51 protein-coding genes and 5 pseudogenes (1 of these 56 running past the window's edge) are annotated in these 55,547 nt (G+C 72.5%); 28 read left to right on the top strand and 28 right to left on the bottom strand.

Annotated features, from left to right (window positions below; genetic code table 11):
- Together ACIRD7_RS14990 and ACIRD7_RS14985 are read right to left on the bottom strand one after the other, a co-directional pair.
- On the bottom strand, nt 1-284 hold the 5' portion of the coding sequence (locus tag ACIRD7_RS14990) for a YciI family protein (protein ID WP_403453243.1). Its footprint begins 58 nt before the window's first position; the window shows 284 of its 342 coding nt (coding positions 1-284); its start codon is at nt 282-284; the stop codon falls past the left edge of the window.
- Entirely contained in the window at nt 281-994 is a 714-nt protein-coding gene (locus tag ACIRD7_RS14985; RefSeq protein WP_403453242.1) for a YciI family protein, read from the bottom strand. The genes ACIRD7_RS14990 and ACIRD7_RS14985 overlap by 4 nt, the downstream gene beginning before the upstream one ends.
- 389 nt (nt 995-1,383) lie before the next feature.
- Between ACIRD7_RS14985 and rho the strand changes: the two genes are divergently transcribed.
- Entirely contained in the window at nt 1,384-2,520 is a 1,137-nt protein-coding gene (rho, locus tag ACIRD7_RS14980; protein ID WP_403453241.1) for a transcription termination factor Rho, read from the top strand.
- Between the two features lie 91 nt (nt 2,521-2,611).
- A pseudogene (locus tag ACIRD7_RS14975) lies at nt 2,612-3,445 on the top strand (D-alanyl-D-alanine carboxypeptidase family protein); the annotation flags it as partial.
- A gap of 86 nt (nt 3,446-3,531) precedes the next feature.
- Here ACIRD7_RS14975 and ACIRD7_RS14970 read toward each other — a convergent pair.
- From ACIRD7_RS14970 to crcB (ACIRD7_RS14920), 11 genes are all read right to left on the bottom strand, one after another.
- Complete coding sequence (locus ACIRD7_RS14970; protein ID WP_403453240.1) at nt 3,532-4,884, bottom strand: glycosyltransferase 87 family protein; 1,353 nt, start codon at nt 4,882-4,884, stop codon at nt 3,532-3,534.
- Nucleotides 4,881-6,275, bottom strand: a complete 1,395-nt coding sequence (mptB, locus tag ACIRD7_RS14965) for a polyprenol phosphomannose-dependent alpha 1,6 mannosyltransferase MptB (protein ID WP_403453239.1) — start codon at nt 6,273-6,275, stop codon at nt 4,881-4,883. The genes ACIRD7_RS14970 and mptB overlap by 4 nt, the downstream gene beginning before the upstream one ends.
- 240 nt (nt 6,276-6,515) lie before the next feature.
- The gene (locus tag ACIRD7_RS14960; RefSeq protein WP_403453238.1) at nt 6,516-7,457 is read right to left on the bottom strand and encodes a glutaminase; all 942 of its coding nucleotides are present in this window, start codon (nt 7,455-7,457) and stop codon (nt 6,516-6,518) included.
- Nucleotides 7,458-7,508: 51 nt separating this feature from the next.
- The gene (aspA, locus tag ACIRD7_RS14955) at nt 7,509-8,918 is read right to left on the bottom strand and encodes an aspartate ammonia-lyase (protein WP_403453237.1); all 1,410 of its coding nucleotides are present in this window, start codon (nt 8,916-8,918) and stop codon (nt 7,509-7,511) included.
- Nucleotides 8,919-9,036: 118 nt separating this feature from the next.
- Nucleotides 9,037-10,053 carry an asparaginase gene (locus ACIRD7_RS14950; protein WP_403453841.1) on the bottom strand — a complete coding sequence of 339 codons (1,017 nt, stop codon included), beginning with the start codon at nt 10,051-10,053 and terminating at the stop codon, nt 9,037-9,039.
- A gap of 50 nt (nt 10,054-10,103) precedes the next feature.
- Nucleotides 10,104-11,543 carry an amino acid permease gene (locus ACIRD7_RS14945; RefSeq protein ID WP_403453236.1) on the bottom strand — a complete coding sequence of 480 codons (1,440 nt, stop codon included), beginning with the start codon at nt 11,541-11,543 and terminating at the stop codon, nt 10,104-10,106.
- Nucleotides 11,540-12,217 (bottom strand): FadR/GntR family transcriptional regulator, encoded by a 678-nt coding sequence (locus ACIRD7_RS14940; protein ID WP_403453839.1) that lies wholly within the window; start codon nt 12,215-12,217, stop codon nt 11,540-11,542. Before ACIRD7_RS14940 ends, ACIRD7_RS14945 begins: the two co-directional genes overlap by 4 nt.
- Nucleotides 12,218-12,384: 167 nt before the next feature.
- Nucleotides 12,385-13,224 (bottom strand): undecaprenyl-diphosphate phosphatase, encoded by an 840-nt coding sequence (locus ACIRD7_RS14935; protein ID WP_403453235.1) that lies wholly within the window; start codon nt 13,222-13,224, stop codon nt 12,385-12,387.
- 95 nt (nt 13,225-13,319) lie between these two features.
- Nucleotides 13,320-13,694 carry a fluoride efflux transporter CrcB gene (gene crcB, locus ACIRD7_RS14930; protein WP_403453234.1) on the bottom strand — a complete coding sequence of 125 codons (375 nt, stop codon included), beginning with the start codon at nt 13,692-13,694 and terminating at the stop codon, nt 13,320-13,322.
- A complete protein-coding gene (locus ACIRD7_RS14925; RefSeq protein WP_403453233.1) occupies nt 13,691-14,071 on the bottom strand; it encodes a DUF190 domain-containing protein in 381 nt (126 codons plus the stop codon). Before ACIRD7_RS14925 ends, crcB (ACIRD7_RS14930) begins: the two co-directional genes overlap by 4 nt.
- Nucleotides 14,068-14,529 carry a fluoride efflux transporter CrcB gene (gene crcB / locus ACIRD7_RS14920; protein ID WP_403453232.1) on the bottom strand — a complete coding sequence of 154 codons (462 nt, stop codon included), beginning with the start codon at nt 14,527-14,529 and terminating at the stop codon, nt 14,068-14,070. Before crcB (ACIRD7_RS14920) ends, ACIRD7_RS14925 begins: the two co-directional genes overlap by 4 nt.
- 256 nt (nt 14,530-14,785) lie before the next feature.
- On the opposite strand from crcB (ACIRD7_RS14920), the gene ACIRD7_RS14915 reads away from it, so the two are divergent.
- Complete coding sequence (locus ACIRD7_RS14915; protein WP_403453231.1) at nt 14,786-15,256, top strand: SRPBCC family protein; 471 nt, start codon at nt 14,786-14,788, stop codon at nt 15,254-15,256.
- Between the two features lie 86 nt (nt 15,257-15,342).
- On the opposite strand, the pseudogene ACIRD7_RS14910 reads toward ACIRD7_RS14915, so the two are convergent.
- Nucleotides 15,343-15,867 (bottom strand): annotated as a pseudogene (locus ACIRD7_RS14910) (glycosyl hydrolase 53 family protein); the annotation flags it as partial.
- On the opposite strand from ACIRD7_RS14910, the pseudogene ACIRD7_RS14905 reads away from it, so the two are divergent.
- From ACIRD7_RS14905 to ACIRD7_RS14895, 3 genes and pseudogenes are all read left to right on the top strand, one after another.
- Nucleotides 15,864-16,016 (top strand): annotated as a pseudogene (locus tag ACIRD7_RS14905) (substrate-binding domain-containing protein); the annotation flags it as partial. The pseudogenes ACIRD7_RS14910 and ACIRD7_RS14905 overlap by 4 nt on opposite strands.
- A gap of 94 nt (nt 16,017-16,110) precedes the next feature.
- Complete coding sequence (locus ACIRD7_RS14900) at nt 16,111-16,461, top strand: VOC family protein (RefSeq protein WP_403453230.1); 351 nt, start codon at nt 16,111-16,113, stop codon at nt 16,459-16,461.
- 116 nt (nt 16,462-16,577) lie between these two features.
- Nucleotides 16,578-16,967: a MarR family winged helix-turn-helix transcriptional regulator gene (locus tag ACIRD7_RS14895; RefSeq protein WP_403453229.1), complete on the top strand. Its 390-nt coding sequence runs from the start codon at nt 16,578-16,580 to the stop codon at nt 16,965-16,967.
- A gap of 24 nt (nt 16,968-16,991) precedes the next feature.
- Here the strand turns inward: ACIRD7_RS14895 and pqqB are convergent, their stop codons facing one another.
- On the bottom strand, nt 16,992-17,897 hold the full coding sequence (pqqB, locus tag ACIRD7_RS14890) for a pyrroloquinoline quinone biosynthesis protein PqqB (RefSeq protein WP_403453228.1): 906 nt from the start codon (nt 17,895-17,897) through the stop codon (nt 16,992-16,994).
- A 170-nt stretch (nt 17,898-18,067) separates the two neighbouring features.
- Nucleotides 18,068-18,463 (bottom strand): SseB family protein, encoded by a 396-nt coding sequence (locus ACIRD7_RS14885; protein ID WP_403453227.1) that lies wholly within the window; start codon nt 18,461-18,463, stop codon nt 18,068-18,070.
- A 179-nt stretch (nt 18,464-18,642) separates the two neighbouring features.
- On the opposite strand from ACIRD7_RS14885, the gene ACIRD7_RS14880 reads away from it, so the two are divergent.
- Nucleotides 18,643-19,959 carry a phosphoribosyltransferase family protein gene (locus ACIRD7_RS14880; RefSeq protein WP_403453226.1) on the top strand — a complete coding sequence of 439 codons (1,317 nt, stop codon included), beginning with the start codon at nt 18,643-18,645 and terminating at the stop codon, nt 19,957-19,959.
- A 129-nt stretch (nt 19,960-20,088) separates the two neighbouring features.
- A complete protein-coding gene (locus ACIRD7_RS14875; protein WP_403453225.1) occupies nt 20,089-20,985 on the top strand; it encodes a peptidoglycan-binding protein in 897 nt (298 codons plus the stop codon).
- 4 nt (nt 20,986-20,989) lie between these two features.
- Here the strand turns inward: ACIRD7_RS14875 and ACIRD7_RS14870 are convergent, their stop codons facing one another.
- The 5 genes from ACIRD7_RS14870 to ACIRD7_RS14850 form a co-directional block, all read right to left on the bottom strand.
- Nucleotides 20,990-21,718, bottom strand: coding sequence for a Type 1 glutamine amidotransferase-like domain-containing protein (locus ACIRD7_RS14870; RefSeq protein ID WP_403453224.1), 729 nt, complete (start codon nt 21,716-21,718; stop codon nt 20,990-20,992).
- Nucleotides 21,715-22,263 carry a cysteine hydrolase family protein gene (locus tag ACIRD7_RS14865; protein WP_403453223.1) on the bottom strand — a complete coding sequence of 183 codons (549 nt, stop codon included), beginning with the start codon at nt 22,261-22,263 and terminating at the stop codon, nt 21,715-21,717. Before ACIRD7_RS14865 ends, ACIRD7_RS14870 begins: the two co-directional genes overlap by 4 nt.
- Nucleotides 22,260-23,765: a purine-cytosine permease family protein gene (locus ACIRD7_RS14860; RefSeq protein ID WP_403453222.1), complete on the bottom strand. Its 1,506-nt coding sequence runs from the start codon at nt 23,763-23,765 to the stop codon at nt 22,260-22,262. The genes ACIRD7_RS14865 and ACIRD7_RS14860 overlap by 4 nt, the downstream gene beginning before the upstream one ends.
- Before the next feature lie 327 nt (nt 23,766-24,092).
- Complete coding sequence (locus ACIRD7_RS14855) at nt 24,093-26,054, bottom strand: collagenase (RefSeq protein WP_403453221.1); 1,962 nt, start codon at nt 26,052-26,054, stop codon at nt 24,093-24,095.
- 153 nt (nt 26,055-26,207) lie between these two features.
- Nucleotides 26,208-27,167: a LysR family transcriptional regulator gene (locus ACIRD7_RS14850; RefSeq protein WP_403453220.1), complete on the bottom strand. Its 960-nt coding sequence runs from the start codon at nt 27,165-27,167 to the stop codon at nt 26,208-26,210.
- A 171-nt stretch (nt 27,168-27,338) separates the two neighbouring features.
- Here ACIRD7_RS14850 and ACIRD7_RS14845 point away from each other — a divergent pair, with 171 nt between their 5' ends.
- Nucleotides 27,339-28,784: a glyceraldehyde-3-phosphate dehydrogenase gene (locus tag ACIRD7_RS14845; protein WP_403453219.1), complete on the top strand. Its 1,446-nt coding sequence runs from the start codon at nt 27,339-27,341 to the stop codon at nt 28,782-28,784.
- 175 nt (nt 28,785-28,959) lie between these two features.
- Here ACIRD7_RS14845 and ACIRD7_RS14840 read toward each other — a convergent pair.
- Nucleotides 28,960-29,465 (bottom strand): annotated as a pseudogene (locus ACIRD7_RS14840) (thiamine pyrophosphate-dependent enzyme); the annotation flags it as partial.
- Between the two features lie 251 nt (nt 29,466-29,716).
- Between ACIRD7_RS14840 and ACIRD7_RS14835 the strand changes: the two are divergent.
- Genes ACIRD7_RS14835 through ACIRD7_RS14825 form a run of 3 tightly spaced genes read left to right on the top strand, consistent with a single transcriptional unit; the run spans nt 29,717 to nt 32,896 of the window.
- Nucleotides 29,717-30,757, top strand: coding sequence for an ABC transporter substrate-binding protein (locus tag ACIRD7_RS14835; protein WP_403453218.1), 1,041 nt, complete (start codon nt 29,717-29,719; stop codon nt 30,755-30,757).
- A gap of 55 nt (nt 30,758-30,812) precedes the next feature.
- Nucleotides 30,813-31,817 carry a FecCD family ABC transporter permease gene (locus ACIRD7_RS14830; protein WP_403453217.1) on the top strand — a complete coding sequence of 335 codons (1,005 nt, stop codon included), beginning with the start codon at nt 30,813-30,815 and terminating at the stop codon, nt 31,815-31,817.
- On the top strand, nt 31,814-32,896 hold the full coding sequence (locus tag ACIRD7_RS14825) for a FecCD family ABC transporter permease (protein WP_403453216.1): 1,083 nt from the start codon (nt 31,814-31,816) through the stop codon (nt 32,894-32,896). Before ACIRD7_RS14830 ends, ACIRD7_RS14825 begins: the two co-directional genes overlap by 4 nt.
- Here ACIRD7_RS14825 and ACIRD7_RS14820 read toward each other — a convergent pair.
- A pseudogene (locus ACIRD7_RS14820) lies at nt 32,893-33,275 on the bottom strand (transposase); the annotation flags it as partial. The gene ACIRD7_RS14825 and the pseudogene ACIRD7_RS14820 sit on opposite strands and share 4 nt — an antisense overlap.
- 162 nt (nt 33,276-33,437) lie before the next feature.
- Between ACIRD7_RS14820 and ACIRD7_RS14815 the strand changes: the two are divergent.
- The 4 genes from ACIRD7_RS14815 to ACIRD7_RS14800 are packed head-to-tail and all read left to right on the top strand — an operon-like array spanning nt 33,438 to nt 38,156.
- Nucleotides 33,438-34,580 (top strand): polyprenyl synthetase family protein, encoded by a 1,143-nt coding sequence (locus ACIRD7_RS14815; RefSeq protein ID WP_403453215.1) that lies wholly within the window; start codon nt 33,438-33,440, stop codon nt 34,578-34,580.
- Nucleotides 34,577-36,157, top strand: a complete 1,581-nt coding sequence (locus ACIRD7_RS14810; RefSeq protein WP_403453214.1) for a phytoene desaturase — start codon at nt 34,577-34,579, stop codon at nt 36,155-36,157. The genes ACIRD7_RS14815 and ACIRD7_RS14810 overlap by 4 nt, the downstream gene beginning before the upstream one ends.
- The gene (locus ACIRD7_RS14805; protein WP_403453213.1) at nt 36,157-37,152 is read left to right on the top strand and encodes a phytoene/squalene synthase family protein; all 996 of its coding nucleotides are present in this window, start codon (nt 36,157-36,159) and stop codon (nt 37,150-37,152) included. The genes ACIRD7_RS14810 and ACIRD7_RS14805 overlap by 1 nt, the downstream gene beginning before the upstream one ends.
- On the top strand, nt 37,149-38,156 hold the full coding sequence (locus ACIRD7_RS14800; RefSeq protein ID WP_403453212.1) for a DUF5914 domain-containing protein: 1,008 nt from the start codon (nt 37,149-37,151) through the stop codon (nt 38,154-38,156). Before ACIRD7_RS14805 ends, ACIRD7_RS14800 begins: the two co-directional genes overlap by 4 nt.
- Before the next feature lie 30 nt (nt 38,157-38,186).
- Here ACIRD7_RS14800 and ACIRD7_RS14795 read toward each other — a convergent pair whose 3' ends face one another.
- The 5 genes from ACIRD7_RS14795 to ACIRD7_RS14775 form a co-directional block, all read right to left on the bottom strand.
- The gene (locus tag ACIRD7_RS14795; RefSeq protein WP_403453211.1) at nt 38,187-39,740 is read right to left on the bottom strand and encodes an FAD-dependent oxidoreductase; all 1,554 of its coding nucleotides are present in this window, start codon (nt 39,738-39,740) and stop codon (nt 38,187-38,189) included.
- Entirely contained in the window at nt 39,737-40,468 is a 732-nt protein-coding gene (locus ACIRD7_RS14790) for a methyltransferase domain-containing protein (RefSeq protein WP_403453210.1), read from the bottom strand. Before ACIRD7_RS14790 ends, ACIRD7_RS14795 begins: the two co-directional genes overlap by 4 nt.
- Nucleotides 40,465-41,655, bottom strand: coding sequence for a lycopene cyclase family protein (locus tag ACIRD7_RS14785; RefSeq protein WP_403453209.1), 1,191 nt, complete (start codon nt 41,653-41,655; stop codon nt 40,465-40,467). Before ACIRD7_RS14785 ends, ACIRD7_RS14790 begins: the two co-directional genes overlap by 4 nt.
- A gap of 35 nt (nt 41,656-41,690) precedes the next feature.
- Nucleotides 41,691-42,401, bottom strand: a complete 711-nt coding sequence (locus ACIRD7_RS14780; RefSeq protein WP_403453208.1) for an SDR family NAD(P)-dependent oxidoreductase — start codon at nt 42,399-42,401, stop codon at nt 41,691-41,693.
- 254 nt (nt 42,402-42,655) lie between these two features.
- A complete protein-coding gene (locus ACIRD7_RS14775; protein ID WP_403453207.1) occupies nt 42,656-43,723 on the bottom strand; it encodes a MerR family transcriptional regulator in 1,068 nt (355 codons plus the stop codon).
- Between the two features lie 163 nt (nt 43,724-43,886).
- On the opposite strand from ACIRD7_RS14775, the gene ACIRD7_RS14770 reads away from it, so the two are divergent.
- From ACIRD7_RS14770 to hypE, 12 genes are all read left to right on the top strand, one after another.
- Nucleotides 43,887-44,510 (top strand): RNA polymerase sigma factor, encoded by a 624-nt coding sequence (locus ACIRD7_RS14770; protein WP_403453206.1) that lies wholly within the window; start codon nt 43,887-43,889, stop codon nt 44,508-44,510.
- A 105-nt stretch (nt 44,511-44,615) separates the two neighbouring features.
- On the top strand, nt 44,616-45,458 hold the full coding sequence (locus ACIRD7_RS14765) for a DUF4397 domain-containing protein (protein WP_403453205.1): 843 nt from the start codon (nt 44,616-44,618) through the stop codon (nt 45,456-45,458).
- Entirely contained in the window at nt 45,451-46,104 is a 654-nt protein-coding gene (locus tag ACIRD7_RS14760; RefSeq protein WP_403453204.1) for a class F sortase, read from the top strand. Before ACIRD7_RS14765 ends, ACIRD7_RS14760 begins: the two co-directional genes overlap by 8 nt.
- Nucleotides 46,105-46,197: 93 nt before the next feature.
- Nucleotides 46,198-46,458, top strand: coding sequence for a hypothetical protein (locus ACIRD7_RS14755; RefSeq protein ID WP_403453203.1), 261 nt, complete (start codon nt 46,198-46,200; stop codon nt 46,456-46,458).
- A gap of 431 nt (nt 46,459-46,889) precedes the next feature.
- Entirely contained in the window at nt 46,890-47,414 is a 525-nt protein-coding gene (locus ACIRD7_RS14750; protein WP_403453202.1) for a hypothetical protein, read from the top strand.
- Between the two features lie 155 nt (nt 47,415-47,569).
- The gene (locus ACIRD7_RS14745; protein ID WP_403453201.1) at nt 47,570-49,279 is read left to right on the top strand and encodes an enoyl-CoA hydratase-related protein; all 1,710 of its coding nucleotides are present in this window, start codon (nt 47,570-47,572) and stop codon (nt 49,277-49,279) included.
- The gene (locus ACIRD7_RS14740) at nt 49,276-49,863 is read left to right on the top strand and encodes a hydrogenase maturation protease (protein ID WP_403453200.1); all 588 of its coding nucleotides are present in this window, start codon (nt 49,276-49,278) and stop codon (nt 49,861-49,863) included. Before ACIRD7_RS14745 ends, ACIRD7_RS14740 begins: the two co-directional genes overlap by 4 nt.
- Nucleotides 49,864-49,912: 49 nt before the next feature.
- Nucleotides 49,913-50,641: a hydrogenase nickel incorporation protein HypB gene (gene hypB, locus ACIRD7_RS14735; RefSeq protein WP_403453199.1), complete on the top strand. Its 729-nt coding sequence runs from the start codon at nt 49,913-49,915 to the stop codon at nt 50,639-50,641.
- A complete protein-coding gene (gene hypF, locus ACIRD7_RS14730; protein WP_403453198.1) occupies nt 50,638-52,956 on the top strand; it encodes a carbamoyltransferase HypF in 2,319 nt (772 codons plus the stop codon). The genes hypB and hypF overlap by 4 nt, the downstream gene beginning before the upstream one ends.
- A gap of 3 nt (nt 52,957-52,959) precedes the next feature.
- Nucleotides 52,960-53,250, top strand: a complete 291-nt coding sequence (locus ACIRD7_RS14725; protein WP_403453197.1) for a HypC/HybG/HupF family hydrogenase formation chaperone — start codon at nt 52,960-52,962, stop codon at nt 53,248-53,250.
- On the top strand, nt 53,247-54,389 hold the full coding sequence (hypD, locus tag ACIRD7_RS14720) for a hydrogenase formation protein HypD (RefSeq protein WP_403453196.1): 1,143 nt from the start codon (nt 53,247-53,249) through the stop codon (nt 54,387-54,389). The genes ACIRD7_RS14725 and hypD overlap by 4 nt, the downstream gene beginning before the upstream one ends.
- Nucleotides 54,382-55,452 carry a hydrogenase expression/formation protein HypE gene (hypE, locus tag ACIRD7_RS14715; protein WP_403453195.1) on the top strand — a complete coding sequence of 357 codons (1,071 nt, stop codon included), beginning with the start codon at nt 54,382-54,384 and terminating at the stop codon, nt 55,450-55,452. Before hypD ends, hypE begins: the two co-directional genes overlap by 8 nt.
- Nucleotides 55,453-55,547: the final 95 nt, after the last annotated feature.

The following is a 55,547-nucleotide window of genomic DNA, read 5'->3' as shown; positions in this document are numbered from 1 at the left end:
GACGCGAGGGCGATGGCCTCGTCCAGGTCGGCGACCTCGATGATGTCGAGTCCGGCGACGTACTCCTTGGACTCCACGAAGGGGCCGTCGCTGAGCAGCACCTCGTCGCCCTGCACGCGCACGGTGGTGGCGTCGGTGTGCGGGCGCAGGCGGGCGCCGCCCTTGACGACGTCACGGCGGCGGACCTCGTCGATGTAGTCGGTGAAACGCGGATCCTCGGCGATCTCCGCGGGGCTGAGCTCCTCGCCGCCGACGGGGGTGCAGATGAACAGGACGTACTTCATGACCGCTCCTCGGTGTGGGCGGAGACGTGCTCGTGGGCGATCAGCCAGCGCAGGCCGACGTTGCGGTAGCCGGTGGTGATGTGCAGCAGGTCGTCGATCGGGGTGCCGTCCGCGCGGGTGGCGCGCAGGCGGACACGTGCCTGACCGAAGGCGATGCTCTCGTCGATGTGGACGCGGAAGTCCAGCACCTCGCGGGTGACGGGGCCGGTGACGTGGCCGAGCCCTTCCTCCATCGCCTTGCGCAGGGCGCCGAGCCCCCGGTGTTCCCGGCCGTCGCGGAACTCCACCGCGTCCGGTGTGTAGCAGGCGACCACGCGGTCGACGTCCCGCTCCCGCAGCGCCGAGGTCAGCTCGGCGTCGAGAGCGCGGATCGCCGCGTCGGCGTCCTCGTCCTCCCAGAACGGCCGCACCTCCATGGCCCCGACGGCCGCCACGGGATGCCGGGCCGCCGCCTCGACGGCCTCTTCCAAGGTGTCGCACTCGAGGACGTCGAACCCGGCGACGTACTCCTTCGTCTCCGCGAACGGGCCGTCGCTGCGCAGCACCTCGCCGTCGCGCACCCGCACGGTGACGGCCTCGGCGGGGGTGGCCAGCCGGTGCCCGTGCAGGCGTACGCGGCGGTCGCCCAGGCCTTCCACCCAGGGCTCGACGGGCGTCATGCCCGAGGCGTCGGCGGTGTCGTCACCGCAGACCAGCAGCATGTATTTCATGGGTCCTCCCGGTCCTCTTGAGCTTCCTACACCCCACCGACGAACCGCACCCCACGGAATCGACACCCGTGCGCGACGGAATAACGGAATAGGTGAGGGCGCCAAGGCGTTCTCACCGACGAATGGACCGCTCGCCACGCGCAGCCACGGCGTGGTACCGTCCAGTCAGCACTTGTGTACGCCCGTTCCAGGGCGCCGGTGCCAGTTCTCTCTCAGTCGCCGGACCACATTCCGGCTTCTCAAGCACCGTCTCGTGACCAGCGTTCATGCCGTGTCCGAGGTGCTGTTTCCCGCCGCCCGAAGGCGTTCCCACGGCCTTCCCGATGTCCGCGGCTCATCCCTTCCTTCCGCATGTCCCATGCCTTCCGTCCGTGAAAGGACCGACCACCATGACCACCACACTCGAACACCCCACAGTCCAGCAGGAGCCCAAGGCCCAGGCCGTCACCGGTGTCCTCGACATCGACGCGAGCGGGAAGGGGCACCTGCGCGCCGCGAACCTGCTGCCCTCGCCGTCCGACCCCCAGGTCTCCCCCGCGCTGATCCGCCGTCACGGCCTGCGCAAGGGCGACCAGGTCGACGGCGTGCGCGGCGACCGGCGCGCGCTCACCGAGGTCGCCCGCGTCAACGGGCGCGCCCCCGACCGCAATCGCCGCCACTTCGGCGACCTGACGCCGCTTCACCCGCGTGAGCGGATCCGGCTGGAGCACCCGGCGTCCGGTCTGACCGGCCGGGTCGCCGACCTGATCTCCCCCGTGGGCAAGGGCCAGCGCGGCCTGATCGTGGCCCCACCGAAGACCGGCAAGACGGTCCTTCTCCAGCAGATCGCCGCCGCCGTCGCCGGCAACCACCCCGAGTGCCGGCTGATGGTGGTGCTCCTCGACGAACGGCCCGAGGAAGTCACCGACATGCGGCGCTCGGTGCGCGGCGAGGTGTACGCCTCCACCTTCGACCGGGCGCCCAAGCAGCACATCGCGCTGGCCGAGCTCGTCATCGAACGGGCCAAGCGGCTCGTCGAGGCGGGCGAGGACGTCGTCATCCTGCTGGACTCCCTGACCCGGCTGTGCCGGGCGCACAACAACGCGGCCGCGTCCGGTGGCCGCACCCTGAGCGGCGGCGTCGACGCGGCCGCGCTGCACGGGCCGAAGCGGTTCTTCGGCGCCGCGCGTCTCGCCGAGGAGGGCGGTTCGCTCACCATCCTGGCCACGGCCCTGGTGGAGACCGGCTCCCGGGCCGACGACTACTTCTTCGAGGAGCTCAAGAGCACCGGCAACATGGAGCTGCGGCTGAGCCGGGACCTCGCCTTCCGCCGTGTCTTCCCCGCCGTCGACATCAACCCGTCCGGCACCCGGCGTGAGGAACTCCTGCTGGCCCCGGCCGAGTTGACCACCGTACGCGGGCTGCGCCGGGCCCTGCAGTCCCGGGACGGCCAGTCCAACCTGGAGACCCTCCTGGAGCGGATGCGGGAGACGCCCGACAACGCCACGTTCCTTCGCCGGATCCAGCCGACGCTGCCCGGCGAGTGACACACCGTCGGCATCGCCCGTCCGGGTGCCGACGCACGCCGACCGGCCCGGCCAGCGCGTCCCGGGACGGCTGCCTTCCTACGTTGACGGTATGAAGATCGGATTTACTACCCGCACTCTCGTGTCCAGCTGCGTGCTCTGCGCGGCCGGACTGCTGGCCCTCGCGCCGGCCACCGCGGCCGCCCGCAGCGGGCACGACCCCGACACGTCCGGCGAGCCCCGGGCGGCATCCACCCCGGCGCCCGCGCTGCTGTACCGGTCCGGCACCCACGTACGGCCGCTGCCCGGCGCCCCCCTGGTCCCGCGGGTCTCCGCGCTGTCGTGGCTGGTGGCCGACGCCGACTCGGGGGAGGTGCTCGCGGCGTACGACGCGCACCGCAGGCTGCCGCCCGCCAGCACCCTGAAGACGCTGTTCGCGCTCACCCTGCTGCCGAGCCTGCCCGCCGGCGTCCCGCACACCGTGCGCCAGGAGGAGCTGGCCGGGATCGGGCCGGGCAGCAGCATGGTCGGCGTCGCCGAGGGACGTACGTACCGGATCGCCGATCTGTGGCGCGGGGTGTTCCTCAGCTCCGGCAACGACGCCGTGCGGGTGCTGGCCTCGCTGAACGGGGGCTGGCGTGCCACGGCCGGCCGGATGCAGGACAAGGCACGTGCGCTGGGCGCCCTCGACACCCGGGTGATGTCGCCGGACGGGTACGACACGCCCGGCCAGGTGTCGTCGGCGTACGACCTTGCGGTGTTCGGCCGGGCGGGGCTGCGCAACGCGGAGTTCGCGCGGTACTGCGGCACCGCGGTGGCGATGTTCCCGGCGGGCGGCTGGTCGTACCCGATCCGCAACACCAACCGGCTGCTCACCGGCGCCGACGGCGTGACCCGCTATCCCGGGATCATCGGCATCAAGAACGGCTACACCAGCGAGGCGGGCAACACGCTCGTCGCCGCCGCCCGCCGGGGCGATCGCACCCTCGTCGTGACGGTGCTCAATCCCCGGGCGGGCGGCGGGCACGCCGTCTACGAGGAGGCCGGGGAGCTGCTCGACTGGGGGTTCGGCGCGGCCGGGCGGGTCGAGCCGGTGGGGTCGCTCGACGGCTTGCGGGCCAGGCCGAGCCCGGGACCCGAGACGGTGCCCGTCGTGGCGGCGGTGACCCCCGAGGGCGAGCCGGGCTGGGCCGAGGCCTGCGCGATCGCGGGCGCCGCCGGGGTGGGGGCCGGTGCCGTGTCGCTGGTGACGCGCGGCAGGGTCGGGCGGTCGGCGCCGAGCTGACCGACCGGCAACCGGAGCAGCAGGCCGAGCGTGATCCAGGCGTAGGTGTTGCTGCCGAGGAAGCCGTCGACGCCGGACGCGTCGTCGAACCACAGCCACACCACGCTGGTGCACAGCAGCGCGTACAGGACGCCCGCGACCCGCCTGTGTCCGTCGCGTACGAGGACGGCGAAGGACGGCAGCAGCCACACCAGGTGGTGGACCCAGGTGATCGGGCTGACCAGGCACGCGGTCAGCCCGGTGAGGGCGAATGCCGCCGTCCAGTCGCCGGCCGCCACGGCGCGGCGGGTGCGTGCCACCCAGACACCCAGGACCAGCAGCACCACCACCGCCCAGACCGCGCGGCTCTCCACGTCCAGCCGGGCCAGGACGCCTTGCAGCGACTGGTTGGAGACGTAGTCGAGGCGGCCCACCCGGGTGGTGTCCCACATCGCGTGCGTCCAGTAGAAGCGGGACGCCTCGGGCGCCACCCACGCCGCCACCGCCGTCGCCGCGGCCGCGACGGCCGTCGCCATGCCCGCTGCCCGCCAGCGCCGGGCCACCAGCAGCAGGCCGATGAACGCGGCGGGCGTCAGCTTGATCGCGGCGGCCAGACCGATGCCGACGCCCGCCCAGCGCGTGCGGCCCGTCGACAGCAGCCGGCAGTCGAGAAGCACCAGAGCCAGCAGCAGGATGTTCACCTGGCCGAAGCTGAAGGTGTCCCGCAGCGGTTCGAACAGGGCGAGCCCGCACACGGCCAGCGCACAGCCGTACCAGCCGTACCGCCGCCAGGCCCGGCCGGCCAGCACACGCAGCACGAAGACGAGCGCCGCCAGGTTGAGCAGCAGTGCCACCGCGATGGCCGCGTGCAGCCCCAGCAGGGCCATGGGCAGCATCGCAACGGCGGCGAAGGGCGGGTAGGTGAAGCCGTACGTGGTGCCGGGCACCCGGTAGTCGTAGATACGGCCGCCGTGGTGGACCCAGCTGTCGACGGTGCCGTAGTAGACGCGCAGGTCGAACCAGTCGCGCAGCAGCGGCACGGTGGCGGTGAAGACGGTCACGGCGGCGGCGAGCACGAGGACGAGCGCGAGCCGCCCGCGGTCGGTGCGGGGCAGGTTCATGCGGTGCGCTCCAACGCCGGGGCCTGCGCGGCCATGTGTGCCTGCCACAGGACGACCACGGCGAGCACGCCGCCGGAGACCGCCAGCAGCAGCTGGCCGGCGTCCGCGGCGCCGCCGCTGGGCAGTACCGCGAGCGCGAGCACTCCGGTGAGGGCGGCCACGCGGTGCCGTACCGAGGTACTGGGGGCCGCGGCGGCTATGAGGAAAAGGCCCCACAGGGCGTACCAGGGGCGGATCGCCGGTCCGAAGGCGGCGACGGCCGCCAGGCTCAGGCCCAGCGCGTAAACCGGGCGCGGACGCCAGCGCCACCATATGAGGAGCACCAGGACCGCGGTGAGGACCAGGCCGAAGGCGTGCCACACGGGCACGGCCAGCGGTGCGAGGTCACTGCCGGCCTGCTCCAGGAGCGAGCCGGTGGCCCGGCCGAGCAGGCTGGTGAGTGCCCAGTTCTGCGAGGAGACCGGGGTGTCCAGGGCGCCTATCCAGCCGTATCCGGTGCCTGCCACGGCCGTGGCGGCGACCGTGGTGGCCGCGGCCGCGGCGGCGGTGGTCACTATGGCCTTCGCCGGGTGGTGGCCGGAGCGCATCCGGAGCAGGACGACGGCGACGAGGCCGAGGGCGGCGGGCGCCTTGACCAGCGCGGCGAGTGTGACGAGTACGGCGCCGAGGACGGGCCACCGGCCGAGCGCCGCGACCAGACCGGCGCCCAGCAGGCCCAGCATGATGGCGTCGTTGTGGGCGCCCGCGACCAGGTGCAGCAGCACCAGCGGGTTCAGCGCGCCCAGCCACAGCGCGGCCGCCGGCTCGGCTCCGCTGTGCCGGGCCAGTCGCGGCAGCGCGGCCGCCATCAGCCCCACGCCGAGCAGCGCTATCAGCCGCATGCCGAGGAGTCCCGCGGGCAGTTCGCCTCGGGTCGCGCCGGACAGCACGGAGGCGACGCCCATGAACACCGGGCCGTAGGGGGCCGCGGTGTGCCGCCACAGCGGGGCGACCTCGTCGGCGAGGGGGCCGCCGAGGTGGGCGGGGCCGTAGGCGTACACGTCGATGTGCGCGTCGACCATGGCGCCCTGGGCCAGGTAGCTGTACACGTCCCGGCTGAACAGCGGAGGCGCGATCAAGAGCGGGGTGGCCCAGACGGCCAGGACGAGCAGCAGGGCCCGCGGCGTCGGCGGGTCGGCGCTGCGCACGAGCCGGCCCAGCAGCAGCCACGCCGCTATCAGCAGGACGACGCCGAAGTACACACCGACCAGGCCGAGGGCCGCGTGGACCGAACTCGGGGCCAGGAGTTCCCGGACCGGCAGCGCGCCGGACGTCTCACCGCCCAGGGCAAGGAAGGCGGTGCCGGCCAGACCGAGTATCTGGCAGCGGCGGAGATCGACGGGGAAAGCCATGGCCAACACTCGGTCAGCGTGTCAACGCCGGGTGGCCGGTAGTTGACGCGGTTCCCTCCGGTGGGAAGCCGGGGTATGACGGGCCGGTGATCGATTGTGGCCGTTCGTCGAGGATGCGACGCGTCTGCCTGGTGCGCAGGATCGCAGGCCGCGGGTCCGTTGTGGCTTGTCGCGCCCACGCGGCGGTAGCCGCAGACCGACCACGCCCCGCGCCCCTGAAGGGGCACCTCAGTGCCCCCTCTAGAACACGGACAGGCCCGTCAGGGTTGTAAATCTGTCCAGGGCTGCCACCCCAGCCACCGAATTGCCCCGTTCATCCAAACCCGGGCTCCAGACGCACAGCGTGCAGCGGCCCGGTACCACCGCGATGATTCCGCCGCCCACGCCGCTCTTGCCGGGCAGACCCACCCGATACGCGAAGTCGCCCGCAGCGTCATATGTGCCGCACGTCAGCATGACGGCGTTGATCTGCTTGGCCTGGCTGCGGGTGAGCAGGCGCGTGCCGTCGGCCCGGACGCCGTGGCGGGCGAGGAAGGAGGTGGCCAGGGCCAGGTCGGCGCAGGACGCCTTGATGGAGCACTGGCGGAAGTACTGGTCGAGCAGGGCCGGGACGGGGTTGTCGATGTTGCCGTAGGAGGCCATGAAGTGGCCGAGGGCGGCGTTGCGGTCGCCGTGCGCCGACTCCGAGGCGGCGACGTCCTTGTCGAAGTCCAGGGCCGGGTTGCCGCTCTCGGCACGCAGGAAGGCGAGGAGTTCGCCGGCCGCGTCGCCGCTGCGGGTCTGGAGGCGGTCGGTGACGACGAGGGCGCCCGCGTTGATGAACGGGTTGCGCGGGATGCCGTTCTCGTACTCCAGCTGGACCAGGGAGTTGAAGGGGTTGCCGGAGGGCTCGCGGCCCACGTGCTCCCAGAGTTCGTCGCCCTCGCGGGCCAGGTCGAGCGCGAGGGTGAAGACCTTGGTGATGGACTGCGTGGAGAACGGCTCGCGCCAGTCCCCCACGCCGTACACCGTGCCGTCGAGTTCGGCGACGGCCATGCCGAAGCTGCGGGGGTCGCAGGCCGCGAGCGCCGGGATGTAGTCGGCGGGCCGGCCGCGGCCGGGGGTCCGCTCGATCTCCTCCGCGATGCGCTCCAGGATCGGCTGGAAGGTCAGTGACGACGTTGACGCTGCCATGATCACCATTGTGCCTCCCAGCCGCTCCCGGCGCGCCCGCGCCGTCGGTGTTCGTCCAGGTCAGACCAGGGCCTGACCGCTGCCCGCCACGACCTCCGGGCGCAGCAGGTCGGCCAGGGTCTCGGCGGGCAACAGGCCCTTCTCCAGGACCAGTTCGGCCACGCCGCGGCCGCTGGCGAGGGCCTCCTTGGCGATGTCGGTCGCGGCCGTGTACCCGATGTGCGGGTTGAGGGCGGTGACCAGCCCGATGGAGTTCTCCACGGTCCGGCGCAGTGTCTCGGTGTTGGCGGTGATGCCGACCACGCAGCGCTCGGCGAGCGTCACGCAGGCGTTGCGCAGGTGCGTGATGCTCTCGGAGAGGGAGTGCAGGATGACCGGCTCGAAGGCGTTGAGCTGGAGCTGCCCGGCCTCGGCGGCCATGGTGATGGCGACGTCGTTGCCGATGACCTCGAAGGCGACCTGGTTGACGACCTCGGGGATCACCGGGTTGACCTTGCCGGGCATGATCGACGAACCGGCCTGCACCGGCGGCAGGTTGATCTCGCCGAGCCCCGCGCGGGGGCCGGAGGACAGCAGCCGCAGGTCGTTGCAGCTCTTGCTGAGCTTGACGGCGATGCGCTTGAGCACACCGGACATCTGCACGAACGCCCCGCAGTCCTGCGTGGCCTCGACCAGGTTCGCCGCCGTGACCAGCGGCAGCCCGGTGATCGCGGCGAGGTGGCGGCGGGCGGCCTCCGCGTATCCGGCCGGGGCGTTGAGGCCGGTGCCGATGGCCGTCGCACCGAGGTTGATCTCGTGGATCAGCTCGACGGCCTCGGCGAGCCGGGCCCGGTCCTCGTCGAGCATGACGGCGTACGCGGAGAACTCCTGCCCCAGCGTCATCGGCACGGCGTCCTGCAACTGCGTACGGCCCATCTTGAGCACATCGCGGAACTCGACGGCCTTGCGGGCGAACGCGTCCTGGAGGACGGCCATCGCCTTGAGCAGCCCGCGCACCGCGAACACCGTCGCGATCTTGACGGCGGTCGGGTAGACGTCGTTGGTCGACTGACCGAGGTTGACGTCCTCGTTGGGGTGCAGGTAGGCGTACTGCCCCTTCTCGTGGCCCAGCAGCTCCAACGCCCGGTTGGCGACGACCTCGTTGGCGTTCATGTTGGTCGAGGTGCCGGCGCCGCCCTGGATGACGTCCACGACGAACTGGTCGTGCAGCTCACCGGAGCGGATCTCCCGGCACGCGGCGACGATCGCGGCTGCCTTCTTCGGCTCCAGCAGCCCGAGCTCCTCGTTGGCGAGGGCGGCGGCCTCCTTCACGGCTGCGAGGGCGTCGATCAGGTGCGGGTAGGCGGAGATCGGCGTGCCGGTGATGGCGAAGTTCTCGGTGGCACGCAGGGTGTGCACACCCCAGTAGGCGTCGGCGGGTACATCACGGTCGCCGAGCAGGTCGTGCTCGCTGCGGGTGACGGCGTTCATGGCGAAGCGGTTCTTCTTTCAGAGAAGGTGAGGGACGGCGCCCCTGAAAGGGGCGCGGGGAACTGCGCGACAAGCCACGTACAACCCGCGGCCGCCGGACATGGGTCGGGGCACGTCCTCAGGCGCAGGCCGAGACGACGACCGGCTCCAGCGAACGGACGGGCCGTACACACCCGACCTCTCGCCCACCGCCCAGAAGCGCCTCACCCCGGAACTCGGTGAGCAACTCGGGATCGACACCGGCGAAAGCGAGCGCCGCCGCGGCGACCGGCACGCGCGCCCGGTTCGCTCCGTCGGCGATCTTCACGGCGACGGCCCGCCCGTCCGGCAGCGCGGCGACCTGCACGCCCTCGAACCCGTCCTTGGAGAGCAGCCCCGGCACGGCCCGCATCAGCGCGGCCACGTCCCGCCCGGAGCCGGACGCCATCTCCGCGTGCTCCCGCATCGCGTCCGCGACCCGCGCCTCCGGCGTACCCGGCACCGCGCTGGTGATACGGGCGCCAGCGCGGGCCAGGCCGTGCAAGGACACGGAGAACAAGGGAGCGCCGCACCCGTCGACGGTCACCCGCGCGATCCGCTGCCCGGTCAGGTCCTCCACGATCTCGGCGATCGCCTGTTGCAGGGGGTGCCCGGGGTCGAGGTAGTCCTCCAGGGACCAGCCGTTGAGCCGGCAGGTGTACAGCATGGCCGCGTGCTTGCCGGAGCAGTTCTGGGCGAGCCGGGAGGGCGCACGGCCCTCCCGCACCCAGACGTCCCGGACGACCGGGTCGTACGGCATGTCCGGGACGTTGCGCAGGTGGTCCTCGGTGAGCCCGGCGAGTTCGAGGATGCGCCGGGTGCCGGCGAGGTGGCGTTCCTCGCCGGAGTGGCTCGCCGCGGTGAGCGAGAGCAGCTCGCCGTCGAGCGGGAGCCCGGCCCGCGCCATGGCGACGGCCTGGAGGGGCTTGAGCGCCGAGCGCGGGTAGAAGGCGGCCTCGATGTCACCGAGTTGGAACCGGACCTCGCCGTCGCCACCGAGGACGACGACGGAGCCGTAGTGGATGCCTTCGATCATTCCGCCGCGTATGAGGTGGGCGACGGGTGCGTGGAGGGGTTCGCGGACAAGGGGTGCGTCCGCTGTCGAGCTGGTGTACATCACTGCCTGGTTGTCGTGGGTCGATGAGGGGTCGTCGACCGACTCGGGTCTCACGTGTCGGCCTTGGCGGGGGTGCGCCCGGCCCGGCTGCGGATGGCGTACCAGCCCGCGACCAGCGCCCCGGCGATCAGCGGCAGGCACAGCACGGTGGTGCGGCCGGCGCCTCCGTCGGCGTACATGAGGACCAGGACGGAGGCGAGGAACGCCAGCGTCACGAGTTCGGTCCAGGGGGAGCCCGGCAGTCGGTAGCCGGGGCGGGTGAGTTCGCCCTTCTGGGTCTTCTGCCAGAAGAGCAGGTGACAGATCATGATCATGCCCCAGGTGGACAGGATGCCGATCGCGGCGAAGTTCAGCACGATCTCGAACGCCTCGGCGGGCACGACGAAGTTGAGTCCGACGCCCAGGACGCAGATACCGCTGGTCAGCAGGATGCCGCCGTACGGGACCTGGCTGCGGCTCATCACCGAGGTGAACTTCGGGGCGGAGCCCGACATCGCCATGGAGCGCAGGATGCGGCCGGTGGAGTACAGGCCGGAGTTGAGCGAGGACATGGCCGCGGTGAGCACGACGAGGTTCATGATGCCGCCGGCCGCGGGGACGCCGATGTTGGAGAGCACGGTGACGAAGGGGCTCTCGCCCGCCTTGTACGAGGACCAGGGCAGCAGCATCGACAGGAGGATGACGGAGCCGACGTAGAACAGGCCGACGCGCCACATGATCGAGTTGATCGCCTTCGGCATGATCTTCTCGGGGTTCTCGGTCTCACCGGCGGCGACGCCGACCAGTTCGACGGAGGCGTAGGCGAAGACGACGCCCTGGACGATGAGCAGCATCGGGAGCAGGCCGTTGGGGAAGACGCCGCCGTTGTCGGTGATCAGGGACGGGCCGGGGGTGTGGCCGTCCACGGGTTGCTGGGTGACCAGCAGGAAGATGCCGATCAGCATGAAGACGACGAGCGCGCCGACCTTGATGATCGCGAACCAGAACTCCAGTTCGCCGAAGAACTTCACCGAGATCAGGTTCACGGTGAGGACGACGGCCAGGGCTATCAGCGCGATCACCCACTGCGGGATGTCGGAGAACATGCCCCAGTAGTGGGTGTAGGTGGCGACCGCGGTGATGTCGGCGATGCCGGTGGTCGCCCAGTTCAGGAAGTACATCCAGCCGGCCGTGTACGCGCCCTTCTCCCCCATGAACTCCCGGGCGTACGACACGAAGGCGCCGGAGGAGGGCCGGTACAGGACGAGTTCGCCGAGGGCGCGGACCACGAGGAAGGCGAAGACGCCGCAGACCGCGTAGGCGATGAACAGGGACGGGCCGGCATCGGCGAGCCGGCCGCCGGCGCCGAGGAACAGGCCGGTGCCGATGGCTCCGCCGATGGCGATCATGTTGACGTGCCGGGCCTTCAGCGACTTGCTGTAGCCGTGGTCTCCGGCGTCGACATGGTCGGAACGTTTCTGCACGCCCTCGTGCAGGGACTGCTCACTCACGCCTCGGGTCCGCCTTCCGTGGTGCTGTCCGTGCGCTCGGGGCGCACGATGTCGGTGAGGGTGGTCTCGACGCGGTCCAGGTGGTGGGCCATGGCGTCGGTCGCGTCGAGTTCGGAACCGTCGATCAGCGCCTCGACGATGGCCCGGTGCTCGCGGTTGGACTGCTCGCGGCGACCGCCCAGCTCGTTGAGGAACGCCGACTGACGCGCCAGTGCGTCGCGGATCTCCTCGATGACCCGGCGGAACACCGGGTTCTGGGCGGCCTCGGCCACGGCCAGGTGGAAGAGGGAGTCCATCGCGACCCACGCGGTGGTGTCCGTCTCCCGTTCCATACGGTCGAGCAGATGGGCCAGGTGGTCGAGGTTCTCCGGGGTGCGGCGCAGCGCCGCGTACCCGGCGACCGGGATCTCGACATGGCGGCGCACCTCCAGCAGGTCGCTCGCCGAGTAGTCGCCGAAGGTGGGGTCCTCGACGGTGTTGGCGACGACGAAGGTGCCCTTGCCGGTCTTGGAGACGGTCAGGCCCATCGTCTGCAGGGCCCGCAGGGCCTCGCGCAGGACGGGCCTGCTGATCTCCAGGGTGCGGCACAGCTCCGCCTCGGAGGGGAGCTTGTCGCCCACGGCGTACTCGCCGCGCTCGATGGCGCCGCGCAGGTGCGCCAGCACCGCCTCCATGGCGCTGATGCGGCGTGGAGGCTGTCCGGCTGTCCGGCTGTCTGACAGGTTCACGGGAGTGATACTCCGGGTGAGCCGTGGGTGGTGTCAAGGGATGCGAAGGGAGAGATTCACTGAGAGATTCACCGGGCGTGACGGTGGAAAGCCGGCATCACGCCCGGCCCGGGTCAGCTGTTGATCACTCCCGCGCCCAGCAGCCCGAAGAGCAGCAGGCCCACGACGATCCGGTAGATCACGAAGGCGTTGAAGGAGTGCTTGGCGACGAACCTGAGCAGCCAGGCGATGGAGGCGTAGGCGACGACGAAGGAGACGGCGGTGCCGACGGCCAGCGGCAGCGCGCCGGTGCCTGTCGTGCCGAGGGCGTCCTTCAGCTCGTAGACGCCGGCGCCGGTCAGGGCCGGGATGCCGAGGAAGAAGGAGAGGCGGGTGGCGGCGAGGCGGTCCAGGTCGAGCAGCAGCGCCGTGGACATCGTGGCGCCGGAGCGCGAGAAGCCCGGGAAGAGCAGGGCGAGGATCTGGGAGCTGCCGACGAGCATCGCGTCCTTGAAGGAGGTGTCGTCCTCCCCTCGCTTGTGCCGCCCCACCTGGTCCGCCGCCCACATCACGCCGCTGCCGACGATCAGCGAGCCCGCGACCACCCACAGGGAGGCGAGCGGTCCCTGGATGAGCGGCTTGGCGGCCAGGCCCACGGCGACGATCGGGATCGTCGCGTAGATCACCCACCAGGCGAACTTGTAGTCGTGGTGGTAGCGCTCCTCCTTGTCCCGCAGCCCGCGCACCCAGGCGGTGAGGATCCGCACGATGTCCTTGAAGAAGTACACGAGGACGGCGGCGATGGCGCCGACCTGGATGACGGCCGAGAACCCGACGACCGCGTCGTCGTCGACGGGGATGCCCATCAGCCCTTCGGCGATCTTCAGATGGCCGGTCGAGGAGACGGGCAGGAACTCGGTCACCCCCTCGACGGCTCCGAGGACGACGGCCTGACCGACGCTGATGGCGCTCATGGGATCCAGTTCCGGGGGTCGGCGGGACGGGTGGTGCGCACTGTCCTACCAGGTGCGGGTGTGACTGTGGCGCCGTCGACACCGTGGCGGCCGGGCTACGACCACACCGACTGGGCGATCCACACCCCCAGGAAGGCCGCCCCGAGGCCCGCGATCACGCTCCCCACGACGTTCCCGAGGGCGTAGAGCCCGGCTCCCGTCTCGGTGAGCCGCAGGGTCTCGTAGGAGAAGGTCGAGTAGGTGGTCAGGGCGCCGCACAGCCCGGTGCCGAGCAGGAGCTGGAGGTGGGAGCTCGCGGCGCCGGCACTCGCGGCGCCGGTCAGCAGGCCGAGGATCAGGCAGCCGGTGACGTTGACGACGAAGGTGCCCCAGGGGAACACCGAGTCGTGCCGGGTCTGGACCGCGCGGTCGGTGAGGTAGCGCAGGGGAGCGCCGACGGCTGCGCCCGCGATCACCAGGAGCCAGTTCACGGTGACTTCTTACCTTCCCTGTCCGATGCGCCGGGAGTGTCGGAGCGGCGGGGGTACCGGACGACCTCGCAGGCGTCGAGGGTGACGAGACCCTCGGTGACGAGTCCGTCGAGCTGCGGGAGGAAGGCCCTTACGCGCTCCTCGCTGTCGACGACCACCACCGCGACCGGCAGGTCCTCGCTCAGCGACAGCAGCCGTGAGGTGTGGATCAGCGAGGACGCTCCGAAGCCCTCGATGCCCCGGAAGACGCTGGCGCCCGCGAGGCCCGCCGCGTGGGCGCGGTGCACGATCTCCGCGTACAGAGGCTTGTGATGCCAGGTGTCGTGCTCGCCGACGAGAACGGTCAGGCGCAGGGCCCGGCCGGCGGGTCCGGTCATGACTGCCTCCGCTTCAGGACGCGGCGGGTGGCCGCTGCCGCGAGCCAGACCGCCGTGAGTGCCGTGATCAGGGTGCATGCGAGGTACGCCAGGGCGATGCGGGGGTGCCCGTGGTCCACCAGTCTCTGGATGTCCACGGCGTAGGTGGAGAAGGTGGTGAAGCCGCCGAGCACTCCGGTGCCGAAGAAGGGGCGGACGAGGCGGTGGGCGGCCCACACGTCGGTGATGACCACCATGAACACGCCGATCACGGCGCAGCCGACGACATTGGTCCAGAAGGTCGCCCAGGGGAAGCCGCCCGGCTGGAGGGGCCACCACAGGGTGAGCGCGTACCGGGCCACGGCACCGACGGCTCCGCCGGCCGCGACCACCGCGACGACCGGCGCCTGGGTCCGCCAGGCCGGCGGCGGCGCGGTGCCGGCCGGGGCGCGGAGGTTCTCGGTGTCCGGAGCTGTCATGGTCGTACGTCTCCTACTCGCCTGGGCCCGGGCGTGCGGGCCTCGCCGGTGCAAGTAGGGACCGTTGGCGGCGGCACTGCCGCGGTTCGGGTACGGCGGGCCCCACCGCCGCGCCGCGAGGTGATCGCGGCCGGTCAACAGGGTAACGGTCCGGTCGGCCGATCGTCCCGCCGCTGCGCTGCGGATGCCCGCCCCGCACGCCGCGGCTACTGTCGAAGGGCCCGGTGAGCGGCCGAGGAGAAGGAGCGTGGTCGGCGTGGCGCGCAACCGCCGTCTGATCCTGAGCTCGCCGTCCGAGGTCTGGAGCCTGCTGTCCGACGGCCGTCGCTACGGGGAGTGGGTCACGGGAACGCAGCAGGTCCTCGCCGTGGATCCGCACTGGCCGGACGAGGGCGCCCGGCTGCGCGTGCGGGTCGGTGTCGGGCCTCTGACCCTGGACGACACCGTCGTCGTCCGCATCTGCGAACCACGGCTGCGCCTGGAACTGGAGGCGCGGGCGGATCCCTTCGGCGCGGCCCGCATCGCCATGAAGCTGATCCCCTGGGGCGAGCACACCCTCTTCGTCATCGACTGGCATCCCCTGCGGGGCCCCGGCACCCGGATGCACGGCCTGCCCGTCGACTACGTCGTCGCGATCCGCAACGGCATGATGCTCACGAAGCTGGCCCGGATCGCCGTGCGCGAGCACCGCGAACTCGGTCCGGTGCCGGAACGGGGCGCCGGCTGACGGCTGCGCGGCACCGGGCCGTTCGTGCCGGGGCCCGGCCGCAACGGCGCGGCCGGGCCCCTCTGTCACGGACTCGACGGACCGACTCAGCGGTGGCTGAACCACGCCGTCGACGAGAGCGCCTTGTCGTCGTAGCCGAACAGGGCCTGGTTCTCCCCGCCGTTGCCGGACGAGGCGTCGGTCGGGTCCCAGCCGTTGCCGGTGACGGCGGTCCAGGTCGCCTCCCAGTAGAGGACCCCGAGGCCACGGCCGTTCGGGACGGCCTCCACGATGCTCGTCACGTCGTTCATCCCTCTCGTCTGCCCGGCCACGGTGGCGGGGTAGCCGGAGACCAGCTCGGCGGCGGTGTCGATGATGTTCTCGTGCGAGTCCTCGCTGTCCAACCGGAACGGGTAGGCGGTCTCGGCGACGGAGACCGGCTTGCCGTAGCGGGCGGCCACGTCGTCCAGGGTGGCCTGGAAGTCGGCGAGCGTGCCGTGCCAGTAGCCGTAGTAGGACAGGCCGATCGCGTCGAACTTGACGCCGTTCGCGACGGCGTTGTCGAACCACCAGCGGGTGCCGGACAGGTCACCGCCCTTGGCGAGGTGCAGTGCGGCCGTGGTCGAGGACGACGGAGGCCACCCCCGCCCTCACGACGATCCGCCAGCCGTACGACCGCATCAGCGCCGAGATGGTACGGCTGCTGCTCGCACAGATCGGCGGCGAGGTCCCGGCGGCGGTGATCCTGCCGACGGAGCTGGTGAAGCGGGACTCGACCTGACCGGTCAGGAATCGAGAAGCCGTCCGCCCGGCCCCCGGCCTAGCGTGAGACCACCGACGAAAACCGTCGGCACAGCTCACGCCAGGAGGACGTCATGACCGCCGGAGTCACCACGATCATCTACCCCGTCAAGGACCTCGACCGGGCGAAGGCCCTGTTCAGCGCCCTGCTGGCGACGGAGCCGTACGCCGACGAGCCGTATTACGTCGGCTACAAGGACGCCGGGCAGGACGTCGGTCTGGACCCCAACGGCCACGCGAAGGGCATGACCGGTCCGGTCCCCTACTGGCACGTGTCCGACATCAGGGCGACCCACGCGGCCCTGCTGGCGGCGGGGGCCGAGCCGCTGCAGGACGTCCACGACGTCGGGGGCGGCCGGCTGATCGCCTCCGTGAAGGACGCCGACGGCAACCTCGTCGGGCTGCTCCAGGACCCGACCGGCTGACGTCCCGGCCGCCCGCCCCGCCTTCCTCGTGCACCCTCATTCCCGCTCGTGCATCCGCTTGCGCACTCACTAGTTGCACAGGCAACGAATGGCCGATTCGGTGCTACCGTGCCGGTATGGCAGCGAAAACGGCCGAGGCGGGGCTCGAGGAACGGTGGCGGGACATCCTGTCGGTGCACGCACGCACCATGTGCGAGATCGACCGCGTACTGCATCCGCACGGCCTGGGAGCGAGCGACTTCGAAGTGCTCGACATCCTCGCGACGGAAGCGCCCGAGGAGGGCGCGCAGTGCCGGGTGCAGAACCTCGTCGGGCGGGTGCATCTCAGCCAGAGCGCGCTGTCGCGGCTGATCGGGCGGCTGGAGAAGGACGGTCTGGTGGAGCGTTCCGTGTGCGCGGAGGACCGGCGCGGCGTGTACGTCACCCTTACCCGCAAGGGCCGTGACCTGCACGCCGAGGTCCTGCCGCTGCAACGGGACGCGCTGGCCCGGACGCTGAGCGGCTGACGGCGGGCGCGGCGCTCCGCGCGGCTAGAGCACGAAATCGGCGGCGTCCGGGAGGATTTCGACGCCCGCCTCCGCCACTTGCGCACGGGCCGGTGAGGCCGGGTCGAGCAGTGGGTTCGTGTCGGCGAGGTGGGTGTAGATCCGGCGGGCGTGCGGGTGGCGGGCCAGGGCGGCGAGGCTGCCGGCCGGGCCCGAGACGGGCAGATGCGACCCGGTTCCCAGCGCCTGCGGTGTCTGGGGTGCCTGCGGTGCCTGCAGTGTCCGCGGTGTCCGCGGCTTTTCGTCGGCTGTGAAGTAGGTGCCGTCCAGGACGACGCCGTCGGCTGTCGCGATCAGGTCGTCCAGCAGCGGGGACCAGGCGCGCACGCGGGGCGCGTAGACGAGGACACGGCCGCTGACCAGGTCCTCGATGCGGTAGGCGATCACCCAGCGGCGCTCCGAGGCCTTGGCCGGCAGGTACGCGGGTGCCTCTCCGGCGATCGGATGCGCCGTCACGACCAGGCCGCCGGCCAGCACGAACCCGCCCTCGGTGAGGCTGTCCGCCCACTCCCAGGGGGCTTGGCGGGCGAGGGCCGCCCGCGCCGGGGCCAGCGCGGCGAGCACCGGTGGGGAGGCGTACGTCTTCAGCCCCGCGGCGTCGCGCAGCACGGCGAGGCCCGCCACGTGGTCGGCCTCGGCGTCGGTCAGCAGCACGCCCCGCACCGGGGTGTGCCGGGTGCCGGGCGACAGGGCGGGGACGGCGGCGAGCTGGGTACGGATGTCCGGTGAGGCGTTGAGCAGCCACCAGTCACGGGAGTTGCCGGTGACGGCCGCGCATTCCGGGCCGCGGGCGGGCAGCTTCCCGTCCCGGGCGGCGTCGCATCGCACGCAGGCGCAGTTCCAGCGCGGGAAACCGCCCGCGCCGGCGGTGCCGAGCAGGACGACCCTCAAGACGACCCCCCACCCTTTCGCGTCGGCCCCTCGGTGGGATCTTCCCTTCCGATACGGCCGAACCACCCCGCGGCAGGGTGCAGTTCCGGCCGACCTTCGGGGCGGGCGGCCGGAACTGGTCGCGGCTCAGCGGGGCGGGACCCGGGTCGGCGGTCCCGCACCCCGCGTGGTCACGGTCGGGCGAGCAGGGTCCGTACGCCCTCCGAGGTGAGGGTCAGCGGATGGTCGGACCCGGCGTCTATGGACAGCGCCAGATCGTCGGCCGGCCACTGGGAGGCGAGTGCGCCCAGCGGTACCAGGCGGTAGCGGGAGATGTAGGGCAGCAGCTCGGCCATAGCGGGCTCGGAGGTGAAGACGGGGACGACCGGCTCGCCGCCCGGCCGCTCGATGACCGGCAGCGCCACGGCGCCGGGGTCGGTGGCGTCCTCCTCGCCCACGTCGTCGGGCACGGGGACGAGGACGTCGCTGCTCGCGAGCGTGTCCAGTGCCACCCTGTCCTCCGTGTTGTCGGCCAGCGCGTCCAGCGCTCGTCGCGCCGGCGTGTAGTCGTTCGCGGGTGTGTCCATGGCAGATCCCCTGGTAGCGACGGTGGTACAGCCCTGCTCGCGTACCCGATCCGGACGGGAGCATTCCTCTGCCTTACCAGGGGATCGAGCCGGCCTCCCGCACGTCTCGGCGGGGCGCGAACAGTCGTAGCCTGAGAGGGACGGGTCAGGCTCCCGCCCTGGTGGGCGCGGGAGGCGGTATGCGTTACGAAGACCGCAGGGCGGCCGGGCGGCTGCTGGCCGAGCGGCTGGACGGGCTGCGCGGGCAGGACGTCGTGGTGCTGGGGCTGCCGCGCGGTGGGATGCCCGTGGCGGCGGAGGTCGCACGTCATCTCGGTGCCCCGCTGGATGTGCTCGTGGTGCGCAAGCTGGGGGTGCCCCAGCAGCCGGAGTGGGCTTTCGGGGCGATCGGCGAGCACGGGGTGCGGGTCCTGAACCGGGATGTGATCGCCGAGGCGGGACCGGCCGTCGCCGAGCAGGAGGCCGTGGAGCGGGCCGAGCGGATCGAGCTGGAGCGGCGGGTGCGCGGCTACCGGCAGGGGCGGCCCGCGTTGCCGCTCGCCGGGCGCACCGCCGTCGTGGTGGACGACGGGCTGGCCACCGGCGCCACGGCCGAGGCGGCCTGCCGGGTGGTAAGGGGGCAGGGGGCGGCCCAGGTGGTGCTCGCGGTTCCCGTCGGATCGGCCCACGGCGTCGCGCGGCTGCGGCGGGTCGCCGACGCCGTCGTCTGTCCGCTGACGCAGCAGGTGCTCGGCTCGGTGGGCGCCTGGTACCGGCGCTTCCGCCAGACCCCGGACAGCGAGGTCACCGCTCTGCTCACCGAGGCGGCCCGCGCGCCCGCCGAGCCGGCGGCCCCGCCCAACCGGGAAGTGCTGCTGCCGGCCGCCGGGGCGCAGCTGGGCGCCCGGCTGGTCGTACCGGACGGCGCGCCGGCGGCCGTGGCCTTCGCGCACGGCAGCGGGAGCGGCCGGCACAGCCCGCGCAACCGGTACGTCGCCACCGCCCTCAACCGCGCGGGCCTGGCCACCCTGCTGCTCGATCTGCTCACCGACGCCGAGGCGCACGAACGGCACAACGTCTTCGACATCCTTCTGCTGGCCCGGCGGCTGCATGCCGCGTCCGTGTGGCTGCGGGGTGAAACCGGCCTGCCCGTCGCCTACTTCGGGGCGAGCACCGGGGCCGCCGCCGCGCTGGAGGCGGCAGCGCTGTCGGGCTCCGGCATTCTCTCGGTCGTCAGTCGCGGCGGCCGTCCCGACCTCGCCACCCCGGCGGCGCTGACCCGTGTGCGGGCCCCGACGCTGCTCATCGTCGGCAGCCTGGACGCGGAGGTGCTCAGCCTCAACCGCCTGGCCGGCGACCGGATGCACTGCGAGCACCGGATCGCCGTGGTGCCGGGTGCCACCCATCTCTTCGAGGAGCCCGGTGCCCTCACCACCGTCGCCGAGCTGGCCCGCGACTGGTTCACCGCCCACCTCGACCGGCCCACCGCCGGGACGCCACCGCGCCGCTCGGCGTGAGGGAACCGCCCCGCACGGCCGGTTCGGAGCGGTCCGGAGGCGCTGCTTCCGCCAACTTCCGGGGCCATGGAGATTGCGTGCGGAACGTATGCCTAAACTCTGGATCCCGCACGGAGAGGGACCCCTTACGTGAGTGAAGCGAACGGCCCCGTCTGCCCGGAGTGCGCCACGCCCCGGGCAGCGGACGGCACCCCGGCCTGCTCCTGCGCGCGCCACGCCTCCGACGCCCGTCGAGAGGCGCGCACGGCGGAGGCGGCGGCCGCGGAGGACTTCGATCCGGTGCGGATACGACCGTTCGTCGCACTCGACGACGACCAGGGGCCGGCCACTGAGGAGCAACCTCCCCGGGAGCCGCGGGAGTTGCCCGGGGAAGAGATACCCGCGTCCCCCGCCCCGGCAAAGGCGGCCCCGGCCGCCGAGCTCCCGCTCCCCCAAGGCCCCCGACACGGTCGCCGCCCCCTCCTCCTCGCTGGTGCGGGCGCGACCCTGGCCGTCCTGCTGACGGGTGCGTACCTCGGCGGCCTGTTCACCTACGAGAGCCCCTCGCGCGACGGCTCCCTGTCCGACGGTCTACGGGCACCCGTCCCCGACGCGACCACCGAGGACGGCACATCCCCCGAGGGACAGTCCCGGGCCACGGCCTCCCCGACCCGGTCCCGGACCAGCACGCCCGCACCCGACCCGTCCCCGACCGGCGACTCCCCCTCCCCGTCCGTCTCCTCCGCCACGCCCACCGCGGCCCCCTCCAGCGCGGGCCCCACCGACGGCGCCGCCCCCGAACCGAGCGAGACACCGGGCCGGCCCCCGGTCCTGAGCCTCGGCGACCAGGGCCCGGAGGTCGCCGAACTCCAACTGCGCCTGCGCGAGATCGGCCTGTACGCCGCAGACGCGGACGGCGACTACGACCGCCAGGTCGAGAGCTCGGTACGCACCTACCAGCTCACCCGCGTCATCCTCGACGACGACTCGGGCGTCTACGGACTGCCGACCCGCGCCTCACTGGAGTCCGAGACGACCGAGCCGTGACGGCTCAGGCCGGCCCGGCGGGAGGACTCAGGATCCGGCAGGGAAGCGCTCGCTCGTCGACCTCGCCCGCGTCGTCCCTCACCACCCGGTACACGGAAGGGCCCCGAACCCGGGACACGGTCTCGATGAGCCGGCCGTCCGTGAAGAGGGCGCCGGTGCCGTCGTCGAGGGCCCAGCCGGCGGGCAGGGCGCCGCTCGCCACGGCCGACCGGTAGGAACGGCGACGCCCGGCTTCGCTGTCGTAGTGCGGGCACACCGAACCAGGCAGCAGGCCGAGGCCGTCGGGCAGGAAGGTGAGCGGGCCGAAGGAGTCGGTGTGCGAGCCCTCCGCCCAGCAGTTGGCGCCCGCGCTGATACCGCACAGCAGGGCGCCCCGGCCGTACGCCTCGCGCAGCAACCGGTCCACGCCGTGCACGCGCCACACGGCGAGCAGGTTCGCGGTGTTGCCGCCACCCACGTAGAGGACGTCCTGAGCGAGCACGAACCTGCGCAGGGCGTCGTCGTCGAGTGTCCTGTCGAAGAGGCGCAGGACGGAGGGCTCGCGGTCCGGCCGGTCTCGGAACGCGGCGAGGAACCGGTCGATGTACGCGGGGGCGTCACCGCTCGCGGTGGGCAGGAAGCACACCTTGGGCCGCGGCGCACGCGCGTGGCCCAGGACCCAGTCGTCCAGGAGCCCGTCCTCGTCGGTCGAGAAACCTCCGCCGAGCAGCGCCAGCCGGCCCGAGCGGCTCACGCCCCCTCCCCCAGCAGTTCCCCGACCGTCGTCACGCGGATCAGCGGCCGGTACAGGTCCAGCACGTGCAGTGCCTTGGCGTGGGAGTCGTCGTCGGCTCCCGCGCAGGCGTCGGCGGCGACCAGTACCTCGGTGCCCGCGTCGGCGGCGGCGAGGGCCGTCGACAGGACGCAGCAGTCGGTGCTCACGCCGGCCAGGACGAGGCGGCCCTGCGTGGTGGCCCGGCGGGACAGTTCCGGGGTCCATTTGCCGAAGGTGGAAGCGTCCAGCACGTGCCGCGCGTGGGCGGCGAACTCGTCGGTCAGCTGCCAGAGTCGGGCCTCGGGCGGCTGCAGGGCGAAGGGCCACCGCTCGTAGTACGCGCGCCAGGCTCCTTCGGGGGTGCCGGGAGCCACGAAGCGGGTGAAGGTGACGCGGTCGCCGAAGGCCGGCAGGAGGCGTCGTACGCCCGCCGCCGCCTCGGTGAAACGGGGGGTCGCCCAGGGGCTGTCGGGGTCGGCGAAGACCCGTTGCATGTCGATGACGGCGAGCAGTCCTGCGGTCATACGGCCGCGACCCCCTCGTCCGTCGTCGGGCTCGGTGCCTGCGCCTCCTGTGCACGGACGCGTCCGCGGGCCGTGAGGAGCGTGCCGAGGAACCCGACCGCCAGGGCCACCAGGACGCCGAGGTTGGCGTACGCCCAGGCGCCGGACCTGCCGCCCAGGCCCAGGGGGTCCAGGAGGTAGCCCTGCCAGTCCAGCCAGTTCGCGGTGGAGTTGGTGACCAGGCCCCAGCCGAGCGCGGTGGCAGCGGACGTCAGGAGCAACGGGGTGACCGGTACGTCGCCGTAGCGGCCGGCCGGGCGGTACAGGTCTGCCTCGTCGTAGTCGCGGCGGCGCAGGGCCACGTCGGCGAGCATGATGCCGCACCAGGCGGCGACGGGGACGCCGAGCGTGGTGAGGAAGCCCATGAAGGGGCCGAGGAAGTCGTCGGCGACGAACACGATGTAGATCGAGCCGGCGATCATCAGCACACCGTCGAACAGGGCAGCCACGTAGCGCGGCACGCGCAGGCCCGCCGAGAGCAGGGCCAGGCCCGACGAGTAGATGTCGAGGACGGCGCCGCCGACCAGGCCGAGGACGGCGACCACGGCGAACGGGACCAGGAACCAGGTCGGCAGGATCGTCGTCAGCGCGCCGATCGGGTCGGCGGCGACGGCCTCGTTGAGCTCGGTGGAAGAGCCGGCCAGCAGGAGGCCGAAGACCAGCAGGAGCAGCGGCGCCAGGGACGCGCCGAAGGTGGTCCAGCCGATCACGCCCCGGCTCGACGCGGTGCGCGGCAGATAGCGGGAGTAGTCGGCGGCCGCGTTGACCCAGCCGAGCCCGAAGCCGGTCATCATGAAGACGAGCGCGCCGATGAACTCCTGGGCGGTTCCCGCCGGGACGGAGCTGACGGCCGACCAGTGGACGTGGTCGGCGACGAGAACGGCGTAGGCGACGGTGAGCACGCCCGTGACCACGGTGATCAGCGTCTGGAACCGCATGATCAGGTCGAAGCCCATGACGCCGACGACGACGGTCAGCGCGGCCACGACGACGAGGGCGACCACCTTGGTCCCGGTGCCGCCGCCCCAGCCGAGCCGTCCGAGGACGGTCGTGGTGGCCATCGTGGCCAGGGCACAGAGCACGGTCTCCCAGCCGACGGTGAGGATCCAGGAGATCACCGACGGCAGGCGGTTGCCGCGCACGCCATAAGCGGCGCGGCCGAGCACCATCGTCGGTGCGGAGCCGCGCTTCCCCGCCACGGCGACGCATCCGCACAGCAGGAACGAGAAGACGATGCCGAGGACTCCGGCGGTCAGCGCCTGCCAGAAGGAGATCCCGAAGCCGAGCGCGAAGGCACCGTAACCGAGGCCCAGGATGGACACGTTGGCCCCGAACCAGGGCCAGAACAGGGTCCGTGGAGTGCCTTTGCGCTCGGCGTCGGCGATCACGTCGAGGCCGTGGGTCTCCACCTGGAGTCCTCGGCGTTCAGGCCTGCCGTCGCGTGGGTCCGGGGTTGCGATCATGGCGGCATCGTCGCACCGCTCACCCCGCCGGGGAACTCCTCGATCACACAGCGGTTCGGCCACCGTTCGGCCGCAGGGCGTGCGTACGCAGCGCCGGCAGGGCCTCGAACCGGAACCGCGGGTCCCCGAGCCGGTCGCCGAACAGCACCTCCACCTGGCGCAGTCGCTTGCGTGCCTACAACGACGTCGCCACGCGGCTCGTGCTCAACGCCCTCGATCCGGCTCACGCCCAGCGCCCCACCTGCTGACGCCGGGCGCCCCGTGGCCTCGGCCACGGGGCGCGTTCAGCACCCGGTCATCCGGGGGGGGACGGCTGCCGGCAGTGACTTACGCTCCCCGAGACGACCCTCGGCTGGCGGCAGGCGTCGCCGCGCAGGCGCCGGCGGCGCACTCCGTCAGCCACGCGTCGAAATCGGCGTCGTAACGGGTGCCGATGTCGGTGGCGTAGACGGCGTAACCACCGGCGTAGTCGCCCGCGCGGAAGCGGGCGAGCATGCGCTGGATGTCGGCGGGGTGCCGCTCGGCCATGTACCGGACGGCGAGGTAGCCCCACGGGTAGGTGCGGGTCACGTCGCTGTTGGCGTACGTGTTCTGGAAGAGCGTGCTCAGCCGGTACGTGTGCCGGCCCGCCTCCGTGACGGCCTGGTCGTAGGTGATGCGGCGGTAGCCGTAGGAGACGTACTCGGCGACCCCCTCGATCCACCAGACGTCGGGCACGGACGTCTGCTGCGCGAAGTCGCCCTTCATGTTGTGGACGGCGTCGAGGTAGTGCGTGTACTCGTGGTTGAGGTTCCAGATCCGGGCGGCGTGTCCGGTGTCCTGGCTCTTCTGGTACATGACCGCGAAAGGTTTGTTGGCCGGGTCCGCCGGGTCGCCGATCACGGTCATGCCGCCGTTGTCCGTGCTGATCCCGAAGATCGCTCCGGCGTACGTGCGGTAGTCCTGGGCGCTGGCGAAGACGGCCAGGTCGAGGGTCGAGAGGTGCTGGCCCGGTATCGGTCCGTCGTCCTTGACCAGGTCGTGCACGTACGCGTCCTGGCCCAGCACGCTGGCACACGCCGCGGCGAGGTCGGCCGAGGTCAGCGACTGGGCCCGGATCCTGCGCGTGGCGTCGCAGTCGTGGGTGACCGGCAGGGCGGCCCGGGTGAGTTGACCGGTCAGGTCGCATACGCCGTAGTAGGCGCAGCCTGCGCTGTCGTAGGAGTCGGCCTGGGTCGCCACCGCCACCCACAGACCGGCCGTGGGGCCGGTGATCCGGGTCGTGTCCAGCAGGTGCCGGACGCGGGGGCGCACCGTCGGCCGCAGGTCCGGGTGCTCGACGTAACGGGCCAGGTTCATCCCGGCGTTGGAGGTGAGGTACGCGCGGTCGGTGCCGAGCAGGTCGAGGTGGTCGCGCGCGAAGGCGTGCAGCGTGCGGACGACCGACGGGTCGGCGGTGACCGCACTCACGTACCGCGGGTTCCAGTTACCGCGCCACAGCGGCGTGTGAACGGCGTTGACGGCCGCGAGCATGCTGAGGACGGCGTCGTAGGAGCTGTCGTACCCCTTCAGTATTCGCTGGTAGACCCGGAGATAGCGGGCCTGCTGGTCGGCGCTGTCGGTGAGGATGACGACCTCGCCCAGGACGTCGCCGTTGGCGGCGGTGACGTCTCTGGAGTGCGGGCGGGCGAAGAAGGCATCCAGGCCGCGGACGGTGTTCCGGGCGAGCGGTGTGCCGTAGGGGCCGACGTCGTCCGGATGGTTGAACTGCACGTAGTAGCCTGCCCGCAGGAACAGCACGAGTTGCCATACGCCGGCGGAATTGTCGCCGGCGTACTGCCGTGCCGTGCGGGTGAACGCCTCGGCGACCGTGACCATTTGGGACTCTCGGAAGACGCCGCGGGCGTCTGTTCCCGTGACGCCGAACAGGGAGTTGACGCAGTCCGTCGTCGAGGCCGTGACGAACGCGACGAGCGCCGCGCCGGTCCTGCGGCCGAAGTCGCCCGGCGTGCAGGGGGCCGCCTTGAGGCCGGCGTCCGTGCTCGGGCGGGTGGGGACGCGCGTGGGTGGCAGGGGTGGCAGCTGGGCGGGGATGAGCGGCCGGTCCTGTACGGCGGGACGGGCGGCGGCATCGAGGGGGGTCGGGCCCGTCGGCGGTGGGGGCTGGGTCGAGCCCGGGGACGCGGTCGGGACGGCGTCGGCCCGGGGCGCGGGGGCCGCGAGCGCCGGCGTGGACAGTAAGCCGCACACGGTGACGCAGGCGGCGAACGCCGTGGCCATGCGTCCGGGCAGCACGGAGCGGTAGCGCATCTGGAGTCCTCCACGGATGGATGCGCCTCTGTGAGGGGTGCTGAGGCGTGTGAGGCACTGTCTCAATGCCGCCCTGGCGCAACAATGCCGTGTGACATAGCACATGGCACCGGCGGGACATAACACGCCCGCCCGGCCGCACAGATGCCTCGACTACCCGCCCGCGGCACTCCAGGTCCGCGCGGCCCATGCCTTCAAGTGCGGTGACTGGCCGACGAGTTGGCGATGCGTTTCGACCGCGGACTGGAACAGCGCCTCGACCGTGTCCTCGGCGACCGCCGCGCGCCGCCAGGCCAGCACGTAACGGCACCACAGCGGCGTACCGGCCAGCGGCTTGACGACCACGTCGGGAACCGGCCGCATCGTCGGCTGCACGACGGCCACGCCGAGGCCCTCGGCGATCATCCCCTGCAACTGCTGCTGGTCGCCGAGGAATTCATGCACGACCGCGGGCGTGAAGCCGGCCGCGGTGCAGGCCGAGTAGAAGACGCCGGGCCAGCCCGCCCCGTCGTCCGGGGTCACGAACCATGCCTCCTCGGCCAGATCCGCGAGGGCGACCTGGGCGCGCTGGGCGAGCCGGTGGCGGGACGGCAGGGCCACGAAGGTGGGCTCGGTGACGATGCCGCGGTGGGCCACCGCGTCCGAGTGCTCCAGCTCCCTGCCGGGGTAGTCCGCGGCGATGGCCGCGTCCACCACCCCCTCCTCCAGCAGCTCTACGATCCGCGAGGAGGCGTAGACGCTGCTCAGCTCCAGGGAGACGTCCGGCAGCCGGGTGCGCACGCCCGCCACCATGCCGGCGAGCATCGGGGAGTTGGTCGCGGCCACCCGAAGGGTGCGGCGCTCGGTGGCGGAGCCGGAGGCAGGACGGCGCCCGATCGCGTCGGCCCGGGTGAGGACGTCGCGGGCCTGCGCGACGACCTCGAAGCCGTACGCGGTCAACCGCACGCCGGTGGGGCCGCGTTCGAAGAGCGAGTCACCGAAGTACCGCTCGATCCGACGGAGTTGGGTGCTCATGGCGGGCTGCGAGTAGCCCAGCTCGGCCGCCGCCCGGCCCACGCTCCCCGCATCCGCGATGGCGCACAGCACACGCAGATGCCGTAGCTCCAGCTCCACCGGTCCACTCCTTAGCCGTGTCGGCTTCTCCGCGTCGCCGCGACGCGGTCCCAATAAAACGGTCAAAAATCTACTAACCGGGACGCTCGACCTTCACACAGACCCCCCTTTGAACGCCTGTCGCAACCTCCGGTTAGCATATGAGCGCCTCCTAGCTCGAAAGATGGGCCTGTGACTGTCAACGACGACTCGTTCACCAACTGGAAGATCCGCGAGGAGATCGCGGAGTCGATGATCCCGCTCATCGGGAAGCTGCACCGGGAGCGGGACGTCACCGTCCTCCTCCACAGCCGCTCCTTGGTGAACAAGTCGGTGGTCAGCATCCTGAAGACCCACCGGTTCGCCCGGCAGATCGCGGGTGAGGAGCTCTCGGTCACCGAGACCCTGCCGTTCCTGAAGGCCCTCACCGAGCTCGACCTCGGTCCGTCGCAGATCGACATCGGCATGCTGGCCGCGACGTACAAGGCCGACGACCGCGGTCTGACGGTGGAGGCGTTCACCGCCGACGCCGTCGCCGGTGCCACGGGCGCCAACAAGATCGAGCACGGCGAGGGGCGCGACGTCGTCCTGTACGGCTTCGGCCGCATCGGCCGGCTCGTGGCCCGTCTGCTGATCGAGAAGTCCGGCTCGGGCAACGGCCTGCGGCTGCGCGCCATCGTGGTGCGGGGCGGCGGCGAGCAGGACATCGTCAAGCGGGCCTCGCTGCTGCGCCGCGACTCCATCCACGGCCAGTTCCAGGGCACGATCACGGTCGACGAGGCCAACAGCACGATCAACGCCAACGGCAACGCGATCAAGGTGATCTACGCCAACGACCCCAGCGAGGTCGACTACACGGCGTACGGCATCAAGAACGCCATCCTGATCGACAACACGGGCAAGTGGCGCGACCGCGAGGGCCTGTCGGGCCACCTGCGCCCCGGCATCGACAAGGTCGTGCTGACCGCGCCGGGCAAGGGCGACGTCCCGAACATCGTGCACGGCGTCAACCACGACACCGTCAAGCCGGACGAGCAGATCCTGTCCTGCGCCTCGTGCACCACCAACGCCATAGTCCCGCCGCTGAAGGCGATGGACGACGAGTACGGCGTGCTGCGCGGCCACGTGGAGACCGTCCACTCGTTCACCAACGACCAGAACCTGCTGGACAACTACCACAAGTCCGAGCGCCGCGGCCGCAGCGCGCCGCTGAACATGGTCATCACCGAGACCGGCGCCGCCTCGGCCGTCGCCAAGGCGCTGCCCGACCTCAAGGCGCGGATCACCGGCAGCTCGATCCGGGTCCCGGTCCCAGACGTCTCGATCGCGATCCTCAACCTCCAGCTGAGCCGCGAGACCACCCGCGAGGAGGTCCTCGACCACCTGCGTGAGGTGTCGCTGACCTCGCCGCTGCGCCGCCAGATCGACTTCATCACGGCGCCCGACGCGGTCTCCAGCGACTTCATCGGCTCCCGCCACGCCTCGATCGTGGACGCCGGCGCGCTGAAGGTGGAGGGCGACAACGCCATCCTCTACCTCTGGTACGACAACGAGTTCGGCTACTCCTGCCAGGTCATCCGCGTCGTCCAGCACGTCTCCGGGGTGGAGTACCCGACCTACCCGGCTCCGGCGGTCTGATCCCGCCCGGCCGCCCGGTGCCGCGCGAGCGCGCGCCGGGCGGCCGACGGCCCGCTCGGCAGCACCCCGAAGGGGCGAGGCTGTATCGATATGCGGCTCCGCCGCGCGGGCGCGACCGGCCACAACGGCGCCGCACACGAACAGCGACCCGGCTCGCCGGCCCGCAGCCGAACGCTCAGTGGCCCCGGAACGCCTCCTCCAACCACCATGAGCCATGGTCGTCGACCACCTTGGCGTCGATCAGCAAGGGTGCGGTGCGCGGCCCGGCGACCCAGTCCGCCCACCGCCTTCAGATCGAAGTGGTGCACCTCGGCGCCGTAGGCCTCGTCGTCGTACACCACGACCACCATGGGCAGCCCGAGCCGTCGCACGGTGTCCAGTTCCACGGCGCTCATCAGCGCGCCGCCGTCGCCGAGCGCGGCCACCGGCAGCCGGTCCGGCCGGGCCGGCGCCGCCCCGATCGTGGTCGCCAGCCCGAGCGACTGGAAGGTTTGCGTTGCCGACCACAGGGATCCGGTAGCCCTCGCCTCCTGCGCCGCCCGCCTCAAACACCTCGCGCGCGGTGAGTTCGAAGCCGCCGGTGACACCGAGGTGCACCGGCCGGTGCGCGCCGAGTGCGGACGGATCGTCGTCGACCTGTACGACGGTGGCGTCGGCGCCGTTGGGACCGCCGTGCCGCACCCGTACACGGCGAGCATCGCCCCGGCGCACTCGGTGACCCTGGGCTTCACTGCCACGAAGGGCGCCGCGGATCCCGGCCCCACCACCTTCACGCTCCCAACGACGCGGAGTGCTCGTCGGCTTGACCCGCCCGCCACCACGAGACCGTGACAGGAACCACACAGGGTCCCTTGTAGGGCACATGAAAGGGCCGGATAAGGTGAGGCTGGCCTAACAGCCGACCAATGTGCACCACAAGGGAGCCCCCTGTCATGCTTCACCGCCGTCGCGGCACCGCCGCCGTCGCTCTCGCCGTCGCCGCGGCACTGTCCCTCGCGGCCTGCGGCGGCTCCAACGACAGCGCGGACAACGCGGGTTCCGCGGCCGGCGGCAACAAGAAGGATGTGGCCAAGGGCGGCAAGGACTTCGCGTCGGCCGCGAAGAAGACCGCCGAGATGGGCACCGACGCCAAGCCGGGCCAGTGGCCGCGCACCATCGAGCACGCCATGGGCGAGACGGTCATCGAGTCGCAGCCCAAGCGTGTCGTGGTCCTCGACGTCGGCGAGCTCGACAACGTCGTCTCGCTCGGCATCAAGCCGGTCGGCCTCGCCCCCACCGAGGGCTCCCCCGAGCTGCCCTCCTACCTGAAGAAGGACGCCGGCACGCCGAAGAACGTCGGCACCATCAACAACCTCAACCTGGAGGCCATCGCCGGCCTCAAGCCCGACCTGATCCTCGGCAGCCAGCTGCGCGCGGCCGACAAGTACGACGAGCTGTCGAAGATCGCGCCCACCGTCTTCTCCATCCGCCCCGGCTTCACATGGAAGGAGAACTACCTCCTGAACGCCGCGGCCCTGGACAAGACCGCCGAGGCCAAGGCGAAGCTCGCCGCCTACGACGAGAAGGTCAAGAAGCTCGACACCGAGCTCGGCCCGAAGAAGCCGACCGTGTCGATGGTGCGTTACCTGCCCGACGGTGTGATCCGGCTCTACGCCAACGCCTCGTTCATCGGCACCATCCTCAAGGACGCCGGCATCCCGCGCCCCGAGAACCAGGACATCGAGGACCTGGCCGCCGAGGTGAGCGCCGAGAACATCGACCAGGCCGACGCGGACTACGTCTTCACCGGTGTGTACGGCGACCCGAAGGCCACCGACAAGTCCCGCGCGCAGAACAACCCGCTGTGGAAGAACCTGAGGGCGGTCAAGGCCGGGCACGCCTACGACGTCCCGGACGAGACCTGGTACCTGGGCCTGGGCGTCACCGCGGCCGACGAGGTCCTCGGGGACCTGGAGAAGTACCTCGCCAAGTAGGACCCGGGCGGCGGGAGAACTCGTCCGCCGCACAGCGAACAGCAAGAGGAACCGCATGTCCCGTGGCACCCGGCGCCGGCTCGCCTGGACGGCCGCGGGCATGCTCCTGCTGCTCGTCTCCGTCCTGCTGAGCCTCGCCCTCGGCAGCCGGCAGATCCCCCCGGACCAGGTGCTCAGCGCCCTGCTGCACGGCGGCACCGGCGACGACGCGCAGGTCGTGCGCGCCCTGCGGGTCCCCCGCACGGTCATCGGCGTGATGGTCGGGCTCGCCCTAGCGGTCGCCGGTGTGGTCATGCAGGGCATCACCCGCAACCCGATCGCCGAGCCCGGCATCCTCGGCGTCAGCCAGGGCGCCTCGCTCGGCGTCGTCTGCGCCATCGCCTTCCTCGGGGTGCACACGCCGAGCGGCTACGTCTGGTTCGCGTTCGCCGGGGCGGGGCTCGCCGCGGTGGCCGCCTACGCCGTGGCGGGCAGCGGACGCGGTGGCGCGTCGCCGGTCAAACTGGCGCTGGCCGGGGCCGCGATGAACGCGTTCATCGCCTCCGTGGTCTCCGCCATCGTCACGACCGACGCCCGCGCACTCGACGAGTTCCGCTTCTGGGACGTCGGCTCGATCGGCGGCCGGGACGGCGAAATCATCGCTCAGACCTGGCCGTTCGTGCTCGTGGGGCTGGTGCTGGTGTCTGTCGTGGCCCGGGGCCTGGACGCCCTGGCCCTCGGCGACGACGCGGCCAGGGGCCTCGGGCACCGGGTGGGGCTGGTGCGGGCCGTCGGCGCGCTCGCCGCCACCGTGCTGACCGGGGTGGCCGTCGCGGTGGCCGGTCCGATCGCGTTCACCGGGCTGGCCGTCCCGCACATCGCGCGGTCCCTCGTCGGCGCCGACCACCGCTGGGTCCTCGCTCTGTCGGCCTTGCTCGGTCCCACCGTGATCCTGGTGTCGGACGTGCTCGGCCGGGTCGTCTTCGCGCCCTCGGAGGTGCCGGTGGCGGTGATGACCGCGCTGCTCGGCGTGCCGTTCCTGGTCGCCCTCGTACGACGGAAGGCGACGGTGCCGGCATGACCCAGTCAGTCGAACGCTCCCTGTCCGCCGCCAAGCGGCTGCGCCCCGCCGGCTACGCCGTGGTGCGGGTGGGCAGCGGCAGCTTCCTGTGGCACCGCAGGGCAAGCGCCGTCGCCCTCCTGCTGGCCGCCCTGCTCGCCGTGACGACCGTCGTGTCACTGTGCGTCGGCGAGTCGTACGTCTCCCCCACCGAGGTCGTCCGCGTGCTGCTGGGGCAGCCGAGCCCGGACGAACTGGTCGTCGGCACGCTCCGGTTGCCCCGGCTGGTCACGGGCCTGCTGGTCGGCGCCGCCTTCGGGGTCTCCGGCGCGCTGATCCAGACCGTCGCCCGCAACTCCCTCGCCAGTCCGGACGTCATCGGTGTGACGCACGGCGCGGGGGCGGCTACGGTGACCGCGATGACGTTCGGACTCACCTCGTACAGCGTGCTGCCGTACGTCTCGGTCGCGGGCGGGCTCGCGGCGGCCACGCTGGTCTACGTCTTCGCCTGGCGGGGCGGCCTGCACGCGACGCGCTTCGTCCTCGTCGGGATCGGCGTGTCGATCGCGCTCGGGTCGCTGACGCGGCTGTTCCTCACCAAGGGGGACTATCTGGTCGCCCAGCAGGCCAAGGTGTGGCTGACCGGCTCCCTCAACGGCCGGGGCTACGAGCAGGCCGCGCCGCTCGCCCTGGCCCTCGCGGTCCTGGTGCCGGCGCTGCTGTGGGCCGCGCACGCCCAGCGCATGGTGTCCCTGGACGACAGCACGGCGACCGCGCTCGGTGTGCGGCTCGGCCCGGTCCGGCTGGGTCTGACCGGGCTCGGCGTCGTGCTGGCCTCCGTCGCCACCGGCGCCGCCGGCCCGGTCGACTTCGTGGCACTGCTCGCCCCGCAGATCGCCCAGCGGATGACCCGCACCGCCCAGATCCCGCTGCTCTCCTCCGCCCTCACCGGCGCAACGATCGTGCTCCTCGCGGACCTGCTGGCCCGCCGCCTGTTCTCCCCCGTCGAACTCCCGGTGGGCGTACTCACGGCGGCGATCGGAGCGCCGTACCTGATGTGGCTGATCGCCCGCACCCGCCGGGCCCGCCAAGGGTCCTAAGACGTCCATTTGGTGAGTCGGCGGTAGCAGATGAGGGTGCGGGCGATGCTGGTGAAGGCCAGGAAGTGCTCGGTTTCGCGCTCGTAGCGGCGGTGCAGTCTGCGGCATCCGGCGAGCCAGGCCGTCGTGCGTTCCATGATCCACCGGTGGTGGCCCAGGCGAGTCGAGGACTCGATGCCCTGCCGGCGACGCGCTGCCTGGTGCCGCGCCCGCGTAACCATCGCCGCGAGTGGTCGTAGTCGTACCCCTTGTCGGCGTGGAGCTTTCCCGGTCTGCGTCGCCGGCGTCCGCACCGGGAGCGGATCGGTGGTATTCCCTTCACCAGCGGGATCAGCGCCTGACTGTTGTGCAGGTTCGCCCCCGAGAATCCCACGGAGACGCCGTCAGGAGCGGTCGCGCGGCGACAGTCCGCCGTAGCTGCGTACGCCCGTGGGTGTGGTCCTCGGCAGAGCCCCCGCCGGGCAGAAGACGGCGCATCCACATCCGCCGCAGCGGCGGAAGTACTCGTGTGCAGGTGACGGAGAGTGAAAAGGGGCCGTGCATGCTTGGACTGAGGCCGACGGTGGCCGAACCTGCCGGACTTGTCGAGTTCCCCGCGACGGCCCTCGACGCGACCACGGGCGTCGAAGCGCTCCTGGAACAGGTCCTCGACACGCGGCTGCGCCAGGCCCGCGAGGTGGACCCGGTGTTCGCCGGACACGTGGCCGACCGCGTCGCCGGGCTGATCCGGCGGGGCGGGAAGCGGCTGCGCACCGCGTTCGTGTGGTGCGGGTGGCGTGCCGTCGGCGGCTCGGGCGACGCCACCACCGTTCTGCGCACGGGTGCGGCCCTTGAGCTTCTGCAGGCGTGCGCCCTCATACACGACGACGTGATGGACGGATCGCCGCTGCGCCGCGGCGGCCCCGCGGTCCACGTCGACCTTGCGCGCCTGCACCGGTCCGCACCGACGACCGGCTCCTCCGAGTCGTTCGGTGCCAGTGCCGCCGTACTCGCCGGGGATCTCGCGCTGACCTGGGCCGACGATCTGATGGCGGAGACGGCCCTGCGCTCACCGCACGGTTCGCACCTCTACGACGAGTGGCGGGCCATGCGCGGTGAAATGGTCGCCGGGCAGTACCGCGACCTGTACGCCCAGGCGACCGGCTCGTCCGATGTGGACGAGGCGCTGACCATCGCCACGCTCAAGAGTGCCCTGTACACGGTCGAGCGGCCCCTGGCCCTGGGCGCGTCACTGACGGGGGCCGACCCCCGCGTCCTCGGCGCGCTGCGAGCCGCGGGGCGGTGTGCGGGCCTGGCCTTCCAGCTCCGCGACGACCTGCTCGGTGCCTTCGGCGACCCGTCGCTGACGGGCAAACCGGCCGGCGACGATCTGCGGTCGCGCAAGCTCACGTACCTGCTCGCCGTCGCGGTCGGACTCGCGGACACGTCCGGGGACGAGGCGGCCGCCGGGGCCCTCGCCCCCGGCGCGGCCCACCGGTCGCAGGTGGCCGTCGAGCGGATGCGTATGGCCCTGGAGCGGACCGGGGCGCGGGCCGTCACCGAGGCGAAGATCGCCGAGTTGGCGGCCATGAGTCTGCGGCACTTCGAGCGGACGGGTGCGCAGGCCTGCGTACGGCGGGAGTTCGCGTCGCTGCTCGAACGGGCGGCGGGTGTCGCCCTGAGCCACGCCGAGGAGCAGGCGTGAGGACGGTAGCGGGACCGACCGACCACATCGTGGTGGTGGGCGCCGGGCTGTCCGGCCTCTCCTGCGCCCTCCATCTGCTGGGCGCCGGCCGCCGGGTCACGCTCGTCGAGCGGGAGGCCGGCCCGGGCGGGCGGGCCGGCCGGATGCGACTCGGCGGGTACGAACTGGACACCGGGCCCACGGTGTTGACCATGCCGCATCTGGCCGACGAGGCCTTCGCCGCGGTCGGCGACAGCCTCGCGCGCCGGGTCGAGCTGGTGGCGCTGCATCCGGCCTACCGGGCGTGCTTCGCGGACGGGACGTCGCTGGACGTCCACACCGACGGCGAGGCGATGGAGGCGGAGGTGCGGCGGTTCGCCGGACCCGCCGAGGCCGCGGGCTACCGCGACCTGCGGGAGTGGCTGGCGCGGCTCTACCGGGTCCAGATGCGGCGCTTCATCGACACCAACTTCGACTCTCCGCTCCAGCTCTTCGACGCCGACCTGGCACGGCTGGCGGCCCTCGGCGGCTTCGGCCGGCTGGACCGGCGCATCGGCCGCTTCCTCTCCGACGCCCGGCTGCGCCGGGTCTTCTCCTTCCAGTCCCTGTACGCCGGCGTCGCGCCCGCCCGAGCTCTCGCGGCCTACGCCGTGATCGCCTACATGGACACCGTGGCCGGCGTCTGGTTCCCCAAGGGGGGCATGCATGCGTTGCCCCGTGCGATGGCCGACGCGATCGCCGAAGCCGGAGGCGACCTGCGGTGGTCGGCCGAGGTGAGGACACTGGAACGGTCGGCGGGCCGGGTGCGTGCCGTGCGCCTCACCTCGGGCGAGCGGATCGCCTGCGACGCGGTGGTACTGACCTGTGAACTGTCCACCGCCCACCGGCTGCTGGGGCGTTCTCCCCGGCGTCCCGTTCCACTGCGGCACTCACCGTCTGCGGTGGTGCTGCACGCCGGCACCGACCGCACCTGGCCGGGCCTGGCCCACCACACGCTTTCCTTCGGCACGGCCTGGGAGAGCACGTTCAGGGAACTGACCCGCTCGGGAACGCTGATGAGCGATCCTTCCCTGCTGATCACCCGCCCGACGGCCCACGACCCCACCCTGGCTCCGGCCGGCCGGCATCTGCACTATGTGCTGGCGCCGTGCCCGAACACCTCCGTCGGGCCGTCCGCCGCCGACTGGCGGGACCTCGGCCCGCGCTACCGCGACAGCCTGGTCGCCGAGCTGGAACGGCGTGGCATGGGCGGGTTCGGGACCAGCGTCCAGGAGGAGCTGTTGGTGACTCCGCTGGACTGGACTGCTCAGGGACACGCGGCGGGCAGCCCCTTCTCGGTCTCCCACACCTTCGCCCAGACCGGCCCGTTCCGGCCGCGCAACCTGGTACGCGGCCTGGACAACGCCGTACTGGCCGGCTGCGGCACCACCCCCGGGGTCGGTGTGCCGACGGTTCTCCTCAGCGGCAAGCTCGCCGCCGCCCGCATCACCGGCGGCACCGGCGGCACCGCAGGACGCGCCGACCGCACCACCCACGCCCTCCGTGCTGCCCCGCCGGCCGCGAGCGCTCCGTCCGCCCCGACCGCGGAAGGTCCCTGATGACCCGTCGTGAACTGGACGCCGCCGGGATCACCGATCCCGAGCTGCGTGCCGCCTACACCCGGTGCCGGCAGCTCAACGCCCGCCACGGCCGCACCTACTTCCTGGCCACGCGCCTGTTGCCGGTGGAGCGACGCTCCGCGGTACACGCCCTGTACGGGTTCGCCCGCTGGGCGGACGACATCGTGGACGACCTCGAGGGGAGCCGGACACACGAGGAGCGCGACCGGCAGCTGCGCCGGCTGGAGAGCGATCTCACGCACCAACTGCACACGGGCGGTGCGGGCGAGCCCGTGGTCCGAGCCGTGGCCGACACCGCCGCACGCCACGACATCGCTCACGACCTGTTCAAGGAGTTCCTGGCCTCGATGCGGGCCGACCTCACCGTCACGGACTACCCGACCTACGCCGACCTGCGCACCTACATGCACGGGTCAGCGGCAGTGATCGGACTGCAGATGCTGCCGGTGCTCGGCCCGGTCGTACCCCGCGAGGAGGCCGCACCTCATGCGGCGGCCCTGGGCGTGGCCTTCCAGCTCACCAACTTCCTGCGCGACGTCGGGGAGGACCTGGACCGGGGCCGTGTCTATCTGCCGGCCGACCTGCTCGCCGCCCACGGCGTCGACCGGTCGTTGCTGGAGTGGAGCCGCCGCACCGGACGTCAGGACCGGCGGATCCGAGCGGCTCTGGTCGCCGTCGAGGTCATGACCCGCGGCGTGTACCGGGCGGCCGAACCCGGTATCGCCATGCTCGACCCGCGGGTGCGTCCGTGCATCCGCACCGCGTTCACGCTGTACGGCGGCATTCTCGACGCGATCGCGGAACAGGACTACGCGGTCCTGCACACCCGCGCGGTGGTGCCTCGCGGGCGGCGTGCGGCCGTGGCCGCGGCCGGAGCCGCGCGCGTCGTCGAGGCCAGATGGCGTGCCCGGGGCAGGGACACGGTCCTCCCAGCGGGCGAGCCCGCACTGCAACGGAAGGGGCAGGCAAGATGACCGACCGATCCGGAAAGCCCCGCTGGACGCCACCGTTGCGGCGTCGCCGCACACCGCGGTGGGCGTCGCAGACCCCCACCTGGCAGGACGCGCGGCCGGGCCTGATCGCCGACGCACTCAAGACGGCCTCGGCGCGTCCCTCGGGCAACTGGTTCGTCGTGGGCGCCTCCCGTGCGGTCAGGGCCGGCGAGCGCCCGCACGGCACGACCGTGGGCGGTGTCGAGATCGTGCTGTGGCGCTCGGACACGGGCCTCGTGCACGCGGGTCCCGGCGCCTGCCCGCACCTGGGCGCACCCCTGCGCGACAGCCGCGTGGTCTGCGGCACGCTCGTGTGCCATTGGCATGGAATGGCCCTGGACGGCACTCCGTTCGCCGGCTGGGAGCCCTACCCCGTCCACGACGACGGAGTACTCCTCTGGGTGCGGCTGGACGAGGTCGGTGGCGAGGAGCCGCTCCGGACGCCGGTCGTGCCGGCGCGCCCCGCGACGGGCAGCGGGCTGGACTCGGTGTTCACGGCGGTCGGGCGGTGCGAGCCGCAGGACGTGGTCGCCAACCGGCTCGACCCCTGGCACGGCTCGTGGTTCCACCCGTACTCCTTCGTCGACCTGACCGTCGTCCGCACCCCACGGGGAAGCGGTGACGACGCGTTCGTCGTCGACGTCTCCTTCCGGGTGGCGGGGTCATTGGTGGTTCCGGTCCGTGCCGAGTTCACGGCACCCGAACCGCGCACGGTCGTCATGCGGATCACCGAGGGCGAGGGAGCCGGCTCCGTCGTCGAGAGCCATGCCACGCCGCTGACCGCGGAGGGAAACGGACAGCCGCGGACAGCCGTGACCGAGGCGGTCGTCGCCGCCTCGGACCGCGAAGGGTTCGCGCTCGCCCGGGCCGCAGCCCCGGCCCTGCGTCCCCTCATGCGCCGCGCGGCCGGCCGGCTGTGGCGGGACGATCTGGCCTACGCCGAGCGGCGCTGGACGCTGCGCAGCACGGGCCGGTTTCCCGGCTGAGGCCGACACCCCGCGCCAGGCGGTACGGGTTCAGCGTGCGGCCAGCCGGCCGAGTGCGCGCAGCGCCGGGGAGCGGCCCGCCCGGGGCACCGTCCACAGGACCTGGCCCTGTACACCCCAGGGAGCGAGCAGGGTGTTGGCCGCCAGGAAGCCGGTGGTGGCCGCGCGTTCCATCAGTGCCACGGGCAGGTCGCAGCGGATCGCGTCTCCGGCCAGCGTCAGCCAGGGATGCGGCGTGCGCACCGGCGGACGCCGCTGATGGGACGCGACGGGAAAGAGCGGGCAGTCGGCGCGCCATTCGTGCCGGGCGTCGACGACGCGCGCTTCACGGGTCTCCGGATACACCGAGTGGAGTTGGTGCACGAGCTGGTCCTGTACCCGGCCCTGGTGCGCATCGGCTACGGCGTAGGCATGCAACTCCACCACCGATCCCCCGTTCCGGGCGGCCCAGCGGGCGGCCTCGCCCTCGTACCGGTTCAGGACGCTGACGTTGTCGAGGTCGCCGTAGCCGCTGGTGCCGAGGAATCCCGGACGGTCGCCGCGGACGGGCCGGTCGAGCCAGAGCCTGGAGACGAGGAACGGCGGGGCGCTGCGCAGGGCGGCGACGTCGGCGCGCCAGGCGGCCGTGCCGAGGGTGGGGGATGCGGCCACGACCTGCCGCAGTCCTGCGGTGTCGAGGGCGAGCACCACCGCGTCGTGAGCGGTGGCACCGGTGTCGGTGTGCACGGTGGCTCCGCCCCCCTCACGTGGGTGGACGGCGTGGACGGGGGTGCCGGCACGGACCGTGGCGCCGAGGCTCAGGAGGTAGTCGGCCAGCGGCTCCCAGAGTGCCTGTGGGAAAGGCTCGGTCGGTACGTCGAAGAGCAGCCCCTCGGCCGAGCCGAGGAAGTAGATGTGGAACATCAGCAGCAGTTCGGCGGCGGACAGCTCGCGCGGGTCGGCGAAGAAGCTGCGCGAGAACACCTCGAACGCCAAGTGGTGCGCGGCCTGCGGGAAGCGGACCCGTTCCAGGAAATCCGTGGCGCCTACGTGGTCGAAGCGGTCGTACACCTCGGGCACGCGCACGTCGAGCAGCGGCAGCGCTGCCCGGGCGTCCATGGCCGCGAGGTCACGCCAGCCGAAGGTGGGACTGAGCACCACGAATCCGAGGGCGCTGAGAGGAGGTGTCCGCGGGACACGGGCGAAGCTGTCGCTCAGGCCGCCGCTGTGCCGCAGGGGGTAGTCGGCCAGGGGCGTGAGCCGCGCCAGGGCGGTATCGGTGCGCCGCAGCAGTCCACGCAGGTTGTAGTACTGGCGGAAGAAGGCGTGGAAGCCACGGCTCATGGTCACGACGGAGCCGTCAGCGAGGCGGATTCGGTGGCCGGCGAGACGGCCGCCGAGGGACTCCTGCCGTTCGTGGAGGGTCACGCGAGCGCCGCGTTCGGCCAGCAGGGTTGCCGCGGCGAGACCCGCGATGCCGCCGCCGACCACGGCGACGGACGGCTCGTCCCCGCGCGCGAACCGGTCCCGGCCGGGTTCGGGCGTCAGCCGTTCGGCTTTACGGTCTCGGCCCCTGCGGACGCCGGTGCGGGCATGGCCGGTCATCGGGCCGGCTCCGTGTGGGCGGCACGGCCGTTGCGGGCGAGGAAGGTGTGCACGATGCCGGTCTGCCACCCGCCGACGGGGACGGCGCGTCCGTCCGTGAACCCGTTGCGCGTCAGCCGGTCGGTGAAGGCGGGTGCGGTGTCGAAGGCGAGGACGCTGTGGCACAGGTGGCGGTACAGGGCGCCGTCCCCGGTGAGTGTGCCCGCCGGGACGATCACCCCTTGGCACACGGCACGCCACAGGGCGCGGTCCACGCGCGAGCCGCTGAGGCTGTACTCGTGGACGGCGAGGCGGCCGCCCGGTCGCAGCAAGGCCCTGAGGATCTGCAGGACCTGGTCCGTGTCGGTGACGTTGCGGAACAGGTAGGCCGCGAAGACCGCGTCGAAGGGCCCTTCCCCGGCCGTCGCCACGTCCTCGGCTCTCAGCTGGCGGAAACGCACCTGTGCGGGCCACGGCTTGGCCAGCGCGCGTTGCAGCATCCCGGACGAGGCGTCGACGGCGGTGACGCGGGCTCGGGGCGCGGCCCGCAGCAGGGCCCGGGTGGAGGCTCCGGTGCCGCAGCCGAGATCGAGTACGTGCAGGCCCTCACCCTCGTCGGGCAGCCGAAGCCGGCGCGCCGAGCGCAGGAGTTCGGTGCGGTATCCGGGGTTGAGCGCCGTGAGGCGGTCGTAGGTACGGGACGCGTGGTCGAAGGCGCGTGCCTGGTCGTCGTCGCGCAGCAGTGTCATGAGGTGCTCTCCGCGGTTCGGGGTGCGGGACGGAAGTGGCGGGGCAGCAGGGGAAGTTCGACGGCGGTGCGCAGCATCGGGCCGATCGGGGTGCGCAGTCCGATGGCCCACTCCTCCCGGAGCGTGGTCGCACCGTCCAGGAAGCGGAGCAGCCGTTTTGCGGGGACGCGGCTGAACAGGGCGGTGAAAAGGTCGGGCCCATCGATCCGGCCTGTGTCCAGCGCTCGCAGGAGTACCGCGTCCATGGCCAGGGCCCGTCGTCCGTGGGGCGGGGGGATCAGGGGGCGCCCGGTTTCCAGGGCGGCGACGATGGCCCGGCTCTGGCGTTGCGCGGCGGCGAAGGTGTAGCCGGTTGCGGGGCGGGTCGCGCCGCCGGCCGTGCCGATACGGAAGACGGCGGGGCCGATCCGACGCGGGAAGCGGGCGTCGGTCATGGGGATGGCGCCCTGCTCCGCCGCTTCCACCGTGAACGTGCCCAGGCGCAGGACGTCTCGGCAGTAGTGGCCGAGCGACGACTCGTACGCCGCGGTGGTCAACGGGGCACGGGAGAACTCGGTGTACTCGACGAGGGCACGGTCGGACGCGAGGGGCAGCACATAGCCGAAGGCGAGGCCGTGCCGTGGCTGCGGGACCCGGAAGTCCATCAGGTCGGCGACCGTGGGGTCGAAACGCTGTGCGGCCGTGCGCACGAACCAGCCGCGGAAGTGCTGCACCAGGCATGTGCGGGCCGGGGGCAGGGCGTGCAGGGGACGCGAGTCGAAGACATGGCGGGCGTGCAGGGTCAGCTGCCGCCCGTCGGATGCAACGCAGCTGACGGCCGCCCCGTCGGCGGTGTCCCGAACGGCACCGGCTGTGGCACGCAGGACGCGCGCGCCGGGGTGTGCGGCCAGCCGGGCGTGCACGAGCCGCTCGAACCGCGTCGACCGCAGCATGCGGTAGCGCAGCGGAACCGGGTCGACCGTGACCTGTCTGCCGTCGGTGGCGTGGACCCGCAGGCGGGACCAGGAGGCGCTGATCGCTTCGTCGAAGTCGCACGTGCCTTCGTCCCAGAAGCACCAGGTGCGTTCGGGAGTCCGTGTCGGCCCTTCGGGCGGCTCCACCACGATGACGGAACGGGTGGTGGTCGCGGCCGCGGTCAGCTGATGGGCGAGGCAGAGGCCGGCCGCCCCGCCGCCCACGATGACCACGTCGGACCTCTGATCGGGAAGGGTGGCGGGCCGGCTCACCTGGCCCGCCGCTCGACGACGGCCGCTCCGCCGGGAGTCGTGCGCACGGCTTCGGCGTCCGACTCCATCGCGTCGACGACCGCCTTGACGACCTGACCGGAGTCGCCTCCCGGGGGCAGGGGCGGGGCCGTTCCCGCGACGGACCGGTCGGCCAGACCGGTGTCGAGGTGGCCCGGCCGCACATCCAGCACCTGCACGCCGACGCCCCGCGTCTCGCGGCGGGCGGCGGCGAGCCATGCGCTCAGTGCCGCCTTCGAAGCGCTGTAGTCGGCCATCCGTGGCTGCGGCTGCTCGGCCACCACTCCGGTGAAGGCGGCGATCACCGAGTGGGGTGGCAGGACTTGTGTCGCGGCACGGAAGAATGCGGCGGGGGCGAGGAAGTTGCCCGCCGTCAGATACTCGGCGACCGCGTCGTCCACCTCGGGACGGGTGCCGAAGCCCACGGCACCGAAGGCAGTGACGACGGCGTCGAGGCCCCTGAACTCGGCGGTGACGGCGTGGACCGCACGCGCGCAGGACGACGGGTCGTACGCGTCGAGATCCGCCGTCGGAGACCCCGGGTGGGCGCGAGCGGCCCGGGCCGGCCGGGCCGCGTCGCGTCCGGCGAGAGCCGGGCGGGCTCCCCGCGCGGCCAGTTCGGCTGTGAGAGCGCTGCCGAGAACGCCGGTGGCGCCGGCCACCAGCACGCGCGGGCCGTTGATGTTCACGCCTCGCTCCGGACCTCGAGTGTCGTAAGCGGCAGTCGGGTCCCGGGCAGGGGCCCTCGCTTTTTCCGTGCCGTGTCTTCCGCCCGCCGACCGCTCCTGGATGCATCCGGACCGCACCTGCTCGACGCGGCCTCAGCCACGCGGGTCATCTCTTGCCGCACGCTCGTCGAACACCTCGCGCGCGGCGCGGTTGCCCATGCCGACGGACCGTCCGGTGCATTTCGCCGGGCGAGCTCGTGGCCCACCCGATCCGGTCACCCCGGCACCAACGACTCCACCGCCGCCACGGCCTCCGCCAGCCCTGTCGGGCGCGGCAGCAGACCGGGCACCGTATGGCCGGCCCAGCCGGGTCCGAGGGGCAGAACTGCGGGCCTCCTGCGAGCGCCGCGCATCCCCCACTCCATGGCGGACACGTGTTGGGCCAGTGGCCAGCTGGCGGTCGTACGCGACTGCGCCCAAAGGCACACCGCGGACGGTCCGGTCCTGCGCACCGCCGCCACCAGCGACTCCGCGGGCACGGCTCCGCCGAACATGCGCACGGGGACACCACGCTCGGCGAGTGCGGCGGCGAGCACCTCCAGCGGCAGTGTGTGATTCTCCCCCGGTACACAGGCCAGCAGGGTGACGGCGCCCGGCCGGTCAGCCACGTCGGGTGGTGCGCTGCGCCTCAGCGCACCGGAGACATGCCACGACAGGAAGTGTTCGACCTCGACGTACCGCTCGCCCGAACTCTCCCACTTGCGGCCGACCGCCTGCAGCGTCGGCATGATCACCTCTGTCCAGGCGGCGATGAGGCCGTGCTCCTCGATCGCGCCCGCCAGCAGTTGATGCAGAGCGGTGGCGTCGAGACGCAGAGCCGCACGGGCCACTCCCTTGCACTCCTGGCGCACGCTGCCCAGCCGGAGGCCGCTGCCGGCCTGGCGGTGCCCGCGAGCCGGCGTTCGCGGTGGCGGTGGCGGAGCGGCACGCCGCCTGACCCGGTCGCTCTTCAACGGCTCTTCGTCGCCCGGCGGCTCTTCGTCGCCCGGCGGCTCTTCGTCGCCCAGCGGCTTCTCGCCGCCCGGCGGCTTTTCCTCGCGTGCCAGACGCGCTGCCTCGGCAGGGGGAAGCCCCGTCGCCGTCAAGGCGCACATGCGCTCCAGCCGCGCCACGTCCGCGGGCCTCCAGCGGCGATGCCTGCCGCCGGTGTGGGCGTCGGGACCGAGGCCATAGCGGCGGTCCCACGACCGGACCGTGGTGGGCGCCACCCCGAGCCGCCTGGCCACCTCGCCGGTCGTCAGTCCGGCCGCGCGCCCCGGGTCCCAGTCGTCGCTACTGCTCATTCCCTCAGTGTACGACGCACAAACGACGCATGTTGTTTGCGTCGTTTCTGCCGATCAGACTGGCAAACGCGCCGGTCAGCGCGGCACGCACGGCGACCACTGCGGCTCGCCGGACTGTCTGCCTGACCCCCGGCACATGAGGAACGGCAGGAGGAACCGGGTCATGAGCACCAAGACGCGATCAGCCACCTCCCTCGCGTCACCCGCCGGCGCCGCGCCGACGGAAGAGACCCTCTACGAGGACGAGCTCGCCCGCGGTCTGCAAGCCTCCGACGAGGACGCGTTCGCGGCGATCTACCGGCGCTGGGCCTCCCTCGTCCACACCATGGCCACCCGATCGCTGGGCGACTCCTACGAGGCCGAGGACATCACCCAGCAGGTGTTCATCGGCGCGTGGCGCGGACGGGCAGGATTCCGTCCGGAGCGCGGCTCTCTGGGCGCCTGGCTCGTCGGCATCACCCGCCGCAAGATCGTCGACGCACTGGCGGCCAGGACGAGGCGTCTGGCCCTGATCGACGCAGAAGCCCGCAAGGCGGGAACGCCGCTTCCCGACGGCCGGTCACCGCACGACGTGGTGGACCGTGTCCTGCTGGTGGACGAACTGTCGCGGCTGCCCCGGCCCCAGCGACAGGTGTTGTGTCTGGCCTTCTACGACGACCTGACGCACGCCCAGATCGCCGAGCGGACCGGCATGCCGCTGGGCACCGTGAAAAGCCACGCCCGCCGCGGCCTGCACCGTCTGCACCGGGTGCTCGAACAGAGCCACGCCGAAGGACCGCCCGCATAGGCCGGGCCGACACAACGGCCTCGCCCGCATCCGTCTCGGCACCGGCGCAAGAAACACGGACAAGTCCTCACACTCAGCGGACCACTCCCCGAAGGGATGTTCCCCATGACCTCCCGATTCCCCTTCGCCATCGCCGCCACGGCCGGCACGTGCGCACTGGCGCTCGGCGTCACCGCACCCGCCCTGGCAGCCGGCTCCGCCGACACCGACGACAAGGCCATGGTGTCGGTCTTCCACGGCGTGCCCGGGCTGACGGTCGACGTGTACGCCAACGGCGACGAACTCCTCAGCGACTTCAAACCCGGCACCGTCACCGCTCCCCAGTCCCTGGCCGCGGGCACCTACGACATCCAGGTCTTCGAAGCGGGCAAGAGCCCCGACGGCACCCCGGCCATCGAGAAGAAGATCGAGGTGCCTGCCGGAGCGAACGCCACCGTCGCCGCCCATCTCTCCGCGGACGGCACGCCCCAGCTGACGGCATTCGTCAACGACGTGTCGAACGTCCCCGCGGGCCAGGCGCGGCTGACTGTACGTCACGTGGCCGCCGCACCCGCCGTGGACGTCCGGGCCAACGGGCAGCCGGTCTTCAAGAACCTCGAGAATCCCAAGGAGGCCACCGCCGAGGTCGACGCCGGCGCCGTCTCCGCCGATGTCGTGCTCGCCGGCACGGACACCGTCGCCATCGGCCCGGCCGACCTGAACCTCAAGGAGGGCACCAGCAACGTCGTCTACGCCTGGGGCAGCGCCGACGACAAGAACCTGGCGCCGGCGACCCAGACCTTCACCGGCATGGAATCAGCCCCCAAGCTCGCCCACGCCGGCGGCGACGGCGCCGCCATCAGCCCCAACTCCTCCAGCCAGTGGCTGGCCTGGGCTGCCGTCGGCGCGGTGTCAGTGACGGCGACGGGCATCCTGGTCGCCCGCCGAGTCGCCGGCCGGCGTGACTGACGCCGCTCGGCGGCTGACCGGCCTCGCGGTGACAGCCACCGCCCTGACGGCCGTACTCGCCCTGCAGCCGTCACCGTCGGGGCCGGTCCCGCGCCCTGCGGACTTCGGAGCCACCCCGTCCCCACCACCTGCCCGGGCAGCCACATCGACACGGGTGGTGGACGTCCCGGCACACCGGTCCGAAGTCTCGCGTCACGACCCGGCGCCGGAACGCGTTCAGGTGCCCGGCGTCGGCATCGACGCGGCGATTCGTCCCGTCGGGGTGGACGACCAAGGCGCCCTCTCCGTACCCGGCGATCCCACTGTGACCGGGTGGTACCGCTTCGGCCCCGCCCCGGGGAGCGCCCACGGATCGGCCGTGCTCGTCGGGCACGTGGACAACGACACCGGCGCCGTCGGCGAGTTCGCAGCCCTCTACGAGGTAAAGGCCGGCGACCGGGTCGAAGTGCACCGCGACGGCGCAGGGCCGGCCACCTACCGTGTCGTCTCACGTTCGACGGTGCCGAAGGACAGGCTCCCGCCTTCCCTGTTCCGCCGGGTCGGCCCTCCGGTCCTCACCTTGATCACCTGCGCGCCGCCGTTCCGGCCCGGGCTGGGCGGCTACCAGTCCAATCTCATCGTCACCGCCGAGCCTCCACAGTCCTGAAAGGGCACCGAGCACCCAGTCGCTGCGAGCAGAGCCGAAGAGCAGTGCCGGAATCGGCGACAAGGCAGAAAGCAAAGGGAACCGGAGGGCACGGTGGCACACCTGGAGCCCGCGCGCCTGGTGGAGCTGGCACTGGGCAGCACCACCCTCAGCGAGGACACCGAAGCCCTGCGCCACGTCTCCACCTGTCGCCCCTGCCGGGAGCAACTGCGGCGGATGGCAAGGGTGGTGGTCCTCGCGCGCAGCGTGGACGCGGCCGATCTGCCCATCGCGCCGCTGGGCCGAGTCTGGCAGCGGATCACCCGGGAGCTGTCGCGGACCACCGAGTGGACGCAACAGCCGCCCGGCGAGTGAGACCGGGCGTCTTCTGGTCATGATGCGAGGGCGAGGTTGGCACGATCGTGATCGTCACGAACTGTTCTCCCCGATCGAACTCCCGGCATACGTACTCACGGCGGCGATCGGAGCGCCGTACCTGATGTGGCTGATCGGCCGCACCCGCCGGGGTCCTGAGCATCGGCCCGGAGCCCGGGCCAGGCCGGAAATCGACGGATGCCCGAGAACATCCGGACCACGTGAGGCACCCTGAATCCCCGCGCGTGCGGTATCGCGCCAATATCGCCCGCGGGGCCTCGCAGTCGGCGGACGTTCCCCCGCGGACCGAACAGCCACTTCACAGGTATTCCACGGCTTCTCCATATCGGGATCACATCCGGTCGAGCACCGGACCGGTGCGGCCTCGCCGGGCAGACGGCGGGGATCCGCGCTGCCTAGCCTCCCGGGCCATGCGATCACCACGTACGAGACGCATCGGTCTCTCCGCCGTCCTCGGTCTGCTGCTCGCCGTCGTCGGCCTGGCCCCCAGCGCGAGCGCCGACCCCGCGCCGGCCGCCCTGACGTTCGCCACCGACTCCGCCACCACGACGCCCGGCGGTACGGTGCGGCTGTCGATGACGCTGACGAACAACAAGACGTACGACGTCCTGTTCATCCACCAGACGATCGAGCCGACCTGGCTCACCACCCAGCGGCCCGACCTGAAGTACAGCTTCACCGGATGCACGCTGGCCACCGCCAGCGGCAGCACGCCCTGCTCCGGCACCGGCCCCGGCAACCTCGGCCCGAACTACGGGGCCACGATCCCGCCCGGACAGAGCCGGACCGTCACGCTGACCCTCCAGATCGCCGCCGACTCGGGCTGCAACGGCAACATCGGCTTCTATTCGTACTACTACGCCGAGTTCAGCGACGCGACGAACACCGGCGGCGGCCCGGTCTTCACCCCGGAGACCCGGGTGCTCTGCGCCTGACGGCCGATCCGTCGTCCGGTGCCCCGCGCAGGCAATCATCCGCGCGGGGCACCACCGTGCAGGTAATCCGAACAGAGGATGAGTTTGCGCGGAGGTTGGCGAAACGCCGCCGTGGTGCTTCTCGCCCTTCCCCAAACGAGCCAACATGCCCGGTCATGGAGATCTTGCTCGTCGCCAGCGCGTTCAACAGCCTGTCTCAGCGCGTGTACGCGGAACTGTCGGACCGAGGGCACCGGGTGGACGTCGTCCTCGCCTCGCACGGCGCCGAGGCGGTCCTGGCCGCCGTGCGCGCGACCCGCCCGGAACTGATCATCGCCCCCATGCTCAAGACGGCACTGCCGGAGGAGGTGTGGCGGGAGCACACCTGTCTCGTCGTTCATCCGGGACCGCCCGGCGACCGGGGCCCGTCCTCCCTGGACTGGGCGGTCGCCGAGGAGGCGTCCCACTGGGGCGTGACCGTGCTCCAGGCCGAGGCGGCGATGGACGCGGGCGCGGTGTGGGCCGCCCGCACCTACCCCGTGCCGCTCGTGGGCAAGAGCGACCTGTACCGGGGCGAGGTCTCCGACGCCGCCTCGGCCGCCGTCCTGCTGGCGGTGGAACGATTCGCCGAAGGGTCGTTCAAGCCGCAGAACCAGAACGATCCGGCGATCCGCGTACGGTGGCGGGACTTCTTCCGCCAGGAGCAGCGGCGGATCGACTGGGACAAGGACGACACCGGGACGGTGCTGCGCAAGCTGCGGGCCGCCGACTCCCAGCCGGGGGTCCTGGACGAGGTCCTCGGCCGGGAGGTGTTCCTGCACGGCGGGTATCCCGAGGACCGGCTGCGCGGCGCACCGGGCGAGCTGCTCGCGACGCGGTCCGGCGCGGTCTGCCGGGCCACCGTGGACGGCGCGGTGTGGATCCCGGAGCTGCGCCCGCGCAGGAGCTCCGGTGACCCGGCGCCGTTCCGCCGCCCGGCGGCCTCGGTGCTGGCCTCGTTCCAGCGCCCGTCGGAGCCGCGGCTCCCGGAGATCGCCGCCCCCCTCGAACTGGCCCCCGACCGGCAGACCTGGACCGACATCCGCTACAGCCAGGACGGCGACGCCGGCTTCCTGCACTTCTCGTTCCCCGGCGGGGCGATGAGCACCGAGCACTGCCGCAGGCTGCTCGCCGCCTACCGGTTCGCGCTCACCCGCCCCACCCGGGTGCTGGTCCTGGGCGGCTGCCGGGACTTCTTCTCCAACGGCATCCACCTGAATGTCATCGAGGCGGCGGCCGACAGCGCGGGCGAGTCCTGGACCAACCTCAACGCCATGGACGACCTCATCGAGGCGGTGCTGCGCACGACCGACCGTCTGGTGGTGGCGGCGCTCGGCGGCAACGCGGCGGCCGGCGGGGTGATGCTCGCGCTGGCCGCCGACCAGGTGTGGTGCCGCACCGGCGCGGTCCTCAACCCGCACTACCGGCGGATGGGCCTGTACGGGTCGGAGTTCTGGACATACTCGCTGCCGCGCCGGGTGGGCAGCGAGAAGGCCCGGCGGCTGATGACCGAAGCGCTGCCGGTGAGCGCGGCGACGGCCGAGCGGATCGGGCTGGTGGACCATCTGGTGGCCGTGTCGGCGCAGGAGTTCGGCGCCGAGGTCGGGCACCTGGCGGCCGCGCTCGCAGACGACCCGGACCTCGCGCGGCGGATCTCGGCGAAGGCGACGGCACGTCAGTCGGACGAGGCGCGCCAGCCGCTCGCGGAGTACCGGCGGGCCGAACTCGCCCGGATGCGGGACATCTTCTTCGATCCGCACGCCCCGTACCACGCCCTGCGGTCCGCGTTCGTCCGCAAGCAGCCGAGCGCCTCCGTGCATCCGCTGGCCGCCGGGGACGCCCGATGAGCACGCGGCTGCTCGTGGCGGGCGTCGGCAACATCTTCCTCGCCGACGACGCCTTCGGCCCGGAGGTGATCCGCGCCCTGGACCGGCGTCCGCTGCCGCCCGAGGTGCGGGTGCGGGACTTCGGCATCCGCGGGATGGACCTCGCCTACGAGCTGCTCGCCGGCTACGACGTCGCGTTGCTGGTCGACGCGGCGCCACGGGGGCTGCGGCCCGGCACCCTGTCGCTGATCGAACCGGAGCTGCCCGACGGCGCCGCGGCCGGTCCCCCGCCGGAGGCGCACGGCATGGACCCGGCGAAGGTGCTGGCCCTGGCCGCCCGGCTCGGCGACGAGCCGCTGCCGCGGGTCCTCGTGCTCGCCTGCGAGCCCGAGCTGCTGCCGCGCGGAGACGAGGACATCGCCCCGGGCATGAGCGAGACGATGCACGAGGCCGTGCGGCAGGCCGTGGCGGCGCTGCACACCGTGGTCCCGGTGCTGCTCGCGGACCCGGCGTCCACCGGCCCGTTGAGCCGCCCGGACGAATCCGCCGCCCTGTCCCCGGCCGGGCTCCGGCCCACGGTGAGCGGCGGCGCGGAGGATCGGTAGCGGACCGGCACCCCGGCCCGTGACGCACCGACCGCGAGGAGCAGCGCCCATGTGTGAGTCCGTGGACGAGGTCACCCAGGCCGTCCTGGCGAAGAACGACGGTCTGGCCGCGAGTCTGCGCGAGGAGCTGGCCCGGCGGGGGGTGAGCGTGGTCAACCTGCTGTCCAGCCCGGGCAGCGGCAAGACGGAACTGCTCGGGCGGGTGCTGGCCCGGGCGGTGGAGCGGCGCATCCCGGTGGCCGCGCTCACCGCGGACCTGGCGACCGAGAACGACGCGGACCGGCTGGCGCGGTCGGGGGTCCCGGTGAAGCAGCTGCTGACCGACGGCCTGTGCCACCTGGAGGCCCGTCAGCTGACCGCCCATGTGCACACTTGGCTGCCCGCGGACACCTCGCTGCTGTTCGTGGAGAACGTCGGCAACCTCGTCTGCCCCGCGGCCTACGACCTCGGCGAGAACCTGCGGATCGTGCTGATGGCGGTGACGGAGGGCGAGGACAAGCCGCTGAAGTACCCGACCGCGTTCGGCTCCGCCCATCTGGTGGTGCTCACCAAGACGGATCTGGCCGAGCCGGCCGGCTTCGACGCGGCCGCCTTCGAGGCGCATGTGCTGCGGGTGAACCCCGGTGTGGAGGTGCTGCGCTCCTGCGCCCGCAGCGGCGAGGGCGTCGACGCGCTGCTGGAGCGGGTGCTCGCCGCGCGGGACGGCGCCCCCGTCCACCGGCCGCCGCTCGCCCCGCATCCGCACGGCCATGTCCACGCGGCGAGCCCCGCCTCATGACGGCTCCCGTCACGCAGGCGGTGCGGCGGCGGGTCACCGTGAGCGGCACGGTGCAGGGCGTCGGGTTCCGCCCGTTCGTGCACCGGCTGGCGACGGACCTCGCGCTGGCCGGGTTCGTGAGCAACACGGCGAGCGGCGTGCTCATCGAGGTGGAGGGCCCGCCGGACGGTGTCACCCAGTTCTGCGACCGGCTGGCCACGCAGCCGCCGCCGCTGGCCGCGGTGATCGGCGTCGGGGTGGAGGACCTGCCCGTCACCGGCGCCGACGACGCCTTCACCATCCGCTCCACGGACCGCTCCCCCGGCCGCACCCTCCTCCCGCCGGACACGGCGACCTGCGCCGACTGCCTGCGGGAGCTGGCCGACCCGGCCGACCGCCGCCACCGCCACCCGTTCGTCACCTGCACGCACTGCGGGCCCCGCTTCACCATCGCCACGGGGATGCCGTACGACCGTGCGGTCACGACCATGTCCGGCTTCCCGATGTGTCCGGCCTGCGCCCGGGAGTACGGCGATCCCGGCGACCGCCGCTTCCACGCGCAGCCCGTGGCCTGCCCGGACTGCGGTCCCCGGCTGCGGCTGGTGCCGGCCGCCGAGTCCCGTCACGGTGACGCGCTCGCATCGGCCCGTGCGCTGCTGGCCGCCGGGCGGATCGTCGCCGTGAAGGGACTGGGCGGCTACCACTTGGCGTGCGACGCCACCGACGCACGGGCCGTCGACACACTGCGTGCCCGCAAGGAGCGCGGCGGCAAACCGTTCGCGGTGATGTGCGCGGACCTCGACGCCGTACACCGGATCGCCGAGCCCTCCGCGGCGGAACTGGCCGCCCTCACCGGCCCCCGGCGCCCCATCGTCCTGCTGCGCCGGCGAGCGGGGCGGGACGTGCTCGCCCCCGGGATCTGCCCCGGCAGCCCGCACCTCGGTGTGATGCTGCCGTACACCCCGGTGCACACCCTGCTGTTCGGGCTGCCCGGTGACGCACCGGGTCCGCGCGTGCTGGTCATGACGAGCGGCAACCGCTCAGGGGAGCCGATCGTCACGGACGACGACGAGGCACTGACCCGGCTGGCGGGGCTGGCCGACGCCTGGCTCGCGCACGACCGGCCCATCGCCTCGCCCTGCGACGACTCGCTGCTGCGGGTGCGGCCCGACGGCACCGAGCAGGTGCTGCGCCGGTCGAGGGGCTACGTGCCCCGTCCCGTGCGCCTGCCGGTGGCCGTGCGTCCGGCGCTCGCGGTGGGCGGCGATCTCAAGAACGCGCTGTGCCTCGGCGAGGGCGACCAGGCCTGGTTCGGGCCGCACATCGGCGACATGGGCGAGCTGACCACCCTGGAGGCGGCCCGGCGGGCCGGGTCGCAGCTGCGCCGGCTGACCGGCGTGGGCCCCGAACTCGTCGCCGCGGACCGGCACCCCGGCTACCACTCGGCGCGCTGGGCCCGCCGCGAGGCGTCCCGGCTGCCCAGCCGCACTCCGGTGCTCGTACAGCACCACCACGCGCACATCGCCTCCGCCATGGCCGAGCACGGACTCGACGGCACGACCCCCGTGATCGGCGTCGCGTTCGACGGCACGGGCTACGGCGACGACGGCACGGTCTGGGGCGGCGAGTTCCTGCTCGCCGACTACGCGGGCTTCCGGCGCCTCGCCCGCATCACCCCCGCCCCGCTCCCCGGCGGGGACTCGGGCGTGGCCAACCCCTGCCGGCTGGCGCTGGCCCGGCTGTGGGCGGCGGGCGAGCGATGGGACGCCGACCTGCCCTGCGTCGCCGCCTGCACCCCCGAGGAACTGAACCTGTTGGCAAGGCAGTTGACCCGGAACGTGGCCTGCGTGGCGACCTCCAGCACGGGGCGGCTCTTCGACGCGGTGTCGTCCCTGGTGGGCGTGTGCCATCGCGCGCGGTACGAGGCGCAGGCCGCCCTGGAGCTGGAGGCCGCCGCGGCTTCGGCCTGGGACGCGGACGGCTCGGCGTACGCCTTCGGCCTGGCCGCCGGCGACTGCGATCCCGCCCCCGTGCTGCGCGCGCTCGTCGGCGACCTGCGGCGCGGCACGCCGGCCCCCGTGCTCGCGGCGCGCTTCCACCGGGGCCTCGCGCGGGCCGTCGTGGAGATCTGCCGGCGGGTCCGCCAGGGCGGAGGGCCGGGCACCGTCGCGCTCAGCGGCGGGGTCTTCGCCAACGCACTGCTGGAGGAGGAGTGCACACGGCTGCTCGACGGGGCCGGCTTCACGGTGCTCCGGCACGGCGAAGTCCCCCCGAACGACGGCGGGTTGGCCCTCGGCCAGCTGGTGGTCGCGGCGCACGTACGACAAGAGGAGTGACCCATGTGTTTGGCAGTGCCCGGCAAGGTCGTGGCCATCGACGGCGACGCGGACCCGCTCACCGGGCTCATCGATTTCGGCGGAGTGCAGAAACAGGCGTGCCTGGAGTACGTCCCCGATGTGCGGGTGGGTGAGTACGTCATCGTGCACGTCGGGTTCGCGCTCCAGCGCCTGGACGAGGAGTCGGCCCTGGCCTCCCTCAAGCTGTTCGAGGAACTGGGCCTGCTGGAGGAGGAGTTCGGGGACGCCTGGGAGCAGGCGGCCCGGCAGGAGAACGGGAGTGAGGTCCGGTGAAGTACGTCGATGAGTTCAACGACCCGGCTCTGGCCCGCCGGCTGCTGGACGAGATCCATGCCACCGCCACCCGGCCGTGGGCCCTGATGGAGGTGTGCGGCGGCCAGACCCACTCCATCATCCGGCACGGCATCGACCAACTGCTGCCCGAGCAGGTGGAGTTGATCCACGGTCCGGGCTGTCCGGTGTGCGTCACGCCCCTGGACGTGATCGACAAGGCGCTGGCGATCGCCGCGCGCCCCGAGGTGATCTTCTGCTCGTTCGGGGACATGCTCCGCGTGCCCGGCACCGACCGCGACCTGTTCCGGGTCAAGGGCGAGGGCGGTGACGTCCGGGTGGTCTACTCGCCGCTGGACGCCCTGGAGCTGGCCCGGCGCAACCCGGACCGGGAGGTGGTGTTCTTCGCCATCGGCTTCGAGACCACCGCTCCCGCCAACGCGATGGCCGTCCACCAGGCACGCCGTGAGGGCCTCGGCAACTTCAGCCTGCTGGTGTCCCATGTGCGGGTTCCCCCGGCCATCGAGGCGATCATGACGTCCCCGGTCTGCCGGGTGCAGGGCTTCCTCGCCGCCGGCCATGTGTGCAGCGTGATGGGCACGGCCGAGTACCCGCGGCTCGCCGAGCGGTTCGACGTCCCGCTCGTGATCACCGGCTTCGAGCCACTGGACATCCTGGAGGGCATCCGCCGTGCGGTCCGCCAGCTCGAACGCGGCGAGCACCGGGTGGAGAACGCCTACGCGCGCGCGGTGCGCGACGACGGCAATCCGGCGGCCATCCGCATGATCGAGGAGGTCTTCGAGGTCACCGACCGCAACTGGCGCGGCATCGGGCGCATCCCCACGAGCGGCTGGCGGCTGACCGACGCCTTCCGCGCCCATGACGCCGAGCACCGCTTCGACGTGGCGGGGATCCGCACCGAGGAGCCCGCCGAGTGCCGCAGCGGCGAGGTGCTCCAAGGGCTGATCAAGCCCACCGAGTGCGCCGCGTTCGGCACCACCTGCACCCCGCGCACCCCGCTCGGCGCCACCATGGTCTCCAACGAGGGCGCCTGCGCGGCCTACTACCTGTACCGCCGGATGAGCGGCCCGGCGCCGCAGGCCGCCCCCACCGCGCGCGAGGAGATGAACCCCGTTGGCTGAACAACTCGCCGAGACGGTCGACCCGGCCGCCTGGACCTGCCCCGCCCCGCTGCGCGACCAGCCGGTGGTGGTCATGGGGCACGGCGGCGGCGGAGCGCTGTCCGCGGAGCTGATGGACCAGGTCTTCGCGCCCGCCTACGGCAACAGCACCCTGGCCGCCCTCACCGACTCCGCCGTCCTCGAACTGGGCGGCGCACGGCTGGCGTTCTCCACCGACTCCTACGTGGTCAGGCCGCTGTTCTTCCCCGGCGGCAGCCTCGGGGACCTCGCGGTCAACGGCACCGTCAACGACCTGGCGATGAGCGGTGCCCGGCCCTCCTACCTCTCCGCCGCCTTCGTGCTGGAGGAGGGCGTGGAGCTGACCGTGGTGGAGCGGATCGCGCGTTCCATGGGTGCGGCGGCCGAGGCGGCCGGGGTCGCGATCGCCACCGGCGACACCAAGGTGGTGGAGTCCGGGCACGGCGACGGGGTGTACGTCACCACCGCCGGGGTGGGTCTCGTGCCCGACGGGGTGGACATCCGCCCCCGGCGGGCGCGGCCGGGTGACGTGATCATCGTCAGCGGCCCGATCGGGCTGCACGGCGTGGCGATCATGAGCGTGCGCGAGGGGCTGGAGTTCGGTGTCGAGGTCGCCAGCGACACCGCGCCGCTCGCGGGCCTGGTGGCGGCGATGCTGGCGGTCACACCGGACGTCCATGTGCTGCGCGACCCGACTCGGGGCGGGCTGGGCGCGTCCCTCAACGAGATCGCCCGTGCCTCCGCAACCGGTGTCCGGCTGAGCGAGCGCGCGATCCCGGTGCCGGACGCGGTGGCGAACGCCTGCGGATTCCTGGGGCTCGACCCCCTGTACGTGGCCAACGAGGGGCGGCTGGTCGCCTTCGTGCCCCCGTCGGCGGCGGAGGAGGTCCTCGCGGCGATGCGGGCCCACCCGCAGGGGGCCGGCGCTCAGGTGATCGGCGAGTGCGTGGCCGAGCACCCCGGGATGGTCGTGGTCGCCACCGGACTGGGCGGCACCCGCGTGGTGGACCTGCCCCTGGGCGAGCAGTTGCCGCGCATCTGCTGACACGCACGACCGGGCCCCGGGGGCCCCCCCCCGGGGGCCGGGGCCCCGGGGGGGGGGGGGGGGGCCGGGGGGCAGCGGGGGGAAAAGAAGAAAAA

It is taken from the genome of Streptomyces sp. NPDC093568, from assembly GCF_044764945.1.
Lineage (GTDB): Bacteria > Actinomycetota > Actinomycetes > Streptomycetales > Streptomycetaceae > Streptomyces.
Note: the sequence above shows the minus strand (reverse complement) of the source record. Positions and strands in the feature narration are given on the sequence as shown.

Excerpts from the sequence above, each read along its gene's own strand:
- ACIRD7_RS14985 (WP_403453242.1), bottom strand. The coding sequence starts at position 994 with ATGAAATACATGCTGCTGGTCTGCGGTGACGACACCGCCGACGCCTCG.
- rho (WP_403453241.1), top strand. The coding sequence starts at position 1,384 with ATGACCACCACACTCGAACACCCCACAGTCCAGCAGGAGCCCAAGGCC.
- ACIRD7_RS14970 (WP_403453240.1), bottom strand. The coding sequence starts at position 4,884 with ATGAACCTGCCCCGCACCGACCGCGGGCGGCTCGCGCTCGTCCTCGTG.
- mptB (WP_403453239.1), bottom strand. The coding sequence starts at position 6,275 with ATGGCTTTCCCCGTCGATCTCCGCCGCTGCCAGATACTCGGTCTGGCC.
- ACIRD7_RS14960 (WP_403453238.1), bottom strand. The coding sequence starts at position 7,457 with ATGGTGATCATGGCAGCGTCAACGTCGTCACTGACCTTCCAGCCGATC.
- aspA (WP_403453237.1), bottom strand. The coding sequence starts at position 8,918 with ATGAACGCCGTCACCCGCAGCGAGCACGACCTGCTCGGCGACCGTGAT.
- ACIRD7_RS14950 (WP_403453841.1), bottom strand. The coding sequence starts at position 10,053 with ATGTACACCAGCTCGACAGCGGACGCACCCCTTGTCCGCGAACCCCTC.
- ACIRD7_RS14940 (WP_403453839.1), bottom strand. The coding sequence starts at position 12,217 with ATGGAGGCGGTGCTGGCGCACCTGCGCGGCGCCATCGAGCGCGGCGAG.
- ACIRD7_RS14935 (WP_403453235.1), bottom strand. The coding sequence starts at position 13,224 with ATGAGCGCCATCAGCGTCGGTCAGGCCGTCGTCCTCGGAGCCGTCGAG.
- ACIRD7_RS14925 (WP_403453233.1), bottom strand. The coding sequence starts at position 14,071 with ATGACCGGACCCGCCGGCCGGGCCCTGCGCCTGACCGTTCTCGTCGGC.
- crcB (WP_403453232.1), bottom strand. The coding sequence starts at position 14,529 with ATGACAGCTCCGGACACCGAGAACCTCCGCGCCCCGGCCGGCACCGCG.
- ACIRD7_RS14900 (WP_403453230.1), top strand. The coding sequence starts at position 16,111 with ATGACCGCCGGAGTCACCACGATCATCTACCCCGTCAAGGACCTCGAC.
- ACIRD7_RS14895 (WP_403453229.1), top strand. The coding sequence starts at position 16,578 with ATGGCAGCGAAAACGGCCGAGGCGGGGCTCGAGGAACGGTGGCGGGAC.
- ACIRD7_RS14885 (WP_403453227.1), bottom strand. The coding sequence starts at position 18,463 with ATGGACACACCCGCGAACGACTACACGCCGGCGCGACGAGCGCTGGAC.
- ACIRD7_RS14880 (WP_403453226.1), top strand. The coding sequence starts at position 18,643 with ATGCGTTACGAAGACCGCAGGGCGGCCGGGCGGCTGCTGGCCGAGCGG.
- ACIRD7_RS14865 (WP_403453223.1), bottom strand. The coding sequence starts at position 22,263 with ATGACCGCAGGACTGCTCGCCGTCATCGACATGCAACGGGTCTTCGCC.
- ACIRD7_RS14860 (WP_403453222.1), bottom strand. The coding sequence starts at position 23,765 with ATGATCGCAACCCCGGACCCACGCGACGGCAGGCCTGAACGCCGAGGA.
- ACIRD7_RS14855 (WP_403453221.1), bottom strand. The coding sequence starts at position 26,054 with ATGCGCTACCGCTCCGTGCTGCCCGGACGCATGGCCACGGCGTTCGCC.
- ACIRD7_RS14835 (WP_403453218.1), top strand. The coding sequence starts at position 29,717 with ATGCTTCACCGCCGTCGCGGCACCGCCGCCGTCGCTCTCGCCGTCGCC.
- ACIRD7_RS14830 (WP_403453217.1), top strand. The coding sequence starts at position 30,813 with ATGTCCCGTGGCACCCGGCGCCGGCTCGCCTGGACGGCCGCGGGCATG.
- ACIRD7_RS14825 (WP_403453216.1), top strand. The coding sequence starts at position 31,814 with ATGACCCAGTCAGTCGAACGCTCCCTGTCCGCCGCCAAGCGGCTGCGC.
- ACIRD7_RS14815 (WP_403453215.1), top strand. The coding sequence starts at position 33,438 with ATGCTTGGACTGAGGCCGACGGTGGCCGAACCTGCCGGACTTGTCGAG.
- ACIRD7_RS14805 (WP_403453213.1), top strand. The coding sequence starts at position 36,157 with ATGACCCGTCGTGAACTGGACGCCGCCGGGATCACCGATCCCGAGCTG.
- ACIRD7_RS14800 (WP_403453212.1), top strand. The coding sequence starts at position 37,149 with ATGACCGACCGATCCGGAAAGCCCCGCTGGACGCCACCGTTGCGGCGT.
- ACIRD7_RS14795 (WP_403453211.1), bottom strand. The coding sequence starts at position 39,740 with ATGACCGGCCATGCCCGCACCGGCGTCCGCAGGGGCCGAGACCGTAAA.
- ACIRD7_RS14790 (WP_403453210.1), bottom strand. The coding sequence starts at position 40,468 with ATGACACTGCTGCGCGACGACGACCAGGCACGCGCCTTCGACCACGCG.
- ACIRD7_RS14775 (WP_403453207.1), bottom strand. The coding sequence starts at position 43,723 with ATGAGCAGTAGCGACGACTGGGACCCGGGGCGCGCGGCCGGACTGACG.
- ACIRD7_RS14770 (WP_403453206.1), top strand. The coding sequence starts at position 43,887 with ATGAGCACCAAGACGCGATCAGCCACCTCCCTCGCGTCACCCGCCGGC.
- ACIRD7_RS14765 (WP_403453205.1), top strand. The coding sequence starts at position 44,616 with ATGACCTCCCGATTCCCCTTCGCCATCGCCGCCACGGCCGGCACGTGC.
- ACIRD7_RS14750 (WP_403453202.1), top strand. The coding sequence starts at position 46,890 with ATGCGATCACCACGTACGAGACGCATCGGTCTCTCCGCCGTCCTCGGT.
- ACIRD7_RS14745 (WP_403453201.1), top strand. The coding sequence starts at position 47,570 with ATGGAGATCTTGCTCGTCGCCAGCGCGTTCAACAGCCTGTCTCAGCGC.
- ACIRD7_RS14740 (WP_403453200.1), top strand. The coding sequence starts at position 49,276 with ATGAGCACGCGGCTGCTCGTGGCGGGCGTCGGCAACATCTTCCTCGCC.
- hypB (WP_403453199.1), top strand. The coding sequence starts at position 49,913 with ATGTGTGAGTCCGTGGACGAGGTCACCCAGGCCGTCCTGGCGAAGAAC.
- hypF (WP_403453198.1), top strand. The coding sequence starts at position 50,638 with ATGACGGCTCCCGTCACGCAGGCGGTGCGGCGGCGGGTCACCGTGAGC.
- ACIRD7_RS14725 (WP_403453197.1), top strand. The coding sequence starts at position 52,960 with ATGTGTTTGGCAGTGCCCGGCAAGGTCGTGGCCATCGACGGCGACGCG.